Source organism: Vibrio viridaestus (assembly GCF_003856525.1).
In the GTDB taxonomy this organism is placed as follows: domain Bacteria; phylum Pseudomonadota; class Gammaproteobacteria; order Enterobacterales; family Vibrionaceae; genus Vibrio; species Vibrio viridaestus.
The window spans coordinates 57,672-115,342 of sequence record NZ_RJVQ01000009.1 but is presented as its reverse complement, the minus strand read 5'-3'; the positions used below and the strand labels follow the sequence as shown (position 1 = coordinate 115,342).

The 57,671-nt window shown below is 42.1% G+C and carries 57 protein-coding genes and 1 riboswitch (2 of these 58 cut by a window edge); of the genes, 23 read left to right on the top strand and 34 right to left on the bottom strand.

Features of this window, described 5'->3' with window-relative positions:
• The 7 genes from rhaB to EES38_RS17375 form a co-directional block, all read left to right on the top strand.
• Positions 1–977: the 3' portion of a rhamnulokinase gene (rhaB, locus tag EES38_RS17405; RefSeq protein WP_124938494.1), read on the top strand. Its footprint begins 463 nt before the window's first position; 977 of the gene's 1,440 nt are visible here — the last part of the coding sequence; its start codon lies off the left edge, out of view; its stop codon occupies positions 975–977.
• Between the two features lie 13 nt (positions 978–990).
• Positions 991–2,250 (top strand): L-rhamnose isomerase, encoded by a 1,260-nt coding sequence (locus EES38_RS17400; protein WP_124938493.1) that lies wholly within the window; start codon positions 991–993, stop codon positions 2,248–2,250.
• Positions 2,251–2,324: 74 nt separating this feature from the next.
• The gene (locus EES38_RS17395; RefSeq protein ID WP_208020476.1) at positions 2,325–3,353 is read left to right on the top strand and encodes an L-rhamnose/proton symporter RhaT; all 1,029 of its coding nucleotides are present in this window, start codon (positions 2,325–2,327) and stop codon (positions 3,351–3,353) included.
• A 10-nt stretch (positions 3,354–3,363) separates the two neighbouring features.
• A complete protein-coding gene (gene rhaM / locus EES38_RS17390; protein ID WP_124938491.1) occupies positions 3,364–3,678 on the top strand; it encodes an L-rhamnose mutarotase in 315 nt (104 codons plus the stop codon).
• Positions 3,675–4,472: a rhamnulose-1-phosphate aldolase gene (gene rhaD / locus EES38_RS17385; RefSeq protein WP_124938490.1), complete on the top strand. Its 798-nt coding sequence runs from the start codon at positions 3,675–3,677 to the stop codon at positions 4,470–4,472. The genes rhaM and rhaD overlap by 4 nt, the downstream gene beginning before the upstream one ends.
• 7 nt (positions 4,473–4,479) lie before the next feature.
• Entirely contained in the window at positions 4,480–5,622 is a 1,143-nt protein-coding gene (locus tag EES38_RS17380) for an iron-containing alcohol dehydrogenase (RefSeq protein WP_124938489.1), read from the top strand.
• Positions 5,623–5,700: 78 nt separating this feature from the next.
• Positions 5,701–6,522 carry a helix-turn-helix domain-containing protein gene (locus tag EES38_RS17375; RefSeq protein WP_124938488.1) on the top strand — a complete coding sequence of 274 codons (822 nt, stop codon included), beginning with the start codon at positions 5,701–5,703 and terminating at the stop codon, positions 6,520–6,522.
• On the opposite strand, the gene EES38_RS17370 is transcribed toward EES38_RS17375, so the two are convergent.
• Together EES38_RS17370 and EES38_RS17365 are read right to left on the bottom strand one after the other, a co-directional pair.
• The gene (locus EES38_RS17370) at positions 6,519–7,205 is read right to left on the bottom strand and encodes a DUF4336 domain-containing protein (RefSeq protein WP_124938487.1); all 687 of its coding nucleotides are present in this window, start codon (positions 7,203–7,205) and stop codon (positions 6,519–6,521) included. The two genes, EES38_RS17375 and EES38_RS17370, sit on opposite strands and share 4 nt — an antisense overlap.
• Before the next feature lie 17 nt (positions 7,206–7,222).
• Positions 7,223–7,606, bottom strand: a complete 384-nt coding sequence (locus EES38_RS17365; protein WP_124938486.1) for a VOC family protein — start codon at positions 7,604–7,606, stop codon at positions 7,223–7,225.
• 172 nt (positions 7,607–7,778) lie between these two features.
• Here EES38_RS17365 and map point away from each other — a divergent pair, with 172 nt between their 5' ends.
• Together map and EES38_RS22230 are read left to right on the top strand one after the other, a co-directional pair.
• On the top strand, positions 7,779–8,555 hold the full coding sequence (gene map / locus EES38_RS17360) for a type I methionyl aminopeptidase (RefSeq protein ID WP_124938485.1): 777 nt from the start codon (positions 7,779–7,781) through the stop codon (positions 8,553–8,555).
• Between the two features lie 130 nt (positions 8,556–8,685).
• Positions 8,686–8,847, top strand: a complete 162-nt coding sequence (locus EES38_RS22230) for a hypothetical protein (RefSeq protein WP_166434303.1) — start codon at positions 8,686–8,688, stop codon at positions 8,845–8,847.
• Between the two features lie 69 nt (positions 8,848–8,916).
• On the opposite strand, the gene EES38_RS17355 is transcribed toward EES38_RS22230, so the two are convergent.
• From EES38_RS17355 to EES38_RS17335, 5 genes are all read right to left on the bottom strand, one after another.
• Positions 8,917–9,762: a DMT family transporter gene (locus tag EES38_RS17355; RefSeq protein ID WP_208020475.1), complete on the bottom strand. Its 846-nt coding sequence runs from the start codon at positions 9,760–9,762 to the stop codon at positions 8,917–8,919.
• A 4-nt stretch (positions 9,763–9,766) separates the two neighbouring features.
• Complete coding sequence (locus tag EES38_RS17350) at positions 9,767–10,312, bottom strand: hypothetical protein (protein WP_124938484.1); 546 nt, start codon at positions 10,310–10,312, stop codon at positions 9,767–9,769.
• Positions 10,313–10,380: 68 nt separating this feature from the next.
• Positions 10,381–10,884, bottom strand: coding sequence for an Lrp/AsnC family transcriptional regulator (locus EES38_RS17345; protein ID WP_124938483.1), 504 nt, complete (start codon positions 10,882–10,884; stop codon positions 10,381–10,383).
• Between the two features lie 51 nt (positions 10,885–10,935).
• Positions 10,936–11,595 carry a hypothetical protein gene (locus EES38_RS17340; protein WP_124938482.1) on the bottom strand — a complete coding sequence of 220 codons (660 nt, stop codon included), beginning with the start codon at positions 11,593–11,595 and terminating at the stop codon, positions 10,936–10,938.
• An 87-nt stretch (positions 11,596–11,682) separates the two neighbouring features.
• Positions 11,683–12,978 carry an aspartate aminotransferase family protein gene (locus EES38_RS17335; RefSeq protein WP_124938481.1) on the bottom strand — a complete coding sequence of 432 codons (1,296 nt, stop codon included), beginning with the start codon at positions 12,976–12,978 and terminating at the stop codon, positions 11,683–11,685.
• Between the two features lie 268 nt (positions 12,979–13,246).
• On the opposite strand from EES38_RS17335, the gene EES38_RS17330 reads away from it, so the two are divergent.
• Positions 13,247–14,182, top strand: coding sequence for a 2-hydroxyacid dehydrogenase (locus tag EES38_RS17330; RefSeq protein WP_124938480.1), 936 nt, complete (start codon positions 13,247–13,249; stop codon positions 14,180–14,182).
• 143 nt (positions 14,183–14,325) lie between these two features.
• Positions 14,326–15,684, top strand: coding sequence for a DEAD/DEAH box helicase (locus tag EES38_RS17325; protein ID WP_124938479.1), 1,359 nt, complete (start codon positions 14,326–14,328; stop codon positions 15,682–15,684).
• Positions 15,685–15,736: 52 nt separating this feature from the next.
• On the opposite strand, the gene EES38_RS17320 is transcribed toward EES38_RS17325, so the two are convergent.
• The 9 genes from EES38_RS17320 to EES38_RS17285 form a co-directional block, all read right to left on the bottom strand.
• Positions 15,737–17,206, bottom strand: a complete 1,470-nt coding sequence (locus EES38_RS17320; protein WP_124938478.1) for an NAD-dependent succinate-semialdehyde dehydrogenase — start codon at positions 17,204–17,206, stop codon at positions 15,737–15,739.
• Entirely contained in the window at positions 17,199–18,374 is a 1,176-nt protein-coding gene (gene argE, locus EES38_RS17315) for an acetylornithine deacetylase (protein WP_124938477.1), read from the bottom strand. Before argE ends, EES38_RS17320 begins: the two co-directional genes overlap by 8 nt.
• 2 nt (positions 18,375–18,376) lie before the next feature.
• A complete protein-coding gene (locus EES38_RS22225; protein WP_166434302.1) occupies positions 18,377–18,550 on the bottom strand; it encodes a hypothetical protein in 174 nt (57 codons plus the stop codon).
• The gene (locus EES38_RS17310) at positions 18,547–20,451 is read right to left on the bottom strand and encodes an ABC transporter ATP-binding protein (protein ID WP_124938476.1); all 1,905 of its coding nucleotides are present in this window, start codon (positions 20,449–20,451) and stop codon (positions 18,547–18,549) included. The genes EES38_RS22225 and EES38_RS17310 overlap by 4 nt, the downstream gene beginning before the upstream one ends.
• 10 nt (positions 20,452–20,461) lie before the next feature.
• Positions 20,462–21,295, bottom strand: a complete 834-nt coding sequence (locus tag EES38_RS17305; protein ID WP_124938475.1) for an ABC transporter permease — start codon at positions 21,293–21,295, stop codon at positions 20,462–20,464.
• On the bottom strand, positions 21,292–22,251 hold the full coding sequence (locus EES38_RS17300; protein ID WP_124938474.1) for an ABC transporter permease: 960 nt from the start codon (positions 22,249–22,251) through the stop codon (positions 21,292–21,294). Before EES38_RS17300 ends, EES38_RS17305 begins: the two co-directional genes overlap by 4 nt.
• A 73-nt stretch (positions 22,252–22,324) precedes the next feature.
• Positions 22,325–23,956, bottom strand: coding sequence for an ABC transporter substrate-binding protein (locus EES38_RS17295; RefSeq protein ID WP_124938473.1), 1,632 nt, complete (start codon positions 23,954–23,956; stop codon positions 22,325–22,327).
• A 51-nt stretch (positions 23,957–24,007) separates the two neighbouring features.
• Entirely contained in the window at positions 24,008–25,282 is a 1,275-nt protein-coding gene (locus EES38_RS17290; RefSeq protein WP_124938472.1) for an NAD(P)/FAD-dependent oxidoreductase, read from the bottom strand.
• 22 nt (positions 25,283–25,304) lie between these two features.
• On the bottom strand, positions 25,305–25,979 hold the full coding sequence (locus EES38_RS17285; RefSeq protein WP_124938471.1) for a haloacid dehalogenase type II: 675 nt from the start codon (positions 25,977–25,979) through the stop codon (positions 25,305–25,307).
• Positions 25,980–26,384: 405 nt separating this feature from the next.
• On the opposite strand from EES38_RS17285, the gene EES38_RS17280 reads away from it, so the two are divergent.
• Together EES38_RS17280 and EES38_RS17275 are read left to right on the top strand one after the other, a co-directional pair.
• Entirely contained in the window at positions 26,385–27,248 is an 864-nt protein-coding gene (locus EES38_RS17280) for a GNAT family N-acetyltransferase (protein ID WP_166434301.1), read from the top strand.
• Positions 27,249–27,440: 192 nt separating this feature from the next.
• Positions 27,441–28,355, top strand: coding sequence for an EamA family transporter (locus tag EES38_RS17275; protein WP_124938469.1), 915 nt, complete (start codon positions 27,441–27,443; stop codon positions 28,353–28,355).
• Position 28,356: 1 nt separating this feature from the next.
• On the opposite strand, the gene EES38_RS17270 is transcribed toward EES38_RS17275, so the two are convergent.
• The 6 genes from EES38_RS17270 to EES38_RS17245 form a co-directional block, all read right to left on the bottom strand.
• Positions 28,357–29,760: a GGDEF domain-containing protein gene (locus EES38_RS17270; protein ID WP_124938468.1), complete on the bottom strand. Its 1,404-nt coding sequence runs from the start codon at positions 29,758–29,760 to the stop codon at positions 28,357–28,359.
• Between the two features lie 235 nt (positions 29,761–29,995).
• On the bottom strand, positions 29,996–30,766 hold the full coding sequence (locus tag EES38_RS17265) for a carbon-nitrogen hydrolase family protein (protein WP_243694223.1): 771 nt from the start codon (positions 30,764–30,766) through the stop codon (positions 29,996–29,998).
• A 55-nt stretch (positions 30,767–30,821) separates the two neighbouring features.
• Positions 30,822–31,880 carry an extracellular solute-binding protein gene (locus EES38_RS17260; RefSeq protein ID WP_124938466.1) on the bottom strand — a complete coding sequence of 353 codons (1,059 nt, stop codon included), beginning with the start codon at positions 31,878–31,880 and terminating at the stop codon, positions 30,822–30,824.
• A gap of 26 nt (positions 31,881–31,906) precedes the next feature.
• The gene (locus EES38_RS17255; protein WP_124938465.1) at positions 31,907–32,698 is read right to left on the bottom strand and encodes an ABC transporter permease; all 792 of its coding nucleotides are present in this window, start codon (positions 32,696–32,698) and stop codon (positions 31,907–31,909) included.
• Between the two features lie 12 nt (positions 32,699–32,710).
• Positions 32,711–33,610 carry an ABC transporter permease gene (locus EES38_RS17250; protein WP_124938464.1) on the bottom strand — a complete coding sequence of 300 codons (900 nt, stop codon included), beginning with the start codon at positions 33,608–33,610 and terminating at the stop codon, positions 32,711–32,713.
• 3 nt (positions 33,611–33,613) lie between these two features.
• Positions 33,614–34,714: an ABC transporter ATP-binding protein gene (locus EES38_RS17245; RefSeq protein ID WP_124938463.1), complete on the bottom strand. Its 1,101-nt coding sequence runs from the start codon at positions 34,712–34,714 to the stop codon at positions 33,614–33,616.
• A gap of 147 nt (positions 34,715–34,861) precedes the next feature.
• Here EES38_RS17245 and EES38_RS17240 point away from each other — a divergent pair, with 147 nt between their 5' ends.
• A complete protein-coding gene (locus EES38_RS17240; protein WP_124938462.1) occupies positions 34,862–35,671 on the top strand; it encodes a helix-turn-helix transcriptional regulator in 810 nt (269 codons plus the stop codon).
• Here EES38_RS17240 and EES38_RS17235 read toward each other — a convergent pair.
• The 3 genes from EES38_RS17235 to moeB all read right to left on the bottom strand — a co-directional run bounded on the left by EES38_RS17235 (position 35,668) and on the right by moeB (position 38,303).
• Positions 35,668–36,111, bottom strand: coding sequence for a GNAT family N-acetyltransferase (locus EES38_RS17235; RefSeq protein WP_124938461.1), 444 nt, complete (start codon positions 36,109–36,111; stop codon positions 35,668–35,670). The genes EES38_RS17240 and EES38_RS17235 overlap by 4 nt on opposite strands.
• Positions 36,112–36,383: 272 nt before the next feature.
• Entirely contained in the window at positions 36,384–37,358 is a 975-nt protein-coding gene (locus EES38_RS17230; protein WP_124938460.1) for a LysR substrate-binding domain-containing protein, read from the bottom strand.
• A 186-nt stretch (positions 37,359–37,544) separates the two neighbouring features.
• Positions 37,545–38,303 (bottom strand): molybdopterin-synthase adenylyltransferase MoeB, encoded by a 759-nt coding sequence (moeB, locus tag EES38_RS17225; protein WP_124938459.1) that lies wholly within the window; start codon positions 38,301–38,303, stop codon positions 37,545–37,547.
• Between the two features lie 160 nt (positions 38,304–38,463).
• Positions 38,464–38,595: riboswitch (molybdenum cofactor riboswitch) on the top strand.
• On the opposite strand from moeB, the gene moaA reads away from it, so the two are divergent.
• The 6 genes from moaA (at position 38,577) to EES38_RS17195 (ending at position 41,856) form a co-directional block, all read left to right on the top strand.
• The gene (gene moaA, locus EES38_RS17220; RefSeq protein ID WP_439333270.1) at positions 38,577–39,557 is read left to right on the top strand and encodes a GTP 3',8-cyclase MoaA; all 981 of its coding nucleotides are present in this window, start codon (positions 38,577–38,579) and stop codon (positions 39,555–39,557) included. (Overlaps the previous riboswitch by 19 nt.)
• Positions 39,558–39,560: 3 nt before the next feature.
• A complete protein-coding gene (gene mobA, locus EES38_RS17215) occupies positions 39,561–40,142 on the top strand; it encodes a molybdenum cofactor guanylyltransferase (RefSeq protein WP_124938457.1) in 582 nt (193 codons plus the stop codon).
• Complete coding sequence (moaB, locus tag EES38_RS17210) at positions 40,129–40,674, top strand: molybdenum cofactor biosynthesis protein B (RefSeq protein ID WP_124938456.1); 546 nt, start codon at positions 40,129–40,131, stop codon at positions 40,672–40,674. The genes mobA and moaB overlap by 14 nt, the downstream gene beginning before the upstream one ends.
• Before the next feature lie 3 nt (positions 40,675–40,677).
• On the top strand, positions 40,678–41,160 hold the full coding sequence (moaC, locus tag EES38_RS17205) for a cyclic pyranopterin monophosphate synthase MoaC (protein ID WP_124938455.1): 483 nt from the start codon (positions 40,678–40,680) through the stop codon (positions 41,158–41,160).
• A complete protein-coding gene (locus EES38_RS17200) occupies positions 41,157–41,408 on the top strand; it encodes a MoaD/ThiS family protein (protein ID WP_124938454.1) in 252 nt (83 codons plus the stop codon). Before moaC ends, EES38_RS17200 begins: the two co-directional genes overlap by 4 nt.
• Positions 41,401–41,856, top strand: coding sequence for a molybdenum cofactor biosynthesis protein MoaE (locus EES38_RS17195; RefSeq protein WP_439333269.1), 456 nt, complete (start codon positions 41,401–41,403; stop codon positions 41,854–41,856). Before EES38_RS17200 ends, EES38_RS17195 begins: the two co-directional genes overlap by 8 nt.
• Before the next feature lie 60 nt (positions 41,857–41,916).
• Here the strand turns inward: EES38_RS17195 and EES38_RS22640 are convergent, their stop codons facing one another.
• The 9 genes from EES38_RS22640 to cobA form a co-directional block, all read right to left on the bottom strand.
• A complete protein-coding gene (locus EES38_RS22640) occupies positions 41,917–42,042 on the bottom strand; it encodes a hypothetical protein (RefSeq protein WP_279432221.1) in 126 nt (41 codons plus the stop codon).
• 153 nt (positions 42,043–42,195) lie between these two features.
• Entirely contained in the window at positions 42,196–43,419 is a 1,224-nt protein-coding gene (gene moeA, locus EES38_RS17190; RefSeq protein WP_124938453.1) for a molybdopterin molybdotransferase MoeA, read from the bottom strand.
• 15 nt (positions 43,420–43,434) lie between these two features.
• Positions 43,435–44,079 carry a two-component system response regulator NarL gene (gene narL / locus EES38_RS17185; protein ID WP_124938452.1) on the bottom strand — a complete coding sequence of 215 codons (645 nt, stop codon included), beginning with the start codon at positions 44,077–44,079 and terminating at the stop codon, positions 43,435–43,437.
• An 80-nt stretch (positions 44,080–44,159) separates the two neighbouring features.
• Entirely contained in the window at positions 44,160–45,950 is a 1,791-nt protein-coding gene (locus EES38_RS17180; RefSeq protein ID WP_124938451.1) for a type IV pili methyl-accepting chemotaxis transducer N-terminal domain-containing protein, read from the bottom strand.
• A gap of 13 nt (positions 45,951–45,963) precedes the next feature.
• Complete coding sequence (locus EES38_RS17175) at positions 45,964–47,688, bottom strand: bifunctional protein-serine/threonine kinase/phosphatase (RefSeq protein WP_124938450.1); 1,725 nt, start codon at positions 47,686–47,688, stop codon at positions 45,964–45,966.
• Positions 47,689–47,829: 141 nt separating this feature from the next.
• Positions 47,830–49,299 carry a NarK family nitrate/nitrite MFS transporter gene (locus tag EES38_RS17170; protein ID WP_124938449.1) on the bottom strand — a complete coding sequence of 490 codons (1,470 nt, stop codon included), beginning with the start codon at positions 49,297–49,299 and terminating at the stop codon, positions 47,830–47,832.
• An 89-nt stretch (positions 49,300–49,388) separates the two neighbouring features.
• On the bottom strand, positions 49,389–49,715 hold the full coding sequence (gene nirD, locus EES38_RS17165; RefSeq protein WP_124938448.1) for a nitrite reductase small subunit NirD: 327 nt from the start codon (positions 49,713–49,715) through the stop codon (positions 49,389–49,391).
• Positions 49,716–49,741: 26 nt separating this feature from the next.
• Positions 49,742–52,282 carry a nitrite reductase large subunit NirB gene (gene nirB / locus EES38_RS17160; RefSeq protein ID WP_124938447.1) on the bottom strand — a complete coding sequence of 847 codons (2,541 nt, stop codon included), beginning with the start codon at positions 52,280–52,282 and terminating at the stop codon, positions 49,742–49,744.
• A 42-nt stretch (positions 52,283–52,324) separates the two neighbouring features.
• Entirely contained in the window at positions 52,325–53,134 is an 810-nt protein-coding gene (cobA, locus tag EES38_RS17155; protein WP_124938446.1) for a uroporphyrinogen-III C-methyltransferase, read from the bottom strand.
• A gap of 389 nt (positions 53,135–53,523) precedes the next feature.
• On the opposite strand from cobA, the gene EES38_RS17150 reads away from it, so the two are divergent.
• The 3 genes from EES38_RS17150 to EES38_RS17140 form a co-directional block, all read left to right on the top strand.
• Positions 53,524–56,001 carry a molybdopterin oxidoreductase family protein gene (locus tag EES38_RS17150; protein ID WP_124938445.1) on the top strand — a complete coding sequence of 826 codons (2,478 nt, stop codon included), beginning with the start codon at positions 53,524–53,526 and terminating at the stop codon, positions 55,999–56,001.
• Positions 56,002–56,159: 158 nt separating this feature from the next.
• On the top strand, positions 56,160–57,167 hold the full coding sequence (locus EES38_RS17145) for an ABC transporter substrate-binding protein (protein WP_124938514.1): 1,008 nt from the start codon (positions 56,160–56,162) through the stop codon (positions 57,165–57,167).
• A gap of 5 nt (positions 57,168–57,172) precedes the next feature.
• A protein-coding gene (locus EES38_RS17140) for a GGDEF domain-containing protein (protein WP_124938444.1) crosses the window boundary here: on the top strand, positions 57,173–57,671 show its start. The gene runs 785 nt beyond the window's last position; only the first 499 of its 1,284 coding nucleotides appear in the window; the start codon lies at positions 57,173–57,175; the stop codon falls past the right edge of the window.

Here is a 57,671-nt window from a genome sequence, read left to right as displayed (position 1 = left end):
TACTTTTTATTCCAGACTACCTAAATTACAAATTGTGCGGTGTTAAGCATTGCGAATATACCAATGCTTCAACCAGTCAGTTGCTGGATTGCCATGAGAAAACGTGGAACAAGCAACTTATTGATGCTTGCGGTGCGAAGCTCAATTGGTTCCTTCCACCTAAAATGCCAAACCGCATTATTGGACAATACCAGCTCGCGGATATTCAGATCCCAGTTTGCTCGGTTGCGAGCCATGATACGGCTTCTGCAGTCGCTGCGACACCTTTAACCGATGAACATACCGCCTATCTAAGTTCGGGAACATGGTCTTTAGTCGGAATTGAGAGCGAAATACCCTTTACCAATTCGTCGGCATTCGAAGCGAATTTAACCAACGAAGGCGGGGTCGACGGTCGCTATCGTGTGCTGAAGAACATCATGGGGCTCTGGCTGATTCAACGAATTAAAGCGGAGAATCTATCACTTACATTTTCGGATATTGCTCTGCTCGCAGGTCAGGCTGAGCCATTTAAATACGTTATCAATGCCAATGACGACGCCTTCCTTAATCCGGATTCTATGACACAGGCTATCAAGAACTGGTTCACGCAACGAGATCAACCTGGACCACAAACCTTAGCGGAAATCGTGCGCTGTATCTATGACAGCTTAGTGCTTGCTTATGATGACGCGTTAACACAATTGTCTTACGCCTCAGGGAGAACCATCAAACAGCTTCGCATCGTTGGCGGCGGTACTCAAGACCAATTCCTGAATCAGCTTTGTGCGGATGTATGCGGGATAGAAGTAGCGACAGAGCCGACTGAAGCATCCGTGTTGGGTAACGTAATCAACCAATTTATTGCGTTGGACATGGTCTCCTGTCTTGAAGAAGGTCGGCAGATTATACATGCCTCATCGCAGGTTAAATTTTATTCACCACGTGAAATCGTGGATCTCGACAACATTAAATCCCAATACCAATTAATTAAGTGAATAGGGTGGAACAATGAAAGATACACAAATCCAATCAGCATATGACTATGCCAAAGAAGTGTTTAGTGCGTATGGTGTCGATACTGATGATGTGTTGCAACAACTCGATCAAACGCCAATTTCGATGCACTGTTGGCAGGGCGATGATGTGAAGGGCTTTGAGTCACCAGATATCGCTTTGAGCGGTGGTATTCAGGCAACAGGTAACTATCCTGGTGCTGCAACGACACCCGCAGAGCTACGCGCTGACCTTGAAAAAGCCTTTTCTCTGATTCCAGGGAAAAAACGCCTCAATCTACACGCTATCTACCTCGACAGTGAGGAGAAAGTCGAGCGTGACCAAATTACACCAGAGCATTTTACCAGCTGGGTTGAGTGGGCGAAAAAACATAACTTAGGGTTAGATTTCAACCCTACGCTGTTCTCCCATCCTCTGGCAGATGATGGTTTTACACTGTCACATCCGAAAGAAGAAGTACGTCAATTCTGGATTGACCATGTTAAAGCTTCACGAAAAATCTCTGAATATTTTGGTCGTGAGTTAGGTACACCTTCCACAATGAATATCTGGATTCCTGACGGCATGAAGGATCAACCGATTGATCGTCTGGCACCACGACAAAGATTGATTGACGCGTTAGATGTGGCACTTACCGAAAAGATTGATGAGCGTTATCACCGTGATGCTGTGGAGTGCAAACTCTTCGGTATCGGCGCAGAAGCATACACAGTCGGAAGCAATGAGTTTTATCTGGCGTATGCCTCAACACGTAACACAGCACTTTGCTTGGATGCAGGGCACTTCCATCCAACTGAAGTCATCAGCGATAAGATTTCAGCGGTATCACTCTATGTGAAGAATCTGTTGCTACATGTTACGCGCCCAGTCCGTTGGGACTCGGATCACGTTGTAGCTTTTGATGATGAGACTCAAGCGATCATGCGCGAAATCGTCCGTAATGATCTGACCGAACGTGTCTCCATCGGTTTGGACTTCTTCGACGCGTCAATCAACCGTATCGCAGCATGGGTAGTTGGAACAAGAAACGCACAGAAGGCGCTATTAAAAGCACTTCTGGAACCCACTGAGACTTTACGTAAAGCCGAACAAGACTTTGATTACTCTACACGTCTTGGTTTAACCGAAGAAATGCACTCACTGCCTTGGCCCGCTGTTTGGGATTACTACTGCATGAAACAAGGTGTACCAGTGGGTTTTGACTGGATGAATCAAGTGAAAGACTACGAAGCAACCGTGTTGGCGACACGCTAAGCACAGCTAGCCCTTTTCGATTAGAGAGGGGCGTACTTCTTCGACCCTACATAAAAAATATAAGGAAAATCATTATGTCTGTAGTAGCTGGTATTGGTTGGCACCTGGTAGGTGCAGCATCCGCAGCCGCCTTTTACGCTCCATACAAAAAGGTTCAGGGCTGGTCATGGGAGTTAATGTGGTCAATCGGTGGTTTATTTTCATGGGTACTCATGCCATGGATTGTTACGTCTATGCTGGTACCCAATTTGGCTGAATTTTACGCCGATATTCCCTTATCAACGTTCGCCATGCTGATGTTCTGTGGCGCGCTTTGGGGGATAGGTAACATCACTTACGGTCTGACAATGCGTTATCTTGGTCTTTCCATGGGTATTGGTATTGCGATCGGCTTAAACCTGGCGGTAGGGACACTATTGCCACCCATTATCAAGGGTAAATTTGGCGAATTAATGAGCTCAAACGGTAGCACATTAACAATGCTGGGTATTGCCGTTGCTTTGGTTGGTATTGCAATCGTCACTTTTGCTGGGAATGCCAAAGAAAAAGCAATGGGGCAGAAAGCGGAGGAATTTAACTTACGCAAAGGCGTTACGCTTGCCATCATATGTGGGATTTTCTCGGCAGGATTCGCGTTTGGCTTAGACGCTGCTGGTCCGATTAGGGCACAGTCTGAAGCTCTGGGAATTAACTATCTATACGTCGCTATGCCTGCTTATGGTTTCATCATGGGGGGCGGTGCGATCGTTAATTTCGGCTTCTGTATTTTTAACATCGTCACTAAGAAAGAAATCTCAATTAGACATGATATCTCAATCGGTAAAAGCCTTCTTATCAGAAACCTTCTGTTCAGCGCGATGGGCGGAATTATGTGGTATCTGCAATTCTTCTTCTATGGTTGGGGTGAAGCCTCTGTTCCTGAAAATCTCGGCTATATCAACTGGATGTTGCATATGTCTGGTTACGTTCTGTTTGGCGGTGTGATTGGCTTAGTCATGGCAGAGTGGAAAGGCGTTGGTACTCGTCCGGTAAGAATCCTCATTTTAGGTCTGTTGGTCATCACTGCTGCCGCCAATATCGTAGGTATGGGTATGGCGGTCTAAGGAGAAAAATATGATTAGAAAAGCATTTCTGATGTTTGTAAACCCAGATTGTCACGTTGAGTACAAGAAGCGCCACGACGATCTTTGGCAGGCAATGTCAGAGCTGCTTTCTTCACATGGAGTGTCGAATTACTCCATCCATTTGTTTGCTGAACAGAATATGTTGTTTGGCTACGCCGAAGTGGAAAGTGAAGAAAAATGGGCAGCAATTGCGGATACAGAAATATGTAAAGAGTGGTGGGCTTATATGAAGGATGTAATGCCATCTAATGCTGATAACTCACCCGTATCAAGAGATTTAACCGAGGTATTTTATTTAAAATGATTACATTAAACGATGCAGTAAAACTTGAGATCGAGAAAGTTCGTGAAGTATCCCAATACCTTTGGCAAAGAGAATGGGCAGAGCGAAACGGCGGTAATATTTCGGTCGATCTGACGGATATAATCGGTGATGTTACCGTGACAAGTGAAGAGCGTCCTTTACCTTTAGCCATGCCAGCAAGTTGCGCAGGGCGTATTTATTTTGTGAAAGGTACTGGGCAGCGTATTCGCGAATTACGTGAACCTGGATATGCAGGATGCATTCTCAAAATAAACCCAAGAGCCGATGGTTTCTTTATTCTCTGGGGCGGGAGTGCGGCCGATAATTTTGCACCGACTTCTGAATTTATTAGCCATATAAAAATTCTTGAAGCAAAGCGTGCTCAAGGTTCATCGGATAAGTCGGTTGTACACACTCATCCGCTAGAGTTAATCGCACTCTCTCATCACCCAGATATCTCGAAAAGTAGTGAGTTGTTTACTCATACTTGCTGGAAGATGCTACCAGAAGTCCGCGCATTTGTACCCAAAGGGGTAGGTATGATTCCTTATTGCTTACCTTCCTCCGAAGAGTTGGCAGACAGAACAACTGCATCTTTGTTGACCCACGATGTCGCGATTTGGGAAAAGCATGGTGCAACGGCGTCAGGTAACGATGTTTTGGTCGCATTTGACTATATCGATGTTGCTAATAAAGGTGCCAAACTCTATCTGAAGTGTTTATCTGCGGGTTTCGATCCCGAGGGCGTTACCGAAGAAAATATGGCGATATTAAAACGAGAATTCAATTTGTGAGGCAAACATGTCTGTTTTCAAACTAGCATTTCCAAGAATTAACTTAGCAGGTGTAGGGGCGATAGAAGCCCTTATCGAACGGATTTTTGATCAACATGGAGAGCAACCAGGTCTGCTCATTTGCGATCCTGCAATGGTTCAATTTGGCTTTGCGGACAAATTAACGAGCAGTGCTTTAAATCTGTGCGTATTCAATGAAGTTAAACCTAACCCGGATACTAATACTGTCAATCGTGCGTTTGATCAGTTCAGTAGTGCGGGCGCAAAGTATGTTATTGGTTTCGGTGGGGGTAGTTCGATTGATACGGCGAAAGCGATTCGTATCTTATCAGCAAATAGTGGACCGATTGCTAACTTTAATGGAGTCGAAAAAGTGAAGCAGATTGGCGTACCGCTGTATGCGATTAATACGACAGCGGGTACCGCAGCAGAAGTCACCAGCAACGCGGTCATTACGGATACAAAAACTCATGTGAAGCATGTGATTATATCCGATAAGATTATTCCAGATGTTTCAGTCAACGATCCCAGTGTTATGCTCGGTATTCCACAGGGTGTTACTGCAGCAACCGGGATTGATGCGCTGACACATGCGGTTGAGTCTTATGTGTCAGTTGGTGCACATACGCTCACTGATTACATTTCACTTGAGTCCATACGCCTTATCGCTGATAACTTACCCAAAGCTGTTGATAATGGTAAAGATATCGAGGCACGAGAAATGATGGCTTTCGGTCAGTTTGTCGCTGGGCTATCGTTTAATAGTGCGGGGCTTGGAATGGTTCATGCGATGGCTCACCCTGGTGGGGCACAGAAAGATCTCCCACATGGTGTATGTAACGCAATATTGTTGCCGATTGTCAGTGAATTTAACCGCGCCTCACGCGTTGGTAAGTTTGCCAAAGTGGCTGCCGCAATGGGTGTAGATACATCGAGCATGAACGATGAAGAAGCGAGTTTTGCTGCAATTGAGGCTCTAAAAGCTTTGAACACGCGCGTTGGCATACCTGCGGGTTTTGGTGAACTCGGTATCACAGAGGCAGATATGATGCTTTGGGTCGATGATGCGCTAGCTGACCCTTGTGCAGGTGGCAATCCAGTGCCAATGACCCGTGACCAGGTTATCAGTTTATACAAAAAAGCTTTATAGAAAATCAAAGCTGAGAGCTTGCTCTCGGCTTGTTTTTTTCAGGGCTCTAAAGTATTTCAGGTTATCGGTAACTTGATTATGAATATGCTATTTCTCAAATCTGAAGAATACGTCGGCTATAAAAACAGCGTCAATATTTTACGTAGGGAACCTCAAGCGGATTACCCTGAGCATCGTCATGATTTTAGTGAACTGATCTTAGTTAGTTCAGGTATTGGCAACCATACGGTGAATGATGATTTTTCTGTAATGTTGCCTAACACTATCGCTTGTGTAAGTGAACGTGATTATCACCAGTTTTCGGATAGTCAGGATTTGATTTTGTTGAATGTTGCATACAACAAAGATTTTCTTTCAGTAAGCCGTAGTTCTGCGGATGTCATAAAAAAACTCGAAAACGATCAAAACCATTTTATGATTCTTGAAGACGACTTCAAACCACTCAATAACATCGCTCTACGGATAAAAGAAGAAAATGAACGGCAAGATGTGCATGCCTCGATTATGGCATCGATTCTGTTTGAACAACTGTTACTTTCAATCGACAGGCTGAGTGTGGGATCGTTCGATCAATCACCTTTAATGAAATCCGTTGTTTATCTGTGCAATAATTATTTCGAACAGGATCTCTCAGTTAATCATATTTGCGATATGTTTAAAGTCACGCCAAAAGCATTAAGTAGTAAGCTTGTTCAGTTGACTGGACTTTCAACCAACCGCTTTATCAATCATCTCAGAGTACACCGGGCAATGGCCATGTTAAAAAATGGAAAATCGATAACCGATGTTGCATTCCGGGTGGGGTACAACGACAGTAATTATTTTAGTACCAAATTTAAGGCCGTAGCAGGATGTTCGCCTAGGGAATATCTTGGTAAGAACAAAATCTTAAGTAACTAATTCGCCCAAGCGAACGAGCGATGCAAAAATGGCAAAGCATCTTGAGTAATAATCTCACCATGAGCCATGACGATTGTTTTTGGATTCCAGCTTGAAATACGCTTTATGTGTCGTCGAACCTGATCTTTATTCCGACAAAATGTGAGGCGCCAATCCAAAGGGGTTTTGCCGTGAGGCGTAAGGATACCGGCCATTTTAGCCAACGGTCTTTTAAGAATGGGAATGTTCTTGGGTGAAAAATTCTCTATTAAGTCCGTCACAATGAGCGTTCTGCTCTCAGCGTAGAAAAATACGGCTTCTTCCATTACTTTCGAACCTGTGAAAAGTAAAAATTCAATATCAGTAGTCCAAAATGCGGAGAAGTCAGTAGTTAAAGTATGCTGAAAATGGATATCGGGTCGCTTTTGAATAACGCCTTTCGTACCAAATAGTAACGCTTGTGGATAGTCTGACAGCCAATCGTTAAGGAACAGATGATGCAATGCGTTAGGGGCGACCAGATATTTTACACTACCTAACTGTTCTATCTGGTATTGTATTTCACTAGTTAAGCGAATAGGGCTATGGACCCAAAGCGATTGATCGCTTAACCGAATTACCGTCATTCTGGTCGTGTAAGGTAAACCCATAAATCTTACGGGTTCACCTTCAAAAAGCCAGATATTGTCGTCTAAACAATACACTTGTGATAGTCCGAGCGTTAAAGACCGCAGCCATTGCCGTGTGGCGAGCGACGTTCTGACCAAACAGCAAACTCGTTGCCACTCGGTTCGGTAAAGTGAAAACGCACACCGCCGGGAAATTCAAAAATCTGTTTTACAATGGTACCGCCATGCACCAACACTTTTTTTAGCGTGCAGTCGATGTCTTCACTATAAAAAACCAGTAAGGCTGAACCTTTTTCAGTGTTACAGGTTAAGTCTGAACGATAAAAGCCGCCGTCTAATCCTTGCTTGGTAAAACAGGTATAGTCCTCGCCGTAATCGACAAACTTCCAATCAAAGACGGCGGTAAAAAAAGCCTTTGTCGCCATAAGGTCACTCGAAGGGAGTTCAACATAGTTGAGTTTTTCGTGTTCGTTCATTACTACTTCCTACGTTTTAACAAACCAGTAAAAGTATTTAAAACTTAATTGAGATTAACAAGCTCAATGCGAAAAAACCGTGAGATTTCATCAGAATATTGCAAATTAGCAGCTATGCTTATGATAACGATTCAGATTTCCACCATTCTATACGGTAGAACAGGAGTGATTGATGAGCCGATCTATCTCGATTAAGTCGTCACATGAAATTGAATTAATGCGTGCTTCGGGTCGTCTACTGGCAAAGGTGTTTCAAATGTTGGATCAATTTATTGCCCCAGGCCGTTCGACTCTTGAAATCAACAATATAGCTCATGAATTTATTGTGCATGAACTCCACGCTTACCCTGCGACTAAAGGCTTTCATGGCTTTCCTTTCTCGCTAAATACCTCAGTCAATGACGTTGTCTGTCATGGTATCCCCAGTAAACATGTAAAGCTGTCAGCAACGGATATTATTAATGTCGATATCACTTTGGAACATAACGGTTATATGGCTGATTCCAGTAAGACCTATGTCATGCCGAATGCAAGTCAGCAGGCGCGAGACTTGGTTAATACTGCTTATCAGGCAATGTGGCGTGGTATCGAGCAAGTCAAGCCGGGAAACCATATTGGCGATATTGGCAACGCGATTCAGAGTTTTGCGGAATCTCATAGTTTAACTGTTGTTCGTGATTATGTCGGTCATGGGATTGGCAGAGAGATGCACGAAGAGCCGCCTGTATTTCACGTGGGAATAGCTGGGACAGGAATCCAGCTCACTGAGGGGATGGTGATTACGATCGAACCAATGTTGAATTTGGGCACTGCTAAGACTAAACGTTTGAGCGACGGTTGGACGGTTGTTACGGATGATGGAAGCTTATCGGCGCAGTTTGAACACACAGTGTTAGTTACCCGTGGAGGATATGAAGTACTGACGATTCGTGATGAAGAACAATCTTAGATGTTGTTTAATTACATCAAATTCCACTGGATTTAAATAAATTCATTATTCCAGATCAATTTTGTTGAAATTTTACGCGCATAGGATAATAATTGTGATGTAGGTCACGAACATCCTTAAGGAGGATAAGATGAATACAGCAACATTGACTCGTTTCGCTTCACGTACTCGTAAAACAGAAGCAACTTCACTTAACGCAAAAAGCATTGCTCATGATCTTTGGTTCGTTGTTAAAGCAACTGCCGTAGTATCAGCTATCGTTATGTGGCAGGCTTCTTCGTTTATTAATTAATAAGTCGTCAAGTGTACCACGCGGCCAGACAACATCCTCGTTGCTGGCTGTGGTTAAATTTCCAAGTCATTAACTCAATTTTTTCTTTTCTAAAGCAACCAGCATTAGTCCCCCCAAAATTAACAGCGTCGATATAATGAATCGAGTGGTTAATACTTCATTCGCGAACATAATGCCACCAAGGGCTGCAAAGACGGGCACTAGCAATTGAATCACGGCTGCCTGAGTTGAGTTTAAGCCTCGTAATGCGATGTACCAAACGGTATAACCGCCAGCAGACGCGATGCTGCCAGAAAGGGTAGCGAGTATCATACCTTCAACGGTTATGTCCGTTTGCATAAATGTGGCGGCGAAGGCAATGACGACGAACGGTAATGTTCGGAGAAAATTATAAGTCGTATCGTGTAGGGGATGCCGAGAGTGTTTTCCTAATAGCGTATAGAATCCCCAAGCAACCCCAGCTATTGTCATTAAGAGAAAGCCGCTCGCTGAAGGAGAGGATATATCCGGTAAGACAAGGAAAACAAATCCGCCGAATGCAACGATAACGCCGCACCATTCAAGTATGCTCAGTCTTGTCCCCTTCAGGTAGGAAAAGATAAGCATAGTCAGCTGTACTGAGGCGAATAAGATAAGTGCACCCGTTCCAGTGCTCAACGAGTTATAGGCATAGGAAAATGTGATAGCGTAAAGAAAAAGCATTCCGCCAGCGCGCCAACTACCCCGAGAGTGTTCGTTTGTTACTGATCTTCTGATGGATACGATGAGCATTAGTACTATTGCACCGGAGACGAGTCTTATCGTGGTAAAGTTCAAGGCGTCAATTGCTCCGTTTTGTAATGCAAGGCGACACAATACGGAGTTGGCTGCGAAGGTTATCAGTGTGATGATGGTTGTTATTACGGTAACGAACATGGTTTCACTCAGAGCCAAAAGATTTTATTTTATTTTTTACGTCATCAATGCTCGGTATAGTCATACCGCAAACTTCGTTTTCATGCTCGATTTCGTTTTCTTCACCAAACAGCGTCAACAACTGGTTGGTATCTTTAATGGTTTGGCATCCGTCGTATATATCCGACGCGGTAACCGATAGAATCACGCCAATCCCAATATAGGGAATCGATTCACCGATAATGGAGGACATATTCACCCCGACAGTTTTAACAACCCGACGAGAGATACGTTTTGATATGGTTTTCGCCTGCGCAAATTTGGCTTTACGCACCCGTCTTTCTTCAACTAATAACTTGTTTTGGCGTGATAACGCAGTGCGCTCTGAGCGTAAATTTTTTACTTGTGTGCTTTTACTTTTTGTAAGCAGAGAAGGCGGGGTGATGTGCGAGGCCATATCAAATAGAAAGTCGTAGAATTTGGCGTTCACAATAGTTGCGATATTGAGAATGAGTAGAACGAGCGAAATGAGTAGCCACAAAGATTTGCGTAAACGTCTAAAAATAGCCATGACACCTCCAATATCATAATCACACTGTTATGACGTTGACGACGAGGTGTGTCAAGTTAAGACTTGATTTACATCGCGCTGGTTTGGTGATCAAGAAGACGCTGCAGAGGCATATCGTCCTTAATGACAGGCGACTTGATGACGATATAGCTAAAGTATTTCGATATGCCGATGTCACTGTCGACAAGTCGCTCGATGACTTCCTGATAATGGGCAATATTGCGAGTGACAAACCGCACTAAATAGTCATAACCGCCACTGATCAGATGGCACTCCATTACCTCATCAATATTCTTCATCGACTTTTCAAATTTGATGAAGTCTTCTCGCTTATGACCGTTAATATAAACTTCCGTATAGACGGTTACAAACTCCGTGATTTTAGACAGATTGAGAAATGCTTTGTAGTTTTGAATGTATCCACAGCGTTCTAGTCTTTTAACCCGTTGTAAGCAAGGGCTTGCAGATAGACCAACAGCATCAGCCAGTTTCACGTTGGTCATTCGTCCATTTTTTTGCAGTTGAGTCAATATATTAATATCGATGCGGTCAAGCCTCATATCTGAATCCATATAATTATCCTTAATATTATGAGTTGTGGACGATGCAAGACTAAAGCATATTTAATGCCATGAACTCCTCAGGGCAGTCTGATGCTCTAACACGAACTTGGCTAATGATTCACGGTTAGCGTTTTCTGGTAAAAATACAGCACTTCTATGAATGACTCGTGTGTTAGGAAATTGAGTTAATTCAGCAAGGTGAGGATTGGTTAATAACAGTGTGGTATGTGTATTTAATCCGAGTGATCTGATTGTATTACTCAAATCAGAATCAAAATGTTCTCGGATAATGAGTTCGTGTTCTGTAATCGCTAGGCTCTTGATTATTTGAGGGATATCTTCTGGTTCACGATCACAACGAATGAGTACTCGATAGAACTTCTTAAGATAGTGTAAGGCTCCGTAAGCATCCTCATACATCGGCCATTGATTGACTGCACGACCAAATTGAAAGGTGTGTTTCCAGTTGGATGTCGCTTTGAGTTCATTCATTAAGGTCTGAAAACTAAAACAATGAGTAACACAGAAGCCATTTTCGTAAATCGAATCTGATAAATTATAATAGTGTTTCAAGTACTGATGAATGACTGATTCCTGATACGGTATATCCTGCGGTAGATTCTTTTGTAATTCATAAATTTTATTCAATATACCTTGGTAGTGATTAACAAGAATACCGTCACAATCGATGATTAATGTGTCAAAGGTAGTTATATCCATAGAAGAATCCTTTCTTTTTTGTGCACTAAAACATTCAAAATGCACCATTATAGACATTGGTGATTGGAGCCTATAATGGTGTAAGCACTATCCAAGAACGATTTTACAAGCATCTCGTAACATAGTCAGAGCTTCACTTAAGATGGATTCTGACGTATTTAATGGTGGCAGAAAACGGATAACGTTGCGCTGTGTACCGCATTTGATTACGAGTAATCCCTGGCGACGGCATTCATCAATTAAGTCTTGAACGAGTGCCGCATTTTCCTGAGCGGTATCACTGTCGGAAACAATTTCAATTGCAAGCATAAAGCCCAGTCCACGGACGTCTGCGATTTTGCTGAATTGATGTTTTAATGCGAGTAGGCCTTCTTCGAAGAAATGACCTCGCTGACGTGCAAGTGCCAACAATGAGTCATCTTTGGTATAAAGATCGATGACGGCAGATGCTGCTGCACAGGCGATAGCATTACCCCCATACGTGCCACCAAGGCCTCCTGGCTTCGGACCATCCATAATGTCCGCCTTGCCAACAACAGCTGAAAGTGGGAATCCGCCAGCAAGACTCTTAGCTGTAGTGACGAGGTCAGGTTTAATTCCCGCATGTTCGTAGCCAAACATTTTTCCTGTACGGCCAAAACCAGCCTGAATTTCATCGCAAATCAGAACAATGCCATATTGTTCCGTTAATTCACGTAATTGTTGTAAAAACGAAGCTGGAGCCGCAAGAAATCCACCGTCTCCTTGTACCGACTCAACGATGATCGCAGCAACTCTATCTGGAGTGACGACTGAAGTGAAAATATCGTCTATAGACGTTAGTGCATCCTCGACACTGATGCCTCGGAATTCATTTGGGTAAGTTGCATGGTATATTTCTCCAGCCATAGGACCAAAATTTTGCTTATAAGGCTCGCTCATACCCGTTAAGGTACTTCCAAGCAATGTCCTTCCATGAAAGCCACCTTTGAATGAAATGACGGCGGGACGATTAGTATAGCCGCGCGCGATTTTGACGGCATTTTCAACCGCTTCAGCTCCTGAGGAGAGTAGGACCGTTTTGAAGTGATCGCCTTGACCCACTAATTGATTGAGCTTTTTAGCGACATCGAGATACGGTTCATAGACCGTAACCTGAGCACAGGCGTGTGATACTTTAGTCAACTGCGTCGTGACCGCGTCAACGACAGCAGGATGATTATGACCAATGTTGAGAACACCGATACCGCCAACAAAATCAAGAAAACGATTACCGTCCAGATCCCACAACTCAGCACCCTGTGCTCTATCTAACGTGACAGGATGGGCATTAACCAGACCTCTGGGTACATGTTGCTGTTTCGCTTCGAGTAAAGCCTGAGTTTGAGAGTTATCTGTGTTCATAATGGTTACCTTTCCATAGTAATAAAAATTCCTATTGAAAAAACTACCATTTTTAGTCAGTGTAGGACGCTTAATTTACCTGTTATATGTTCATAATCCGCTGTTTTATTAGCTGCAAACAGCAGGTTTTATCGTAAAAGCAGAGTCTGCTTTTTCACTTGCATATGGTTCACTTTTCTACCGATTGACACCTCTTATACAACGCAGATTATGCGGCTGTTTCTACATAATGGAGTGAGTCTTAAACCAAACAAGGAAAGGAAGTTTCATGAGTAATACGTTAAATGTCTTGTACTATTCTGAGGAAAAACGTGGACGCCATTGGCAAAAGGGAATCGAACAAGATCACCCTAATATCCTATTCAACGTTTGGCCCGAAGAGACAGATTTAAATGCAATAGACGTGTTGGTTGTGTGGAAAATTCCACAAGGTTTACTTGAACAGCTTCCTAATCTGAAGGCTATATTTACGGTGTCTGCAGGAATCGATCAGATTGATTTCTCACTTATTCCTTCACATATTGACGTTGTTCGTATGATTGATGACGATTTATCCAATCAATTAGCAGAATATGCAGTGATGTCGACATTAATGCTATACCGACAGCTTCCATACTTTCAGCAATGTCAGCAAGACAAACAGTGGTCTCCCCGTTACGTTAAAACGGCAAATAAAATGAATGTTGGTATCATGGGATTGGGGCAACAAGGTTGCAAAATTATTGAAAGACTCAAGCCATTTAATTTTTCACTGAGTGGTTGGTCTCGCTCGTTGCGTTCAATCGACGGTGTTGAATGCTTCGGTGAACAAGATCTTTTCGCGTTCCTTGAGCCGCTGGATATTATTATTTGCGTGCTACCCTTAACGGATAAAACGCGTCACATTTTTAATTCAGACTTGTTTAGTAAAATGAAAACAGGTGCTGCAATTATCAATATTGGGCGAGGAGAACATGTAAATGAGGTTGAACTGCTAAATGCTCTGGATGCAGGAATCCTCTCTAATGCCATTTTAGATGTGACCAATGAAGAGCCACTCGATGAACAGAGCGCATTGTGGCATCATCCCAGTGTTCTTATTACACCGCATATTGCTGGTGTGACACGCTCCCAATCAGGTTACGAAACCTTTTTAAAAAGCTTACTCGAATGGCAAAAAGGGGATAAACCTGCGGGATTGGTTTCGCGCGAGCAGGGATATTGAGTCTATTAGTGCCCTCAATTGGTATTAATTCTCTGTCGACCGCAATTAATGGTTGCGGCTAGAGAGTAAAGGCCGCAGAATGGCGCACTTTTCACTTCCTATAAGAAGTGAATTCTTTTTACTAGAACAATCGAGAACAAAATATGGGTTTTACCTCACTGGGACTTTCCGCGCCAATTCTAAAAGCAATTCAAGAAAAGGGCTATGACACGCCCTCACCAATTCAAGAGCAGGCAATCCCTTCCGTTATTGAAGGTCATGATGTTATGGCTGCGGCGCAGACTGGTACAGGTAAAACGGCAGGATTTACGCTTCCGATTTTAGAACGGCTATCAAACGGTCCGAAAGTGCGAGGAAACCAGGTTAGGGCACTTGTCCTAACGCCAACTCGCGAACTGGCAGCGCAAATTCAAGAAAATGTTGTGACCTATAGTCGTCATCTACCGTTGACCAGCGCAGTTGTATTTGGTGGCGTGAAGATCAATCCACAAATGTTGCGTTTACGTAAAGGCGCGGATATTTTGGTGGCGACACCAGGACGTTTACTCGACTTATATCAACAAAATGCGGTCAAGTTTGATCAACTTGAAGTGTTTGTACTGGATGAAGCTGATCGTATGCTTGATATGGGCTTTATTCGTGATATTCGTAAGATTCTTGAATTATTACCTAAGAAGCGCCAGAACCTACTATTCTCGGCAACGTTTTCTGCTGAAATTCGTCAACTCGCTAAGACATTAGTGAATAACCCAGTTGAGATCTCGGTCAGCCCAGCAAACTCGACTGCACGAACGGTTGAGCAGTCAATTTATCCTGCGGATGTGAAAAAGAAAGCACCAATGCTGGTTAAGCTTATCAATGACGGTAATTGGCAACAGGTATTGGTATTTACAAAAACTAAGCACGGAGCCAATCGACTTGCAACATTTTTGAATGATTCAAAAATTTCTGCTGCTGCCATCCACGGCAATAAGAGTCAGGGAGCACGCACACGAGCGCTAGCTGATTTTAAATCCGGAGAGATCCGTGTTCTAGTCGCGACAGATATCGCAGCTCGTGGTATTGATATTCCGCAACTTCCTCAGGTTGTCAATTTTGAATTACCTAAAGTCGCTGAAGATTATGTCCATCGTATTGGCCGTACCGGTAGAGCAGGTGAGGTAGGTAAAGCATTTTCTCTGGTTTCTGCCATTGAAGCGCCAGAACTCTTTGCGATTGAACGTTTAACTCAAACCTTATTGCCGCGTATTGAATTAGACGGTTTTAAACCAGGTAACCCGTTACCTGAGTCTAAATTGGATACCCGAGCAATGAAGCCGAAAAAACCGAAAAAGCCAAAGAAAACGCAAGTGTCATCAGCACCATCGGTAAGTAAAACAAAAGCTAAAAAACCATCGGGTAAACCGGCTTCTAGTGCTAACAGTGCGTCTAAACCTACGCAAAAAAAACGTCGAAACTTTGGTCTCTCGAAACCAAAAACGAATGCGGCGAAAGCAAACTAGCTGTCCATTTAAAAAGGGAACCGAGGGTTCCCTTTTTCTATTTAGATCGAACTTAAAATCCGCCCATATGCCAGGATTTCACTTCTAGGTATTCTTCAATACCGAGATTAGAGCCTTCGCGACCCAGTCCCGACAGTTTTATTCCACCAAATGGCGCGGAGTCCATTGAAATAACGCCTGAGTTTAATCCGACCATTCCGAACTCAAGTGCTTCACCGACATGCCATGCACGCTGTAAGTTTTGTGTGTAATAGTAAGCACCTAGCCCGTAAGGTGTACTATTCGCGATGGCTATCGCTTCTTCGTCAGTTTCAAAGCGGAATAGTGGAGCGAGGGGGCCAAACGTTTCCTCCTGTGCGACCACCATATCTGTCGTTACGTTTGTCATAATAGTTGGTTTTACAAATTGCGTGGCGGTATCGGGTACTTCTCCATACGCAATTTCTGCTCCCTTACTGGTCGCATCTTCGATGTGACGTTTTACCTTTTCAACTGCCGCAGTATTGATTAATGGACCGATAGTGACGCCATCTTCCAGACCATCACCAATTTTTAGTTTATCGACGGCAGCCATGAGAGCCTGAGTAAATTCGTCATAGATAGAATTATGCACAAGAACTCGGTTCGCACAGACGCAAGTCTGACCCGCATTGCGGAATTTACTGGCCATTAGCCCTTCGACAGCTTGAGGAATATCAGCATCCCCAAAAACGATAAAGGGTGCGTTTCCCCCAAGTTCAAGACTGAGTCTCTTAATTGTTGGTGCACTTTGTGCCATTAATAAACTGCCAACGCGGGTTGAGCCGGTAAACGTAATTTTTCGTACGGTAGGGCTTGCCGTTAGTTGTTCACCAACAGTAGCGGCATCGCCCGTCACGACATTGAAGATACCGGCAGGGATACCCGCCTTTTCGGCTAAAACAGCTAGAGCAAGCGCTGAGAGTGGGGTGAGATCCGCTGGCTTAACGATTATTGGGCATCCTGCCGCAATTGCAGGTGCACATTTACGTGTGATCATTGCAGCCGGAAAGTTCCAAGGAGTAATTGCCGCACAGACACCTATAGGTTGTTTAATGGTCATCATTCGTCTATCTGACGAAGGATTCTGGTGCGTTTCGCCGTGTACTCTGCGGGCTTCTTCAGCAAACCATTTGATAAAGCTAGCAGCATAGGCGACTTCACCTTTGGCTTCGGCTAGAGGTTTACCTTGCTCTAACGTCATGATCAAACCGAGATCATTCTGATTATCCATCATAAGGTGATACCAAGTCATCAACATCGCTGCGCGATCTGCAGCTGTGGTCTTTTTCCAACTGCGCCACGCATTGTCAGCCATTTCTATACAAGAAAGGATTTGTTCACCTGAAAGGTCAGGAACTGATGCGATGACTTGTTGATTCGACGGGTTGATAACATCAATCGTCTTCTTATTGTCAGATTCGACCCAAGAGCCATTGATATAAGCTCGGTCAGTCAGTAAAACTGGATTCGATAACTGCTCGCGGATAGTTGGATTAATCATGTTCACTCCGTTGATAACACGTTTCATAAATAAATTGAGAGAGTAATTCGTCACATTGATCTAACTGTTGTAGAGAGACGAATTCATCAGGTTTATGTGCTTGGTCGATTGAACCGGGACCACAAACAACCACTGGGGCCGAGAGATACTCGGAGAAGAGACCTCCTTCCGTCCCAAAGGCCACTTTGATTTGTTTTGTCTCGGGACTGGATAGCGAGTAAAGCTGCTTTACTGCGGGAGTATTTTTATCGGTATTTAATCCGGGGTAATCGGTTAAACACTCGAAATGGATGGCCGCTTTTGAGTCACTACGTTCAATTTTTATCGAGTCGATTAGAGCTTTAGCCTGATGGACAATCGTCTCGATTTCGTTCGCAATATTATCTTGCGCTAAATGCCGTATCTCGAATTCAAACGTACACTCTCCCGGCACAATATTGAGAGCGCGACCACCGTTAATCGTGCCGATATGGACCGTTGAATACGGAATGTTGTATTCCTCATCGTGAGCACCACTCTCGATAAGTTTGCTCTGTAATTGTCTTAGTGAGCTAATCACGTCACAAGCGAGATAAATCGCATTGGTATGCAGTGGTGCCTGTGAAGAGTGGCCTTCATCACCACAGCAATGAGTACGATAGGCCGTTTTACCTTTGTGCCCTGTTGCGATATTCATGCTGGTTGGTTCACCGACAATACATAGGTAAGGCTCAACGCCAATTTGCTTGAGTTGCACAAGTAGGTCGCGCACGCCTAAGCAGCCCAGCTCCTCATCGAAACTCAGCGCTAAATGTACCGGACGCGTTAAGGGTTTATCCGAAAACGCGATCATTGTGTTGATCGCAGACGCGATAAATCCTTTCATATCGCAGCTGCCTCTCCCGTATAAGAGGCCATCTTTTTCACTGGCTTTAAAAGGATCCTCTGTCCAGTTTTGACCAGCTACAGGCACGACGTCAGTGTGTCCTGATAGAACGATCCCAGGCTGAACGGTAGGACCAATCGCCGCATAAAGCGCTGCTTTGGTTTTGTGCTCGTTATACACAATATGGGTTTCTATCCCGTATTGCCCTAAAACCTTTTCGACATACTGGATCAAGTCCAGATTTGAATCCGATGACACGGTTGGGTACGAAATGAGTGTTTTAAGCCTTTCTTTGGTTTTCATAGTTATTGTAATCGTTCTAGAAGTAGTTTGAGTTCGAGGACGTATGTCTTTTCTCTGGAAATAAGCTGATAGTCTACACCTACGAATTCACAATTTGTTTTCCAATCATCGATGATTTGCCCTAATTGTTGAGCGTGTACAGGAAATGAAAATGTATCTTTCAGAACTTTATTCATGCATACCGTTCCTTAGCATCATATTCTGACAAAACATGGAGATTGTTTAAAGAGAGTGGCTTTTTATCAGTGTCTTTTCCTGTTCCTAAAGTAGGCAATGTTTTATCGTGCAAATGACATAGAATATGATTGTACTTGTTAATTGAACGGTTACTGGGTGTGACCCTGTCACAAAGGTTTGCTATGCGCTTAGGACAGCGATCAATAAACGCACACACTTCTTTATGTTTGACTGTCGTAATCTTTTCAATCGCTATTGTTGCGATGCGTGGTTCATTTATCCATTGAGTATTCATTTCAGGGATGGAATCCATAAGTAACGATGTATAAGGATGAAGAGGGCCGTCATAAAGTTCTTCTATCGGTGATGTTTGAACTTGCGAACCTTTGTACAACACGATTACATCGTCACATAGAGTACGAACACTATTCATATCATGACTAATAAAAAGATAGGAGAAACCCAATCTGTCTTTTAAATCATTGAGGAGTTTTAGGATTGCGGCACCTACAACTGTATCGAGTGCTGATGTCACCTCATCACAAATAATAATATCCGGCTCAGCAGCAAGCGCTCGTGCTAAATTGACTCGCTGTTTTTGGCCTCCAGAGAGGGCATCCGGCTTACGATCAATCACTTCTTTGGGAAGTTGGACCAAGTCAATCAATTCGGCTATCCGGTTATTTTGTTCGCTTTTGCTAAGACGAAAATAAGATTGCAGGGGCCTGCCAAGTAATTGCCTCACAGTGTGTTTGGGATTTAATGCTGTATCAGCACTTTGAAATACGAGTTGAATTTTTCGGCATTGCTCTTTTGCTCGTTGAGATAACTTTGCTGGTAGTTCATTACCTTGATATTTTATCGTCCCCAGCGCTGCTGGAAGTAGGCCGACAAGAGTTTTGGCCAATGTAGATTTACCCGAACCGGATTCCCCGATAATTCCAATAGCCTGACCTGGGTAGAGATTAAAATTGATATCGTCCAAAACTGGGTGTTCAGGCATACCATTACTGCTTTTTTTTCCATACCCAGCGACTAATTTTCTTACGCTCATTAATGGTTGAGGTTTATTTTTCGAAGTATCAACACATCTTGAAACTTCTTGAGTATCTGGCTTGAACGGCTGCGCTGCATCCATTAACTGTAAAGTATATGGATGAGAAGGAGTTGTGATAATTGTTTCTATTTTATCAGTTTCCTTTATTTCTCCTTGATTCAATACAATGACTTTATCTGCTACCTGAGAGACAACCGCGAGGTCATGAGAAACATACACGGCAGTAACGTTCCTCTCTTGCACCACTTTACGGAACACCTGTAAAACTTCTACTTGAGTTGTCACGTCTAAAGCTGTTGTTGGTTCATCAAGAATAACAACTTCCGGATCGACGATTAGGGCCATAGCAGCCATTATGCGCTGTAATTGACCTCCAGATACTTCATGAGGATATCGTTGCCCTATGTCATCAGGATTGGGTAACGCGAGTTCTTTAAATAACTGTTTGGATTTCTTTATTAATCGGGTTCTTGATTCTAACTTATGCAATAACGCAGTTTCGATAACTTGATCGATTAGCCTTTTACTGGGGTTAAATGCTGCGGCTGCACTTTGTGCGATATATGTAATTCGTTTTCCACGCCAAGCCCTTAATTGCTTTTCTGACGCATCGAGTAAGTTATCGTTACCGATCCACACTTGGCCCTGCTTGAACATACAACCAGGTTTAGTAAATCCCATTAACGATAGTGCGATGGTTGTTTTACCCGATCCAGATTCACCAATAAGAGCTAATACCTTTCCTTTTTCAAGAGTAAAACTAACATCTTTTACGATGTCTACGATTTGGTCTTCTTGAAGTGCGCTAATACCTAAATTTTTGACTTGAATAAATTCGCTCATAGCACTCTCCTTAATAACGGCTGTTACGTTGTTCTGAAATTCGATCGATAACCAAATTAACTGCGACGGTAAGAATACCGATAGTCACAGCTGGGGCGATAAGTGCCACGGCTCCTTCACTGAGTCCTCCGATATTTTCTCTTACCAAAGAACCTAAATCAGCATTTGGTGGTTGGACCCCTAACCCAAGAAAACTTAAACCACTTAGTAACAACACAATAAAAACAAAACGCAGTCCAAAGTCCGCGAGGACCGGGTTGAGAATATTAGGTAGAATTTCCCTTGTTGCTATATATAACGCGCTTTCACCGCGAATTCGTGCTACTTGTACGTATTCTAGTTCACACTGACCTATAGCTAGGCTATAGGCTATGCGAAATGCCCCCGGAGCGTAGGCAATAACAGCGGTTATTATTAGTAAGTGGACTGAGGAGCTAAAACCAGCCACGATAACCAATGCCATCATTTTACTCGGTATAGAAATTAGGGCGTCTGCAATACGTATCGTTACTTCTTCTATCCAGCGAGGTGACATTACTACGATGAGCGCGATGAATGTTCCTAATGCCGATGCTAATATTGCAGAAAATAGGGATAGCCCTACAGTGTATCGAATGGCATTTAGAATTCGACTTAAGTTGTCACGGCCTAAATAATCCGTGCCAAGAAGAAAGTCACTACTCATTGGAGCAAAGATGGTTTTACTGACGACTTCACCGACATCATGAGGTGCCAATAATGGGCCAAATAAAGCTAATGCAAAACAGAGTAAACAGACGATAATGCTTGGTTTATTCAAGACGCATCGAATTGCATCTTTTGTCCTAGACATACCCATACTCATACTTTACTCCTTAAGCGAGGATTAAAAACGATGGCGATGAGATCTGATATAAGAATCAAAACAAGATATCCCGAACAAAACAACATGGTGCATGCTTGTATTAACGCGATATCTCTATTTGTCACCGCATCGACCATTAAGCCGGCGACACCCGGAAAGTTAAAAATAGCCTCAACAATGACTACACCACCGAATAAATAGGAGAGACTTAATGCTACTGCATTGGCTATCGGTCCGACTGCGTTAGGAAGAGCGTGACGTAAACTAATTCTTAAAGTAGATAAGCCTTTTAATCGCGCCATTTCAATGTAGCTTGTACTTAGTTCATCTACCATGGCTGCACGAGTCATTCTTGCCATCTGAGCTGTAATGACAAAACATAGTGTCATCACTGGTAGAGTGTACGAGCGAAGAAAATCTAGAAGTGTTTCGCCGGCTCCTCCATATGAGATGGCTGAGAACCAGTGTAGTCGTACTGCAAAAATGAGTACTGCTATAGTTGCGACAAGAAACTCAGGTACCGCGACCAAAGCTAGCGTCACCGTGTTAAGACATTTATCGAGTTTACCATTTCGATATATAGCAGCAGTGATCCCGAGAATTAGTGCAATAGGAACAGATACAAGTGATGTGCTAGCAGCTAGCATTAAGGTATTGCTTAATCTGCCATCAAGTAGTTGACTTACGGGCATATTATTAGCAAAAGACTGCCCGAGATCCCCTGAAAGCAGGGTTAATAACCAGTGAAAATAACGTATTACTGGAGGCTGGTCTAAACCGAGTTGGGATCTTAGCGCTGCTACCTGCTCTGGCATTGCGAACTGCCCTAAAATTTGCTGTGCCGCATCACCTGGCAGAATATTGGTTATAGCAAATACCACAATTGAAACCAAAAATAGTGTCAACGAAGCACTGAGCAAGCGACGAAGTACTAAAAGTAAAATAGTGTTATTCATACACATCCTCTTTCTGAAAAAAGGCAACGGTTGAACACCGTTGCAATCCATTTATTCTTAAGATTAGGTATGGTTAGGCATCAAGCCATACTTTCTCTGCAAACATGTACCCCATAAAGCTACCCAGTGGGTTAGTACCGTATCCTTTTAAACGGGAGTCAATACCATCGATTTTGCTGATGAATATTGGAACGCCAATACCACTATTGTCATGTACTAAAGTTTGCATCTCGGCATACATTTGTGCTCGTCTGGATTCATCCGTTTCCTTTCGTGCATCAATTAGTAATTTATCGAAGGCTGTATTTTTCCAATGGGATTCATTCCATGCTGCCGAAGATAAGAAAAATTGGGAGAATATAATGTCAGCACTCGGACGAGCATTGATATTACCAAAGCTCAAAGGATGTTTTGCCCAGTGATTTGACCAATAACCATCGATTGATTTGGTTTGTACATCGAGTTTAATTCCTACTTTGGCAGCAGATTGCTGCATCAATACAGCGATATCGACCGATCCTGCTGCTGCATTTGATGCAACCAATGGGATTTTTGCATCGGCAAATCCCGCTTTTTTAATTAAGAATTTCGCTTTATCTGGGTCAAATGAGCGTTGTTTTAGATCTGAGTTATAGTATCTTGCTCCAGGCGCGATCGGTGTATCATTCCCTATAGTGGCAAAGTCTTGAAATATTGCCGATTTGATCTGCTCTCTATCCATTAGCAATTTCATACCTTCTGTAAAGTCGGCACTTTTACCTGGCATCATATCTTGGCGCACAATTAGATCGGTATAGTTACCTGAAGGTACATTTATAAACTCGTGTCCGGAACTGGATTCGATACGATCAGTCGAGCGAGGGTTTACTTCACTTATTACGTGAACTTCACCCGAAAGAAGAGCATTCACACGTGACGGTTCATCTGCGATTGCGAATAACTCAACTTGGTCAAGGTAGGGTAAACCTGGTTTCCAGTAATTTTCATTTTTTGTTACAACAGTTGTTATCCCGGGTTTAAATTCTGCAAGCTTAAATGGTCCAGTACCAATTCCCTTGTTGAAATCAGTCACGTTAGCAGGAACAATAAGCATATGTGAGATTGCTAAAATAGAAGGAAACTCCGCATTCGGGCCTTCCAGCGTAATTGTTACTTCGTATTTATTTGTGGCTTCAACTGACTTGATTTGCTTTGCAAGTCCCATCACTTTTGAGGCTGTAACTGGATCTTTGTGACGGTTTAATGAGAACACAACGTCATCGGCAGTTAATTCTTTGCCATCGTGAAATGAAATTCCCTTCTTTAACTTAACATGCCAAACAGTAGCTTGATCATTCTCGATACTTTCAGCCAGTTCTAGATGAGGAACTAACTGATCATCAAATTTTGTTAAACCGTTGTAGACCATATAATGGCGGGTATAGTCGGTTGAAAACGCACCTTTAGCCGGGTCAAGTGTATCTGCGGTAGAGATTGAGAGACTAGCAACTTTGATTTTTCCTCCTGGTTTACCTAGGTTAGATGTTGACTTTCCTTCATCTTGGGCAAACACGTTAAATGGAGAAATAGCTGTTCCTGAGGCCGCCAATACCAGCCCTGCTGCGCCTAGAGATTTCAATAAACTTCTGCGAGAGCGACCTTGTCGAGTTAAACGTTCGAAGTCGTTAATACATTCTTGACCAGTAATAATCTTTTGATCTTTCATAATATGGCATCCCTTCGATATTACGATTTGTGTGATTAGTGATTTTGCTGATTAATGTAAATAATCTTGTAATTTGTAGTACGCCCCTACCATAGGTAAAAACCATGGTTTTCCTGTATATGCTGGTATTGCATGCCAAGACTCTTGGTTCCATGGGTTGGCGTTTGTATCACCACCCACCATTAACGCAAGCTGATGTCCCATATACGTGGACATTTGTACGCCGTGTCCGCTATAGCCCATAGAATAAAACATGCCTTTGCGCTGCCCTGCTTTTGGAAGGCGATTTTGTGTCATATCGATTAGACCTCCCCAGCAATGTGTTGCTCTGACTCCTTTGAGTATTGGGAACATATCACTCATTGTCTTAATCAACATATCGCCACTTATGGCATCGGATTTAGGATCAGAGGACGCAAATCTGACACGGCCTCCAAAGAGAAGACGATTTTCGCCCATGACGCGGAAGTAGTTACCGATATTCTTGCTTGTGACATAAGAACGTTTGTTAGGCATCAAGTTGTCTATTATTTGCCGATCGATTTCTTCTGTCATTATGATAAAACTTCCAACTGGAATAATTCGGCGACGGAACCAACCGAGTGGACCATATTGACTAATACCACTGGCTATAACCACGTCCTTCGCTGTTATTTTCCCTTTGGGAGTCTCTACCGTAAATTGATTACCATTATTTTTTATACTTTGTACTGGATTGTTTTCATAAATATGAGCACCATATTTAGACGCACTATGGGCCATACCAATACCAAGTTTTCCTACATGAAGTTGAAACCCATTACGTTGTAACATTCCACCATGGAATAGGTCGGAATTAATTTCACTTTTTATGGTATTTTCATCAAAAAACGCTATGTTTTCATCTACTTCACTTTTGACTAGTTCGTACGTTTTATAGATTTTTTCGGCATGAGCAGGCTTAGAGGCTAATTTGAGCTTACCGCTTTCTCTCACTTCACATTCGATTTCCTCACTTTGTATTACTTGGCGTAAGTTATCGACAGCATTAGAGTAAGCGTTGTAATAACGTTTAGCTTTTTCCATACCGAGCGAATGGGCGAGAGTTCCAAAGTCTTGAACCACGCCAGTGCTACATTGTCCGCCATTTTGCCCTGAGGCATGCTCCATAATATTGGTTGCTTCAAATAGCGCAACAGAAGCCCCTTGCTTGGCAAGCGTCAATGCTGCTGACAGTCCTGTAAGCCCACCACCAACTATTACAACGTCGTAGTGACTTTGACCAAGTTCCCGCATTGAGGACATGAATGCGGGTTTTGTATCGATCCAGTAAGATTTGTTGATCATGATAACTCCTCGCTTAATTATGTTATTCAAGACCTAGGAAATCAGCGAGAGCATTGATATCTGTTAATTGATTGTAGGAATAACTACTATTTGCTGGCGCATCATGGCCACGTGCGATAAATGCTTTGTTTTTTATCCCCATATCATCCGCAGGGAAAAGGTCATAGCGAAAACTGGATGATACGTGAAGGATATCTTCAGGATTACATCCTAGGTTATCTAACATATACTCGAAAGCGGCGAGGCGAGGTTTATATACCTTTGCTTCCTCTGCTGTGAAAACTCGATGGAATGGTGCTCCTAGTTGCTCAACGTTTGACATTATTTGCTCATCCGCAGCATTAGAGTAAATCACAAGTGGAAACTCTTTGGCTAGTCGGGCGAGACCAGAAGTTACATCTGGATGCGGTCCCCAGGTAGGTACTGCTTCATAAAATGCTTGTCCTTCTTCTTCATGAAAGGCTAATCCCCAGCGTTTACAAGTTCTCTCTAGAGAGTTTTTCAAAACGACATCGTATGGCTGCCATGGGTTAAGTACTTCATCAAGACGGTATTTATAAAAGTCTTTTACGAATGCCTCCATTTTTTCGGAAGATATGCGGTCTTGAAACATTTTTCTTGCCATGATGGCAAATTCCATTTTGATGAGTGTACCGTAGCAGTCGAAAGTGATGTATTTGGGTTTTAATGTACTCATGAGATTCATCCTTAAACAAAAGTAACAAAATGGAAACGTATTGTTATCAATTTCCTTTCAAATTCATTACATCACAATCGAGCAGCAGATATCGTTTAATTCCTGTATTTAGAAGCAGGAATATGTTTAATTATGAGAGTGAACAGCAGCTTATTTGGCTTTGACAAATATAGGTAATGTTAGTGGTAACTTATTGATATAAGCCTAATGATTTTTAAATTACATCTAATTTTCAGTAGGTTAGTTTTTTTTGAGGTAAGCTATATTGATGGTATTAGTGACTAGAGCACAAGGATTGTTTTATCTTACAGAGCTAAGTTTGTATCGTACGCAATATTCTGCTGTTAGATGTTGTATTAGGTTTTGATATTGTTTTTGTACGTACTAAGCATGTTTGGAGTCGTCATGAAATATTCCTCCCATAACTTTAATATTCGCAATCTCCTCCCTAATGACCTGTCAGCAGCTCATGCAATGACCTTGGATCTTAAGTGGCCGCATCGTCTTGAGGATTGGCAGCAGATTGTGTCGTTAGGGCCATCCCTAGTGATGGAGGATGCAGGAAAGGTCATCGGAACCGCATGTCTTGTTCCACAGGGTAAATTTGCCTCTGTTGGATTAGTCGTCATCGCTAATGAATATCAAGGACGCGGACTTGGTCGTCGTATGATGGAAGCGGTAATGGACATTGTTACACCAGGAACAAACCTTTATTTGACCGCTACAGTGATGGGAAAACCACTTTATGAAAAGTTGGGATTCGTCGATTATCGAGTGATTGAACAGTATCAAACTACGGTCAATGTTGAACAACTTCGGTTGGTTACGGTCGATAATCTCGAATTACGCGACCTCACTACAACTGATATCTCGGTACTGAAACGACTTATGAACGTGGCAATGGATATGAATCGCGATGATATTAGTGAATTAATGGTAAAAGAATCGTCATCGATAAAAGTCCTGGAATCCGAGGGTTTGGTCAAAGGGTTTGCGTGCTATCGTCCTTTTGGAAGAGGGTTTGCGATTGGCCCTGTCGTTGCAGAAAGTGAAACGAATGCGCTAGCGCTCATTAGCGAATTGTTGCACTGTGCTGATGGACAGTTTGTTCGTCTTGATATTGATGCTTATTCCCTTGAGATCGCAAGCTATTTATCAGAGTGTGGGTTTGATAAAGTCGATACAGTGTCACAAATGGTAAAAGGGCAGTTACCAGACATTTCTTCATCCTATAGACAATATTGTTTATTTACACAGGCTATTGGATAAAGACCCAAACTTGCTCTCGACAAGCAGGAAGTACATGGAGAATATCCGGATATCCTGCTTGTTATTTTTTGTTATATCAGGCACTCTTTAGCGCTCACCTCCGTTGTGCTTTCTCCCTCATTTTGCTGATCGAACTTCATTTCTATCAGTGCCTATTTCAGAAAGCATCGTTATGATTTTAAAGGATTATTAATGACGTTTCGTGATCGCTTGCTTGCTCTTACCATTGTCATGGTTTGGGGTGTGAACTTTGTTATTATCAAAGTTGGTCTTGATGGTATGCCACCACTCTTGCTTGCTGGAATGCGCTTTGCGTTAGTAGCTGTCCCTGCGATCTTTTTTATCAAACGCCCTCATGTACCATTTAAATGGCTATTTGCTTATGGGATTACTATTAGCTTTGGTCAATTCGCATTGCTTTTCTGGGCTCTGAAAGTCGGTTTAGCTGCTGGGCTAGCATCGCTAATTTTACAGGCACAGGCGTTTATAACACTAGCTTTAGGCGCATTATTACTTAAAGAAAAAATACGCTTTCATAATGTTATCGCCGTCGCGATAGCGGCGTTTGGTATTTATCTTCTGGCGGCGGATCAGGGACAAAGTGCAGCAACCATCACTTGGTTTACTCTGGTGTTAATTATTGGAGCCGCGTCTTCATGGGCTATGGGAAATATAACCAATAAAGTGATTATGCGGGATTTTCAGGTGCCGACTATGTCATTGATCGTCTGGAGTGCTCTAATACCGACAGGTGCTTTTGCTATCGCTTCCTACGTATTTGAAGGATCGGATATCATTATTTCGTCGCTGCAAAATATCGAGTGGCATAACGTGCTGGCACTTTTGTATTTATCCATACTCGCAACGATCGTTGGCTATGGTGGATGGAGTTATCTCTTAAGTCGCTATGAGACATCGATAGTCGCACCGCTTTCGTTACTTGTGCCAGTATTTGGTTTGTTAAGTGCGATGGTTTTGCTTGGCGAACATCTGAGCCTTTACCAACTAATGGGGGTATGTATTATCGCTATAGGTCTTATCATTAACGTCTTCGGGGGCAACTGGATTAAAAATCGCGCCACCATTAAATCTGTTACGGATAAATAGTTCACTCCTTAGAGGTATTCTCGCCTTCCACTTCGATTTCGCTGACCACTCTGTTACGACCATTTCGTTTGGCTTGATATAGAGCGAGGTCAGCGTTTTTAAACACAACATCTATTGAAGCTGTGTCCTGCTTTATTGCGGCACAACCGATTGATACAGTTTGATGGTGGGGCTTACCTGTAAATACGCTCATGTCTTGCTGAGCAATCGCATTTTTTATCTTGTACGCAACTAATGTCGCCTGACTTAACGACGTTTTGGGTAAAGCAACGATGATCTCCTCACCACCATAGCGGCAGACGATATCGGTGCAGCGAACGGACGTCTTAGCGATGGTCGCAACAGTTTTAATGATCTCATCACCAACATCGTGACCGAATGTATCGTTAACACGTTTGAAGTAATCGATGTCGATCATGAGAACTGATATAACACCGCCATAACGTCGTTGCCGGCTACGTTCTTTATTAAGCTCTTCTTGAAAACCACGACGATTAAGAATGCCAGTTAATGGATCGAGACGAGCAGAATAGATCAACTCTTGCTCATACTGCTTTTTCTGACGTTCTGATTTATTAAGAATATGAGAGCTAAAAGCTGTTAGAAAAAGGACTAACCAGCAAACGACTGCAACATAGGCTGGAAAAACAGCAGAAATTGAACCTTGCTGTAATTCATGACGGCATATAAAACCCAGAATAAAACAGAATGAAACGCCGACGATAATCTGTAAGCGAGCAATTTTACCAACGATAGAATCTTTTAACCAAAGGCGGAATATCGCCTTGTTGGCAGATGATGCCATTGCCCCAACACAAAGAAGATAGCCGCCGATCATCGTACTTAACGACATCGAGCCATATAGGCTGTCGCTGTGATATACGTAGCCGGTCAGTGCGAGGGAAGGGGCAACCAGTGAAAGTAAAAGCGTTGATTGGTAGTAGTATGAATGATTCGTTTGCTGAAATATTTTGGCGACAGCGAGAAGTAAAAGCATGATTGAAGTGTTCAATCCCATTGCATTATGCTCAGCTACATGAAGTTTCGCTTCGTCAGTTAAAAGCCATTCACTTAACCAGCTATAATCTGTATGCCAAATAAGTTTAAATATAACAAGCCCAATAACTAAGTAAGGCAATAAGTGATATTTAAGTTTAGAGTTGATTTGTCTTAGTACTGAAAATAACGAAAGTAAGATTAAACACAAAGCAGTCAAAGGGTTTGTGGCTGGACCATCGTGAAACGGTCGATATAAATCAGGTATTGAGAATATATATCCAGAGACGATACAAGCCGAAAATAGTAGTGCAAGAATATTACATACACGACCAAAACCGATCGATTTGATAATCAGACTGTTTTTCTTTTCCTTTAATGGCAGGTTTTCAATAGAGCTAAATGACACCTAATTCCCTTAGATAGTAATCATCCTTGATATTATTACTATAATCGGAAAATAATTAATTGTTAATTAATAGGAATGTAATTTATCAAAAACTGTGTGCATAGCATGATTTATTGTGAATATTAAATGACATACCTCTTTTGAATTGTGTTATACGGGGATATTTTTGCTTTTATTATCAATATAAGAATCAATATAAGTATGTTGATTCAGAAAGCCATATGGCTTTCTGTTATCAGCTAAATTGTACTTGAGCTAAATCATGTGATTGGGTTGAAGTTGGGTTATGCTTATTCATAAGTAGAATCTCACTAACATCAGCAACGATGACGGCAGAACTTCTTCCCGCTCGAGCGATATCAAGGCCGTCTGGACCGATGATTGCACTTAGACCGGTGTATTTTAGGCCATCTTCAACGCCGCTGAGGTTTGCATAGACAATACAGACTCCATTTTCTAATGCTCGAGCTCTGGCTAATGTTTTTGGGACTTCATGGTAGGGTTCCATGTTTGCAGTCGGATTGAATACGATATGAGCCCCTTTGTTGGCTAGAATACGGATAGGTTCGGGAAACTCAATATCGTAACAAATGCTCATTCCGCAGCAGTATCCATTTAAATTGAATGTTGTAAAGGTATCACCAGGTGTAAACAGTGATTTCTCTTTGTCACCAAATAAAAATACCTTTCTATGGTGGCCAACCAAATCACCGTTGGAGTTGATAACTACAGCACTGTTATAAATTTTTTCATTGTCACTCTCTGGAAATCCGATCACAATAGCGATTCCGGCTCCCATAGCGATTCGCTTTATTTGAGAAATCATCGGTCCGTCGATCGTCTCAGCCAGCGCAATGACATGACGATCTATATTGTATCCAGTGATAAACAGCTCGGGAAAGACAACAACATCACAGCCGAGATGTTTAGCTCCTATTACTGTCTGTTGAATCAACGCAATATTACTTGCAACGTCACCCGAATGGGGTGTTCCTTGATAGGACATTATCTTCAATTTGATACCCTCAGTTGAGGCAATGGGGACTGCCTCAACGTTTTTATTACTTGAGTAAGTTTGTCCAAATTCGGTCGTATAAGCGAACGACGTCAGGATCACAAGGTGGAACAAATTCGGCTTTGGGCGCATCGGTCGGTGGGTTTAATTCCAAAGCATCTTTGAATTTATCGTCAAGATAAGGGCTCGTACCGTTTACGCCAGCAGTATAACCAGCAAAATTAGTCAACGCTGCGGCATTTTCTGGTTCGAGCATGAAGTTCATAAATAGTTTTGCATTTTCAATATTTTCAGCATCTTTCAATACGACGATATTGTCAGCCCAGGCTGTCATCCCTTCTTTGGGATAAGCGTATTTGAGTGACGGTTTCTCCATTCTTGCTCGCAGAGCCATACCATTCCATAACATTGATACAGATGCGTCCCCTGATACCAGCATTTCACGTGACCCGTCAGAAGTAATACTTAACCAGTTTTTACGTGCTTTGATTAGAAGATCATTCACCTGTTTTAACTCAGCTTTATTGCTGTTACATGTTTTAAATCCTTTATAGCGTAAAGCTGCGTTAATGACGTCATTAACGTCTCTGAACATGTTCACTTTGCCCTTTAGTTCGTCTGGTGTGTCGAACAAAATACCAAGTGTATTAATGTCTCCTTTATAAGCATTGGTATCGACCATGAAAGAGGTTGTTCCGTACTGATATGGAATCGAGTAATGACGGCCTTTGTCAAAGTACACATCGACGAGATCCTGTTTAATATTATGAAAGTTGCTCAATTTATCAGGCTCAACTTTGGCCAATAATCCTTCTTTTATCAATATGGCTACCATATAGTCGCCAGGTACCGCAATATCGTATCCAGTAACACCTGATTTAAGTTTTGCTAAAAGGGTTTCATTACTGTCATAAGTATCTTGAGTGACCTTGACGTCATATTGCTTGGCAAATTTATCCAGCAGTGATTGCGGCATATAATCTGACCAGTTAAAGATCTTTAGCTCTCCAGCCGCATTTGCGGTTGAAATACCGCTTAGAGTAAGAGCTACTGCAAGAGATACTGCTTTTAAGGTGTGGGCCTTTTTACTGTGAGTAAGTGTCATTTTAGAGTCCTTTCTAGTTAAGTTAATTAGGCTTGCTTAGTTGGGCGATTGACTAACCAAGATGCAGTGACGAACAGAGTTGAAACGAGTAGTAATAGGGTTGAAATAGCATTTATCTCTGGCGTAAAGCCAATCCGAACCAAACTATAAATAGCCATAGGCAGTGTCGTTGCTCCGGGACCTGCTACCATGTTAGCGACGATAAAATCATCAAGAGACACAATAAATGCCAACATAAACCCTGATAACAGACCAGGCATCGCCATTGGGAGCGTTACATATCGAAATGCTTGCCAGCGAGTTGCATAGAGGTCGAATGCGGCTTCGTCAAAACGTTTACTAATGTCTTTTAGGCGAGTCGAAATAGGTAAGTAGGCGAAGGGAATACAAAACACAATATGCGCAATTAACACAGTGTTGAGTCCCAACGTCATATTAATTGCGACGAAAAAAATTAGACTTGCAATAGCGGTAACGATTTCAGGGATAACCAAAGGTAGATTAATCACACCAACCATCAATGAAGCATGCTTAAGAGGCTTACCTTTAATCATCGCCATAGCTGCAGCGAGTGCAATGCATGTTGCGATGGTGGCCGCCGATATGGCGATGATTAACGAGTTAAATGTTGCGCTCTGAATACTTGGGTTGTGAAAGGCCTTTATATACCAGTCAAACGTAAATCCACCCCATGTGGTTATTGAGCGCAGAGAGTTGAATGAGTAGATAGAAATAACCAACAGTGGAGCATAGAGGACAAAAAGACACAGTAGGGTTATTACGCGCGCTCCTGGGTAATGCTTTACATCGATCTTCATCGTTAATTTTCCTTATCGCACGTCGGTTTGTTTTTTGCGAGAAGCAAAAAGCATTAATATTACTAGGACAAATGTCAGCAGTATCATTGATGCAGCAGCACCAAATGGCCAGTTGCGTGAGCCCTGAAATTGAAGAGCAATTAAGTTACCAATCATCAGTTGCTTTCCTCCACCTAAAATATCCGGTGCGATAAAAGCACCAATAGACGGAATAAATACCAACAGACAGCCAGAGATAATCCCGTTTTTGACATTGGGAATAAGAACGTAACGGAGTGCTTTCCACCGACTAGCATAAAGATCGTGAGCTGCAGTAAGTAACGACATATCAAATCGGGATAGTGCTGTGTAAAGTGGCAAAACCATAAAAGGCAGATACGAATAGAACAGACCGAGCGCTATAGCAAATGGTGTATAGGCTAATTTTAAAGGTTCGCTTATCCAACCAACATTAAGTAAAAATTCATTGATTGGCCCTTGGTCACGAATGATAAATAGCATTGAGACTGTGCGAATCAAGAGATTGACCCAATAAGGAATGGTTATGGCAAATAACCATAACCCCTGAGTTCTTAGTGGGCGAGTGGCAATAAAATAAGCCGTTGGAAAACCGATAAATAAACATAATATCGTTGCAGTCGTCGCTTGGCCGAAAGAGCGTATAAAAATGTCAATGTAGGCCGTGGTAAACTGTAATTCATCAGTTAGAAAATCTTCTTCGAATAGAAATTGACGATAGGAATCGGTGGAAAAATGCCAGATGACGCCGCCATAGGTTCCCGGTTGTAAGAAGGAATAAACCGCGACGATAGAAATAGGAATAATTAGAAAAATACCTATGATTGTTAGTGACGGTGTCACCAATGCAGTTCTTAAACGAAAATCTGATAGATTTTGGAGTCGCTTCAACATGGCTTAGCTCCTTAGCAAACGACAGGAATTAAGGTCAAAGTCGATGCCGACGTCATCTCCCTTCAATAGGGCTTTTGACTTGTCTGATGTGTTCTGTTGCCGAACCAACAAACTCTGGCTCTCATCTATATCCACGATGTATTGCGTGTCGGTACCCATGTAAATCGTTTGTTTTATTTTTCCTTTCAACAATGGTTTGCCACTATTAACGTCATAGTGTGAAAGGTTAATTCGCTCAGGACGAATAGAGAGTAATGCCTTGGTACCAATAAACACTTTATGGTCGTATGGTACTTGCATTTCGGTGCTTGAGGTCGAGTCTGGAAGTGAGAAATTGATCGTTGCACTTGCTGGGTGTTTTTCGAGTACAGCGACATCAATCAGATTAGTCTCACCAATAAAATCTGCGACGAACTTGTTACTTGGACGCTCATATATATCGGTAGGTGAGCCAATTTGCTGTACGTGACCTGCTGACATCACTGCAATGCGATCAGACATGGTCAATGCTTCTTCCTGATCGTGAGTAACGAATACAAATGTAATTCCGGTTTGTTCCTGTATTTTTTTGAGTTCTAAGCGCATCGATTGACGCAATTTTAGATCCAAAGCAGAAAGGGGTTCATCAAGAAGTAAAAGTTTTGGACGTGGTGCCAACGCTCTTGCTAGCGCGACACGTTGCTGTTGCCCACCTGAAAGTTGATGAGGGCGTCTTTTAGCAAATTGGGTAAGTTGAACCATCTCAAGCATTTCACTTGCTCTTGATTCTCTTTCCCTTTTCTCGATGCCAAGCATTTTGAGCCCGAATTGTACGTTCTCATGTATATCGAGGTGGGGAAAAAGAGAATAGTGTTGGAATACTGTATTGATCGGTCTTTGATTTGCTGGTTTGTGCGCGATGTTTTCTTCAAATAACTTTATCTGTCCGGATGTCGTTTCTTCAAACCCTGCTAATAGACGCAGAAGCGTTGTTTTTCCACAACCAGATGGGCCGAGTAATGTGAAGAATTCGCCTTCCTTTATATCTAAGGAGATGTCACTTAAAGCCTGAAATTGATCAAAGCTCTTAGTCACCGATTGTATTGAAATTGCAGTCCTTGTCATGATATTCCCCAATGACGTCGATAGAGTGGGCCAATTTTGTAAAAAGATAACCCACAAATCATGATTTTTAATATAGAGTATCGATTATGAGGGGTATATAACCCCAGTGGGGTATGATGAGCTAGATTGAATCGATGTGAGGTCACTTTGCAAAACGCAGTAAAGTTTACAAGTAAGTTGGATAAAGCCTTAGGTGAAACGATACGTGCTATAGGTACGCCAGATTTTACCCAGGTATTGAGTTATTTTGTTGCTCAATTGGTGGAGTTTGATAATTTAATCATCATCGTTTATCACAAAAACCACAACCCATCGGTGTTGTATCGTGAGTACAAAGATCCAACGGTATACCTTTCAATGGATTCTCACTATGTTACGGCGGCGTATTTGCTCGATCCGTTTTATCAAGCAGTAAGAAGCGGACTTCAGAGTGGCGTTCATCACATATTTGAATTAGCACCAGATCAATTTAAACAGACAAGTTATTTCAGGGAATACTATCGAGATACCACGCTAATCGATGAATTTGGTGTATTTGCCCGGTTAGGCACAGAGACGACATTGACGGCATGCTTCGGACGAGACAATACATCACGGCAAATGTTTACCAAAACTGAATTAGTCACGATAAAAAGCTATGCTTATCTACTAACGGCATTATGCGAAAAACACTGGAAAGGTTATACCCCACTAGAGGGTAAAAATATTTCGTTACCTCCAGTGACGGAGCGACTGCGCGATGCATTACGTATTAAACACGATATCGCTTTAAGTCCACGGCAAGCTGAAGTCGCACTGTATATTTTGCAGGGGCACTCGTCTCTGTCTATCGCGTTGAATCTTGATATCAGTAAAGAAACGGTGAAAGTATTTCGCAAGCAACTGTACGCTAAATGCAATATTAGTTCTCAGGCGGAGCTATTTTCACTGCTGATGCCAATATTTTCGGTACTCTAAGGTTTGACCTGTTTGTGGTATACATTAGAGGTTTTTTTGAGCTCAAATCCACTACTTTGATAAAAGCGATGGGATTCTTCACGCTGGATATCCGATAGAACGATAATGGTATCTAAGCCCAAATCTGCCGCCCATAGTTCACTTTGCTTTATGAGTTGTTGCGCGATTTTATTGCGGCGATAATTCTCATCAACGACCAACCCCATAATTTCTATGTAATCACCTGAACCGAAAAAGAATCGTTTTTCAAGAATAATCCAACCACATATCTGCTGGCTTATTGTGTCTTCGGCTACGTACATTTTATAGTTTGTGCAGCTAATGAGCTTATGCATGCGCGCTAGTGAAAGATCTTCTGAGATTGAATATCCCCATTCGTTTGATAAACGAACGATTGAATAATTGTCAGTGAGTTCTGCGCTTCTAATAAGAACTTTCATTCAGATTCCTTTGAATTAGGTATTTCGGTATTATTTACTTTAATTCTGTCTGATAGTTACTTTCTAGCAGCAATAAAAGAAAATTTCGTTAGTTCTTTGTAATCTGTAAATTATAGTTAAGAGAACGTAATTTGAGCAGCCAGTTATAAATCATTGGCAGTAGGTGATCTAGTATTTAGATAAGTAAGAATGAGTATTCCTTGTGCAGGCGGGAACAAAAAAAGATAGTGAATCACTATCTTTTAATCATTAGGTTTTTGAGAATATGGTTCTTAGTATATTGGTAGTTTGATGTCTTTAAACATCGCTTCAATTCGTCCAGAATTACTATTCATTAGGACTTCTTCCATCAGGGTTTTGGTCAAATGAGGAGAGAAGGAGCCAAGGAAATCGTACATGTAATTCTGAAGAATGACATCTTTACTGAAACAGATCCAAGCCTTACAAGGATCAAGCAGGTGATTGATGTCGATATACTTCAGGTTCATGTGCTCAATGTCTCTAGCGGCTAGAGAGGCTATAATACCAATACCAAAATCGAGTTCGACGTAGCGTTTAATTACATCTGCATCCATCGTGGTCATGAAATATTTCGGATTTAATTCTGCTTTTTCAAATGCCTCATCCACTCTTTCTCGCCCTGATGCACCCTGCTCATAAGTTAGGATAGGGTATGCTGCTATTTGCTCCAGAGTCGGCTTTTCGATCTGCGCTAATGGGTGATCTTTAGACACAACCAAACCCAAAGTCCAAAGGTAAGCTGGAAGGACGATTAAATCGGAGTCCTGACCGACATCATGGGCAACGATTGAAAAGTCAGAGTATCCACGACTAATGCCACCTTTAGCTTGTGAAGGCAGTGTAGATTGTAGGTTGAAATTAATTTTGGGGTGACGCTTGGTAAAGACCGCAACACTGGAAGGTAAAAGGTAACGAGCGATCGTATGTGTTGTGAATATATTGAAAGTACCGGTACCAGGGTCAACGTGTTCTTTCGCTAGAGCCTTAATCTTTTGCTCTAGACGCAGCATTTTTTCAACTTCTTCGAGGATTTTCTCCCCTACATCTGTAATTCTCTGTAGGTGCTTACCATGACGTTCAAATATTCTGACACCCAGTTCTTTTTCTAAAAGCAATACTTGTTTGCTGACGCCAGGCTGAGTAGTAAACAGAGCTTCAGAGGCCGCTGAAACATTTAAGTTGTTATCGCTAATTGCCTTGAGATATTTTAATTGTTGTAACTTCACGTGTTTTCCTCCACGCACACATTGTGATCATGTGTTTGTCTTATATCAAAATAGCTATTAACTAGCATTTAAGGTTATATGATATGAAAAATAACACAGTCTCCTACTTTAGGGAATGCGTATTGATCGTGAAAAAGGAATAATTTCTGGTGTAAACATAGGGATTTATCGATTAATACCCTGTGATCATTTACTGTCCATGCTACACACTGAGCAATTATCACGTTTACGGTAGCGAAATATGCGTTGTTCACCGGTTAATGCATCGATTACAAGCAAACGACCCACATAACTTTCACCAATACCTGTCAGCACTTTAACAGCTTCAAGAGCCTGAGTAGAGCCGACAATTCCTACTAAAGGAGAAACAACGCCAGATTCAATACAGCTGAGGTTTTGTTCACCGAATGAATGACTAAAGCAATGGTAGCAGGGCGTATCGTCTTGGTAATTAAAAGTGGTTACTTGTCCCTCAAACCGAATCGCAGCGCCTGAAACTAGAGGGGTTTTGTATCTAAAGCATGCAGAATTGATGGCTTGCCTTGTGGCCAGATTATCTGTACAGTCAATGACGAGATCATGTAAGGCTATCTGTTCTGCCAACGTTTCTTCATCAAGACGCGTTTCAATGCACCTGATAGAGCATTCCGTGTTTTGCTCTTTGACAAATTCCGCCGCCGCAGACACTTTAAGTTTTCCAACATCAGACTCTTTGTAGATAACCTGACGTTGAAGGTTGCTGGTTTCTATTGTGTCAAAGTCGACAAGTGTTATTTGACCAATGCCTGAAGCTGACAGGTAGGGAAGGCAAGCACTTCCCAATCCACCAAGACCGATTAGTAATACGTTACTTTCAAGCAACTTCTCTTGTCCCGAAAAATCTAACTGGGGCAGTAAAATATGGCGGCAATAGCGAATTGTCTGGTCGTCGTTCAATTCAGGCATTGGTGTTCTCTTTTATTTTTATAAACATAATTTTAACATGCTCGTTAGTGTTTATAACTTGTAATGCTGACGTTTTTTACACAAGTATATGAGTAATCTGTATTTCCCTACTTATTTTGGGGTATAGATCCAGATTTGTGACTAGAATAAAATCGTTGTAAATTTGTAACAACTCCGAAGCTTCATGACCTAAGCCCGATGGGTATGGTGATGGAGCCGTGGCAAAGCCACCGGGTTCAATGAGAAATGATTGGGCCTCCCACATTTGGAAAGGTGTTGAAAATGTTGATAGATCCGCAGGGACGTGAGTTTAGGTATTTGCGCCTATCCATCACGGATTTATGTAATTATAAGTGTAACTACTGTTTACCCGACGGGTACGATTGTAGTTCCAAACCCAATAGACTCAATTTGTCACAGATTGAGTCTATAGTATCTTCTTTTGCCAGAAATGGTATTAAAAAAGTCAGAATAACAGGGGGAGAGCCGACTCTTCATCGTGAGTTAACTGACATTATTCGTCTTTTAAAATCGATTCCGGGTATCGAAAAAGTCGCTCTTACAACAAACGGCCATCGTATGTCAGCGCAACTCCAGTCATGGAAAAATGCAGGCTTAGATGCCATCAATTTAAGCTGTGATAGTCTCGATCCAAGAATGTTCGCAGCAATTGTTGGCCGTGATGCTTTAGCTGATTTACTGCAGGGTCTGGACAAAGCGATAGAGCTTGGCTTTCACGATATCAAGGTCAATACGATTCTGCTCAAGCAATTCAATGCTTCGCAAATTAATGATCTGATCGCTTGGGCGAGTAACAAGCCAATCACATTGCGCTTTATCGAATTAATGCAAACGCTAGACAACAAAGAGTACTTTGCTGCCAATCATTTTAGTTCAGATAATGTTGTGCAAAGACTCCTCAATTCTGGCTGGTCTGAACGAATAAGAAGTTTGACTGCAGGTCCTGCTCGAGAATTCACGCATCCTCAATATATTGGCTCTGTAGGTGTTATCGCGCCATACAGCAAAGATTTCTGCCAGTCATGTAACAGACTCCGAGTCTCTTCTCAGGGCAAGTTACATCTGTGTTTGTTCGGTGAAGAAGGTTATGATCTTCGTCCTTATATAAGCAACGACGATCCTTCTCTTTTGGATAACGCGATCGCAGAGTTTCTTGGTTACAAAAAAGACAGTCATTTCCTTCACAGCGGAAATTCGGGTCACACTTCTCATCTAGCTATGATAGGGGGCTAATATATGGATCAGCACTCGGGTGTTGTGCTCGCTGGTGGATTATCGTCACGTATGGGACGAGACAAAAGCCAATTGGAATGGAACGGCGAATCTCTATTACAACATAGCTACAAAGTATTGGCAGCATCCTATTGTCACTATATTTACGTCAGTAATAACCGGGGTGAGGGAATACAAGATCGGTATCTAGAGTGTGGTCCGTTGGGAGGAATTGATGCAACTCTGTCCCAAATGAGTAATCAAGGATGGCTTACCGTATTGCCGGTTGATATGCCTCTAATCGATACGTACCAACTGAAGCAACTGCAAACCTTTGCTAGTGAGACGGGGAAAGCCTGTTACTTTAAAAATCACTTTCTCCCTTGTGTTTTGCCAGTTAATGAAACAGTTAAAGATTATTTAAAACAGCAGCTTGAAAATCAAGGAGACTTCAGAGTAAAAGGTCTTCTAAGCTTTGTTCACGCTGTTGAAATTGAGCCGGTAGAAACAATAAGTTTAATGAATACAAATACACCTGAAGAGTGGGAGAGCGCCATTCAGGTGAGGCAAGAATATAAAAAGGAAAACCAATATGTCAGATCATAGCGCTAAAGAATTTCAGCCTTTAAATATAGCTGTTCTTACCGTATCCGATACACGAGAGGAAAGTACAGATACCTCTGGGCAGGCATTAATTACGGGCCTAACTGAAGCGGGCCATGTGCTTAATGAACGTCGAATTGTCAAAGACGACATCTACCAGATTCGAGCTATTGTATCCACGTGGATTGCGAGTGAAGATGTCCAAGCAATTTTGATCACAGGCGGTACAGGGTTCACATCACGCGACACCACTCCCGAAGCAGTATCGCCGTTGTTTGATACGTCTATTCCTGGTTTTGGTGAAGTGTTTAGAGCCATTTCTCTCCAACAAATTGGTACATCTACAATTCAATCTCGTGCGATTGCAGGCTTGGCGAATGGCGTTGTTATTTTCGCTATGCCAGGTTCGACCAACGCTTGCAAAACGGCTTGGTATGACGTTATTCAGGAGCAACTTGATTCGACACATCGACCATGCAATTTTGTTCCACACTTGAAGAAAAGTACGACTGAACTGTGTGCCACTAGAGGGTAATTTATGCTAACTCATATCGATAAAAACGGTAATGCCAATATGGTTGATGTGAGCGATAAGCAAGAAACGGTAAGAGTAGCCGTCGCTCAGGGTCGTATCACGATGAGTGAAGAAGCATTTCGTTTAGTGGTCGAGAATGGACACAAAAAGGGAGATGTACTGCAAGTTGCTCGCATTGCAGGGATTCAAGGAACAAAGCGTTGTTCAGATTTAATCCCTCTGTGTCATCCATTGGCGCTATCTAAAGTATCTATAGACTTTGAACTTGAACCTGAGCGCAATTCGATTGTAGTTTTGTCTACAGCAAAAGTCACTGGTAAGACGGGTGTCGAAATGGAAGCTTTAACAGGGGCTTCTGTCGCTACATTAACGATTTACGATATGTGTAAAGCGGTAGATCATGAAATGATAATTTCAGATCTCAAAGTATTAGAGAAATCTGGTGGTAAGCGGGGTCACTACGTTAGGTTGGAGGATGATAAATGATTCGAGTACTGTTTTTCGGAAGATTACGAGAGTTATTGAAATGTGGCGTTCTCGAATTGACGGCAATTCAGGAGCCTATTTCTTTAGCGAAACTGCGTGTCGAATTACGCAAGAAAGGTGGTGACTGGGAAGAGTTTTTATCAACTCAGCATGCATTAGCTGCGGTTAATCAAGATATGGCGGATGAGACAGTCATCGTAAAAACAGGGGATGAAGTTGCCTTTTTCCCTCCTGTAACGGGTGGGTAGAGTGATATTTGTAGGTGAAGACGTATTTGATGCTGGTGCATTGATAGAAGACATGCGACAGAGAGATACGAGTTGTGGTGCGCTTGTTACGTTCATTGGTTCGGTACGAGATATCAATGAAGGAGAAGATGTTAGCGCTCTTACGCTCGAACATTATCCTGGCATGACAGAAAAAGTGCTGTGTGGCATAGCAGATAAGGCTCAACAACGCTTTGGAGTGAATCAGATTGATATCTACCATCGGGTTGGGACGCTTGGGCTAAATGAACAGATTGTATTTGTCGGCGTTGCAGCAAAACACAGGGAAAGTGCCTTTCTTGCCTGCGAGTTTGTGATGGATTTTCTTAAGACAGAAGCGCCGTTTTGGAAAAAAGAGCATCGAAAAAGCGAAACAGTTTGGTTAGATCAAGCGAAAAAAGAAGCCTTAGCTCGAAAACGTTGGGAATGATCTGGAGGGTAAACGTTTTTTGACTCGCGTTACCCGAATAATCATTCCTAATCCGAAAGCTTACTTACGAATCAAAGTGTTCATACGTTCTTCAAGTTGACGTCGTTTAGCCTTCGCTTTTGTTGTGTATGATATTAATGCTGTTGCCGTTACTGCAAATAAGCAGATAGTCAAAAATACGAACATATTAGTTATCCAAGTCAAATTGAGTATTAAAACGTATCTATGCATACGTCCTGTAAATATTATTGGATTATGCATAGATCTTTTTTAACTAAAAGCAACTTATATTCTTATCAATAGTGGTGTCTCAAATATGAGATAGGTGGTAAGTGTAAGTTATTGATAGTGGACTATCGTGACAATGTCACCTTTATTTGCGCCTTCACTCTCAGCTGAAAGCAAAACATGACAATTTGCAGCACTGAATGCGGATAAGATGGCCGAACCTTGTTTTCCGGCTGAACCGACTTGCCATTCACCATTCTCATTTTGCGTGGCGATACCGCGTTGAAAATCCATTCTCCCGGGACGCTTTTTAAAATCATTAATCGCTAGCGCTTTCATTCGTTTGGGTAATGGAGAGGGATGATGCTGCATCGTTTTTATAAATGGAGTAGCAAGCTGATCGAATGTCACTGCAGAAGAGACTGGATTGCCAGGAAGACCAATAAAAGCGCATTGACCTAGATAACCAAACGCTACCGGTTTGCCGGGTTTCATGGCCACTTTCCAGAAGTTAATTTCACCTAATTCATCGAGTATCTGTTTGATGTAATCAGCATCACCCACTGAGACTCCACCCGATGTAATAATAATATCTGATGTCTCTGATGCATCGTTTAATGCCGCTCTAATTGCATCGGGATTGTCTTCAAGTATTCCAAAATCAATCACATCAACGCCGAGTTTATTCAACATACTAAAGAGCATTGGACGGTTAGAATCGTACAATTGTCCAGATGCCAAAACTGAACCAGGCTCGACTAATTCGTCTCCAGTAGAGAATAGTCCGATTCGCACTTTTTTATAGACTGAGACTTCGCTAACCCCACAAGCGCTAAGCAGTGCGACGTCTCGGAAGGTCAACAAATGTCCCTCACTAAAAAGCTCACTACCAATCTGAATATCTTCGCCAGTGAAACGAATATTATCGTGTTCTTTTGGTAGCTTATTGAGTTCTATTGTATCACCTGTACGCGTTACATTTTCCTGCATAATGACTGCTGTCGTACCCTCAGGAATTTTAGCGCCCGTCATGATACGTATAGCTTCACCAGCAGAGAGAGACTTCTGCGCAGGATGGCCTGCTAGAGACGTATCGATAACGGGAAGAGAATGAGTTTGTTGGTCGAAACCAAGATTTACAGCATATCCGTCCATAGCTGAGTTATCGTACGGAGGAAGATTGACTGAAGATTTTATCCCTTCAGCTAACACTCTGCCGTCAATGTCGAATACCGATACCTTTTCTGTATCCAGAACAGGGGAAGCTTGAGCGACTATGTTTGCCAATGCTTCATCAAATGATAATAATTTTGCTGCGTTAAAATCGCAATCCATTGAATACCTCAGTCATTATTGCTTATCTATCATCCAGACCGCAGCCTCAAGTCGAGAGCGAACATTGAGTTTCTTTAATAAATGCTTAACGTGAACTTTCACTGTTGAGTCTGTAATTCTAAGTTCGCGCGCGATAAGTTTGTTGCTCATTCCTTTGGAAATAAGGGACAAAATTTCAAGCTCGCGGCTGGTGAGATTTTTGAGTGGATCTTCTTGGGGTTCTTTTTTCGGTTTGCTCCACGACTGAGCCAAAACTTTCGTCAGTCGGTCAGACAGTGCTAATTTACCCAAAACTGCTTGTTTAATATTTTCTACGATGTCTTCTGGTTCCATATCTTTAAGAAGATATCCGTCAGCGCCGTTTTCCATTGCAGTTAGTACGTCTTCTTCGCTATCGGAAACGGTAAGCATCACTACTCGAGCGGTGACGCCTTTTTCTCTCATTAGTCGAACAGTTTCAAGGCCATCCATGCCTTGCATATTAAGATCTAGAATAATGAGGTCTGGGTCGTGCTCTACAGCACCATTGACCGCATCTGCTCCGTTGTTGTATTCACAGATGACTTGAAGATCATCTTCCAGAGCAATCAGTTGTTGTAATCCTTTGCGAAATAAAGGGTGATCGTCGACTAACATTATCGTTGCAGCGTCTGTGCTCACATTTCACTCCTTTTACTCTTCCGTGTAAAGCGCGGAGTCCGCGCATCTTTTATTATAGTGCGACCTCTATCTTACTCATCTTAAACTGATTTGTTGAGATAATTCGGCATAAAGCTCAGATTTACTTCGGTACCACCATCTTCTGGCGTTATTATTTTCAAATCCCCGTTCAGTGAGCGGCACCGTTCCTGCATAATTTCAGTGCCGTAATGATTCAATTGCTGTTCTTTATGTTTTATGCCAATTCCATTGTCTTTTACTCTGAGATGAATTGATTTATTTTCAGCTTCTGTGAGAGTGATGACCACGAGATTACCCTTAGAATGATTGAGGGCATTCTGCAGTGCTTCTTTCGTGATCTGTAAAAGGTGTATTTCTTCATTTGGCTCAAAAGGAATATGATTGCAGTCATACTGCAGTTTTATTTCTATTTGACTTCTCTCTGTCAGTGTCTGAATCGTATTCGTCAATGCGTCTTGTAAACCACCGTTGCCGATTTGAAGACGAAACGTAGTGAGAAGTTCGCGTAGTTGTCGATAAGCTGAAATCAATCCTTCTTTTAATTCCGAAACGGGTTTGGTTATTTTATCTGAGACGATTTCGTCTTTCATTCCACGTTCTATGCGCGTGACTTGTATTTTCAAATAGGAAAGTGACTGTGCTAAGGAGTCATGAAGTTCTCTGGCAATAATTGAACGCTCGTCTAACAAAGCGATTCGGCGCTGCTGATCATGGTAATGACTAAGACTTAATGCCATTGCTATTTGATCAACAAATGACTGAACAAGATCTGTTTGCCAACGATCTATTGGTTTAGCTGTTGGGTGGAAAACTGTAACTGAACCGTAAGCCAGTTCTGCTTTACCAATGGTAAAAACAAGGCTGGAAGAATTATCGCTGTGAGGTATTTGATTCGTCGCCAATACCTGTTGGTAGGGGACGGAGTTTGTGTCTGAAAAGAGTTTAAGTTCTATTCTTTCTATATCACTTACGAGTACTAATTCATTCAGGATTTGTTGGTAGTTTAACCTTCCACTGTGCGATTCATTGACTTGTTGAGCGACGTTATACAAAAAGGTAAGAATCTCATTGTTCTTTCTCAGTTCATGCGTTTTCGCCTGGATTTGTTTTTCCTGATCATTGTGAATTGTCTGAATACTCTCATTTGCTTTGTTTAGAGTTCGGGAGAGTAAACCTAGCTCATCTTCACGTTTGACGCTGCAACGTTGGCTCCAGTCCCCGTTAGAGGACGCTTCAGCAACAACAGTGAGTTCTCTTAGCGGTCTGGCAATGTGTCGATGGATTGTATAAATCGACACAAGTACCAAAAATAGCGTAATCGCGAGTGTCACTGTCTGTATCATTCTCAGTTGAGAAAGTTTGTCTTCCAGAACATTCTGGTAACTAAATACAAGAGTGTCGATTGAATCGACAAAGGCTTCCAAGTGTGGGAGAAACTCTTCTAAATCAAAATCAGTGTCAGCATGAGCCAGTTTGGGCTTAATAACGTTCTCCCACTCGGTATTTACATTCGAGTATTCGCGCTGGAGCTGAATCTCACTAAAGCGAAAAAAATCTCGCTTTAAAACGGGATCGCGAAATAGGGTTTCGAATCGTTTAATGAGTGTGGCTACTTTTTCCGAATTTTCTTTTGTTGGAGACTGCTGTAATGCAGCCACTTGAGTTGTAATTCGGTAACTCATCATCCGCAGGGAGCCGGATAAGTTGATCGTTTTTCCATCGAATTCGCTTATCTGGGACATGTAGATAGACGAAAAAATACTGATAAAAGCCATGAGTATTACGCTGATCATTAATGACGTGATACGCAGTACAACAGAATGGCTTAATTTTTTTATAATCAATGGCATAGTCAGTCCAAATCTAAATCAGCATGAATCCTTCGATAATGGCAACAGCAATGGCAATTAAAGCGATTGATTTCCAGAATAAAACGGGATTGCGCCTTATCAAAGGCTTATTATCAACACCGTTAAGCAACGTTGCGTTTGGGGTGAAAAAGTCAGTTATAAAATCGCCAAGCGCTTGGTAACGATGGTTTGGTGATTCAGCTGTGGCTTTTTTAATCGCAAGGTCCATCCATAGAGGAACGTCAGAGCGATATTCCTGAATGGTATGGTATTGCCATTTAACATGTCTGGCTTGTTGAAGAGTCTGCTGGGAATGTTCGTTATAAGGCAGTTGTCCACACAGCATTTCATACGTAATGATGCCGATTGAGAATAAATCTGAAAGGGTGGTCGCTTTACCTGTGTTTATGTATTCAGGAGCGGTGTAATTAACGGAGCCTAATGGGAAAGTATCTGATTGCTCTGATAGCATTTCACTGAGACCTTTTACTTCTACAGCCCCAAAGTCGATAATTTTTACCTGATTGTTGCGGGTAATCATTATGTTTTCTGGTTTTAGATCTCGATGAACCATGTCTGCCCGTTGAAATACTCGAACGGCCTTAACGATTTCTACCATAATTTCTCTAACATCGCTTATCGAAGGGCGAGGGTTATCATGCATCCATTGTCTCAGCGTAATTCCTTCAATATATTCACAAACTTGGTAGAGAAAACGCGAATCGTCTTTACATGGGTACATCTTTAAGACGCGTTTGCTTTCGAGTTGCGATGCAATCCAGTATTCATTAGCAAATAATTTGAGAGTCTCTGGTTCATCAAGATAATTTTGCGATGGGACTTTAATCACAACATTTCGCTTATTCTCAGTATCAAAGGCAAGGTAGACATGGCTTCTAGAGCCATCATACAAGGTCTTTAATATTTCAAAATGATCAAGATGCTGTCCCTGAGACAGAGCTGGTGGAATTGCTTTCGTTAGAAGATTCGTCTGATGTTCCGTCAAATTAAATTCGGGCAGACTATTAACCTTTAGAGCGACACAGCTTGTATTGTCGTTACTTCCTTTACGTAGTGCTGAATGGCAAAGTGATTGAGACAACTTTTCGACTGAATCCGATTTTAATACTAGCTGTTTGATTTCATCGTGCGTGAGTGTTTCGTGCACGCCATCGGTGGTGAGGAGCAGAAGATCATCCTGTTGCAATTGCAGTGTTTGATAATCAATTTCGATTTTTTCATCCATACCTAAAGCACGAGTGAGGTAGTGCTGCTGGCCGAAGTTGACTCTTTGATGGTCTCTAGTCAGAAGGGTTAGCAGGTTATCGCGAAATAGGTAGATTCGGCTGTCACCGACATGAAAGATATTACAGGTGTTGGATTTTATAATCAGCGCACTGAATGTGGTCACCATCCCGTTATGATAGAGGTGATCCTTACCCTGACTGTATAACCAACTATTTAGGCTTTTTAGTAGCTCACTGGATGAGCGTTCAATTCCCCAACTCGCCGGTGTTGAATAATAGTCTGTTACGAACTGTGTTGTCGCAGTATGACTGGCTTGCTGAGCTTGCGTGCTGCAACTCACACCATCTGCAATACACGCAACGATGCCTTTATGCGTTAATTCATCATTCTGAGTGGGATATTTTACAATAAAAGCGTCCTGATTCTCTTCCCTGGAACCCGTTAACGAACATCCCGAAAATTCGACTCGTCTATTCTCATCCTTTGACATTCATGTTTCCTTACGCAATGCCAGTCTGTATTTTTCTAAGAACAAAAGCCCAATCTAAACAAGATTGAGCTTCTGAACGATATTGAACTTCTACCATATAGTTGATTTTAAATTAGTAAAGAACAATATCTCCCGACAGCCTTAATTTGATACATCAATTAGCGTTACGCTACCGTCGTCGTTAACCTCAGCAATTTTACCCGATGGCTCTTCCATAAACATGAGAGCTACGAAGCCAACAATTGCTGTTGCTGCGATAACAAAAAAGAATGTTTGATAAGAAACGAATGACAAGATAGTTAGGTAGGTTACCGCACCTACGTTACCATAAGCACCTGTCATACCGGCAATTTGGCCAGTCATGCGACGTTTGATAAGAGGTACTGTTGCGAATACCGCACCTTCACCGGCTTGTACGAAGAATGAACATGCCATAGCTGCCGCAACCGCTACCCATACAGGCCAACTTCCATTAACCTGACCCATTAGGAAGTAACCAACCGCAAGACCCGCAGTTAGAATTAACAGTGTTAACTTACGACCAAACTTATCTGAGATTAGACCGCCACCAGGACGAGACATCAGGTTCATAAAAGCATAAGCAGAGGCAACCATACCTGCAACAACAGGTGTTAGCTCGAATGTTTCTGAGAAAAACAGAGGTAGCATTGATACCACAGCAAGCTCAGACCCAAATGTTGCAAAATAAAGGACATTCAGTACTGCAACTTGTTTAAATTTATACTGGTGAATTGGCTCAACTGGTTTTGTAAAAATGGATTTGTTCACTTTCCATACTTGATTAGCATCTAATAGGTAAAGAGCAGCCAAACCCACGTAGATAGCGTTTACCACACCTTCAGATAACATGTTGATGTTAGTTGGTGAGAGTTTCCAAGCCAGCAATGCTAGCACCGCGTACATAGGGACTTTCATCGCAAGAAGGAAGAAAAAGTCACCTTTTGATGTTACTTCCATAGCAGAAAGGTGCTTAGGTCTGAAGTATGTTGCGCCCTTCGGTGTGTCTGTCACTGTTTTATAGAACACGACTGAAAAGAGTAGGCTCATCAAACCTGTTATTGCAACAGCATAGCGCCATCCATCTTCGCCACCAAACATTAGCGCCAGCGTAGGAAGAGTGAATGCAGCAGCAGCAGACCCGAAGTTACCCCAGCCACCGTAAATACCTTCCGCTGTACCGAGCTGATTGTGTGGAAACCACTCGGAAACCAAACGGATACCGATCACGAACCCTGCACCTATGAAACCCAGTAGGAAACGAGCGATAGCAGCATGTATGAAGGAGTCAGCAAAAGCAAACATGAAGCAGGGAATAGAACATATCGCCAGTAGCGCAGAATAGACTATTCGTGGACCAAAACGGTCAGTAAACATACCAATCAGTACACGAGCTGGAATCGTTAAGGCAACGTTTAAAATTAGTAGTGTTTTGATCTCCTGAGTCGACAGACCCAGAGACTCTTTTACCATTTGGAGTAATGGAGCAAAGTTAAACCAAACAACAAAGGTGATAAAAAAGGCAATCCAGCTTAAGTGGAGTATCTTCATTTTTCCTGTGAAGGAAAAGAGTGAAAATTTTGAGCTTTCCATGTTCGTTTATCCTTACGTAAGCATATTTATCTTCATAGGGACACCAAGTTTTTTGATGTCCCAGATTCGTATTAGAGTGATATTTCTCGTTATTGCTTTATTTCAATCATGCCGTTGTTATTTCTGACTTCATAAACGGGCACGCTATATTCAGGGCTTTCAACGCATTCGCCAGTTTCCAAGCTAAAGTGCTGTTTGTAGAGAGGCGATGCGACACAAATTTTTTCATCGATAGAACCAACGATACCGCGCGAAAGAATATTCGCTTTCCCAATAGGATCGTAATTACCAACCGCGTGCAATGAATTGGTTCTTGTGCTAAAAAATACCGCTACTTGTTTGTCGCCCACTTTGGCACACACGCCTGTGTTAGGAGCGATAGCTGTTGATTCGCAGATTGTTATCCAGTTACTCATATTATTTCTCCTTCAATTATCGCGATTTAGTTAACTTCAACGATTTCAATCGCAAGTTCATCTGCTTTGTTTTTAGGAAACTTTTGTTCTCTAACAGTCACGAAATCAAGAGCATCATCACGATCACTACTGTTGATGAAATGACTGAAGCGGCGCAGTTTTTCAGGCGATTCAAGTGTGGTTTTCCACTCACACTGATATTTGCCAAGATTGTCTTTCATCGCAGATTCCAGTTCATTGGCTAGACCAAGTTTGTCGGCAATGACCACCTCTTTGAGATATTCGATACCCCCCTCAAGGTTTTCTAACCAGACAGAAGTGCGTTGTAGTTTGTCTGCCGTACGGATATAGAACATTAGGACGCGGTCAACGTATTTGATCAGTGTTTCGTCATCAAGATCAGTTGCCAAAAGGTCGGCATGCCTTGGACGCATACCGCCGTTACCGCAAACGTATAAGTTCCAGCCTTTGTCTGTTGCAATTACACCGATATCTTTTGACTGTGCTTCTGCGCATTCTCGAGTACATCCAGATACAGCGAATTTCAATTTATGAGGAGAGCGAAGCCCTTTATAACGATTCTCCAGATCGATAGCGAAACCGACGCTGTTGCCAACACCATAGCGACACCAAGTACTTCCTACACAGGATTTGACTGTACGTACGGATTTACCATAGGCATGACCAGTTTCAAAACCGGCGTCAACAAGGCGAGTCCAAATAGCGGGTAAGTCGTTAAGTTGAGCCCCAAAAAGGTCGATGCGTTGACCGCCGGTTACTTTGGTGTATAAGCCGAAATCGCGAGCAACTTTACCAATAACGATCAATTTTTCGGGTGTGATTTCACCGCCTGCGATACGAGGAACGACAGAGTAAGTTCCATCTTTTTGCATATTACCGAGGTAAACGTCATTAGTATCTTGTAGCTCAATGAGATCATCCTGCAAAATGTAATCATTCCAGAATGAAGCCAGAATTGATCCTACGGTCGGCTTACATACATCACAGCCTAATCCATGACCATATTGAGCTAACAGTTCGTCAAACGTTTTGATTTTATGGACGCGAACAATATCGCTTAGCTCCTGGCGAGAGTAGGCAAAGTGTTGACAAATATCGTTATTAACCTCGACACCCAATTTTTCAAGTTCATTATCGAGTACTTGCTTAGCCAAAGCACTGCAACCACCACAGCCTGTCGATGCGTTAGTCGTTTCTTTCAAGGCTGCCATTGTGGTACAGCCCGCAGCAACAGCTTCTTTAATTTTCCCTTTGGTTACGTCAAAGCATGAACAGATGACTGCACTGTCAGGCAAAGCATCGATACCTAAGCCTGCAGAATCATCTTCTGCTACATTAGGCAGAATCAGTACAGACGGATTTTCTGGAAGCGGCAGATCATTCTGACGGATTTGCAGTAAATTACCGTAAGCGGTAGCATCACCGACGAGCACAGCGCCAACGATTTTCTTTTTATCCTCAGAGATAATTAGACGTTTGTAGACTTGCTCAATGTCGTCCTTATACGTATAGGACAAAGCACCTGGTGTTTGGCCATGTACATCGCCAATACTCGCAACGTCGACACCCATCAATTTCAGTTTGGTGCTCATGTCTGCACCGGTAAACTCGGCACCATTTTCGTTGGCAAGAATATGGTTTGCCGCGACTTTAGCCATTTGATAGCCGGGTGCTACGAGACCGAAAATACGATTTTCCCAAAGAGCGCATTCACCGATAGCATAGATGTCATCGTAATTGGTTTGGCAGTTATTATTAATCACGATACCGCCTCGTTCACCGATAGCAATATCACTATTGCGCGCTAGTTCATCTTGTGGACGGATGCCTGCAGAGAAAACGATCATATCGGTTTCGACGAATGACCCATCAGCAAAGTTCATGCGATAACGACACTCAGCGCCGTCAACGATGTCAGTCGTGGCCTTTTGCGTGTGAACAGTGACGCCTAGGTCTTCAATTTTTCTGCGAAGCAAATCGCCACCATCTTGATCAAGCTGTACAGCCATGAGACGCGGAGCGAATTCTACAACATGTGTTTCGAGTCCTAGGTTTTTAATCGCGTTTGCTGCTTCTAAACCAAGTAGTCCGCCACCAATAACGACTCCAACTTTACTGTCTTTACTTGAATGTTCGATTGCGTCCAAGTCTTCAATTGTTCTGTATACGTGACAGAACGGTTTATCATTCCCTGGGATTGGTGGGACAAACGGAAATGAGCCAGTCGCTAATACCAACTTGTCGTAGGTTTCTGATCGTCCAGATGACGTAATGAGTGACTTAGATTTTGGATCAATGCTTGTTACTTTCTCATTGAGAAGATAATTTACGCCGTTCTCTTGGTAATAGCCTTCGCTTGTTAGTGAAAGATCGTCGACCGTTTTACCAGTGAAGTATGATGTTAACTGTACACGATCGTACGCGAGTCTCGGTTCTTCTGAAAACGTAATGATTTGTGTCTCGTCACTGTTTGACTGAATTAGGGTGTCAATAAACTTATGGCCAACCATACCGTTACCGACCACAATGATTTTTTGCTTGCTCATAAATTCGCTTCCTTACTTTATTCTGATTTCATGGCCGTGTAGTTAGGCACTGATACGTAAAGTTTCAGCAGAGAAACTGTCCACGTTTTTATTATTAAGCTGTTGCAACCAGTCCATCTGACTGGATACTGTGACAACGTCACCAATAATGATTAGCGCTGGCGATTTTATTGCGTTGCTCTGCGCTAAGTCGCTTAATTCACATAGCTTGCCTATAACAGTACGTTGTTGTGGGGTACATCCGTTTTCAATAATGGCAACTGGTTTATCTGCAGTCATACCAGCGTTTATCAGTTGAGTTTGTATTTCCTCAGATTTGGTTAGTCCCATATAAATCACTAATGTTTGATCTAGTTGAGCTAGCGCTTGCCAGTTAATGCCTAATTTTTTATCTGCATGGGCTGTGATAAAAGTACACCCCTGTGCCAACCCTCTGTGTGTGAGGGGGATATTTGAATAGGTAGAACATCCTGAGGCTGCTGTAATACCTGGAACCACGTCAACTTTGACTCCTTGTTTGGCAAGAAACAGCATTTCCTCGCCACCACGACCAAATACAAACGAATCACCACCTTTAACTCGGCAAACGTTCATTCCATTTAGAGCGTAATTAGCAATAAGTTGGTTGATTTCGTCTTGCTTATAACTGTGGCAACCTTTCGCTTTTCCTACGTAGACTAATTTGCAACGCAATGGAAATAGCTCTCTGATAGCATCACTGACTAAGTTGTCGTATACGATAACGTCTGCTCGTTCCATCGACTTAATCGCTTTCATTGTTAGAAGATCGGGATCGCCAGGTCCAGCTCCAACAAGTGTTACGCTACCAATAAAAGAATTTTCTCTATTCATTGTCGTTGCCCTTAGTGAAATTTTGCTAGTTGTAGTCCTAAAAGCAACTTAGATGCCAAAAGTAAAGTTACGCAAAAAATATTAATTTATTATAATTAAAACAGTAGTTTATGTTTCATCAATTCAGAGGTTACCTCTTAGGTGGTAGAGAGGTTGCGATTACTAAAGGTGGTATAAATTGGTCACTTCTGGGTTTTTTTGCATCGATATGGGTAAATATACATAAAAGGTGGTAGTTAGTGTGGGTAATTTAAACTACCACTTAAGTGGTAGTTATTTAATTAAGTGATTGAAATGGAACATTAAAATTATAATTTAAACTATAAATCTGTGTTTGGAATGGTTTTTGCTAATTAGACTTTAATTATCTTTATTTAAGGTGAGAGACTATGACTGAAGGTTGGATAAAGTCGACATGTGCGTATTGTGGTGTCGGTTGCGGTATTGAAGCTAGACCATTGGCGAATGGATTACTAGAAGTTCGTGGTGATAAAGAACATCCATCAAACTACGGTAAACTTTGTACTAAAGGTATTGCTCTCGGTGATACTGTTATTCATGACGGCAGGCTTATTACTCCTAAGATAAAGAATCAGAAAGGAGAGCGAGAAATCTGTCATTGGGAATCGGCACTCGACCATGTTGCTCAAGGTTTTAAAAACACGATAGAAAAGTTTGGCCCGGACTCTGTCGCATTCTATGTATCCGGGCAGCTATTAACCGAAGATTATTATGTTGCCAACAAGCTGATTAAGGGCTTTATGGGAACTGCAAATATCGATAGTAACTCGCGCTTATGTATGGCCTCGTCAGTTGTTGGGCATAAAAGAGCATTCGGCATGGACTCTGTTCCTGTCTGTTACGAAGATATGGAGAAATCAGACCTTGTTATTCTTGTTGGGTCTAATTTAGCGTGGTGTCATCCAGTATTATTTCAACGATTAAGGGCCGCAAAGCAAAGTAATCCAGCACTCGAAGTCATCGTTATCGACCCTCGTCGCAATGAGTCATGTGAAATCGCTGATCTTCATCTTGCTATAAACCCAGGTTCTGATGTCGCATTATTTAATGGCTTATTAACGTATTTAGGCGAATTTGGATACTTAGATAATGATTTTATATCAGATGCAACAATAAGCTTTAACGAAGCATATCAGGCCGCGTTACAAGAATCGGATATTGAAGATAAAACCGGACTCACTCATGAACAAGTAACGGCACTTTATTCCAAGTTTGCTCAAACTAAAAAAGTCGTGACCATATACTCTCAGGGTGTAAACCAATCGACACAGGGTTCTGATAAGGTTAACAGTATCATTAACTGTCATTTGGCAACTGGTAAAATCGGCAGAGAGGGGGCGGGACCGTTTTCTGTTACTGGTCAGCCAAATGCAATGGGTGGGAGAGAGGTTGGTGCACTTGCAAACACGCTGGCTGCGCATATGGAATTTGGTAATATTAAAGATATCGAAGCGATCCAAACCTTTTGGAACACAGATAATTTAGCGCAAGGCGCTGGCCTAAAAGCTATCGATATGTTTGATGCGATCCATTCAGGAAAAATTAAAGCAGTCTGGATTATGGCGACTAATCCGGTCGTTAGCTTACCTAATAGCGATAAAATTAGAGAGGCTCTCGAGCGCTGTCCTTTAGTTGTTGTTTCCGACTGTATAGAGAACACTGCAACCACTCAATATGCCGATGTCTTGTTACCAGCTCAGGGATGGAGCGAAAAATCAGGAACAGTAACGAACTCGGAAAGGCGAATTTCTCGCCAAAGGCGCCTTTTAGCCAGTCCTGGACTTGCACGTCCAGATTGGTGGATTATCTCTCAAGTTGCCCAAAAAATGGGCTACCAAGAGCAATTTAGTTATCGTCATGAAGGTGATGTATTTAAAGAGTATGCAAAACTGACTACGTTGAATAATGAATCTCATCAACGCGATTTAAACCTCGCTGGTTTGGTAAATCTAACTGATATGGAATATCACCAGCTGAAACCTCAGCAGTGGCCAGTGTTGCAAAAGCAAAATGGAATTATCAATCAAAGATTATTTTGTGATCAGAAATTTTTTACGCAAAGTAGAAAGGCCAATTTTGTTGCTGTTACACATAGACCTCCTCAAGCATCAACGTCGAAACGTTATCCTTTAGTCTTGAATAGCGGAAGGATACGCGATCATTGGCATACCATGACTAGAACGGGTCTTTCGGCGCGCTTGGCAGAGCATAATCCAGAGCCGACAGTGACGATAAATGCCAAAACGGCGACGAATTATGAGCTTGTTGATGGGAAGCTTGCCACTATCTATAACCAGCTAGGAGAGTGTGTCGTACGAGTGAAGGTCGAGGATTCCGTTAGAGATGATGAGTTATTTGTACCGATACATTGGAATGAGCTGACCGCACCTCTTAGCAAGCCTTGTCAGTTAATCGATGCGCGAGAAGATAGTCTTTCTGGTCAGCCCGAGTTTAAATACACCCCTGTGAGTATAAAGCCTTTAAACTATCAAACCACTGCAACATTACTATGTAAGACGACGATCAAGTTGCCATCTATCGGCTATTGGGTACGCCAAAAGACGCAAAAGGGCTATAGATACAGTATTCACAGTGAAAAAGAGGTAAGCCAGTTAAAAGAGGATGTAATTGCTTGTCTTGACGTTAATCGAAGTGACGGCAAGATATTTAATCAGGGGGGAGATCATGTATTTGCCTCTGCCAAAATGAGCGACTCGAAACTGGAATATATTTTTGTTATTGAAACGGGTACAGTTCACAATCGTTATTCTATTTCTGAGCTGACAGACTTATTTGATAAAAGCTCACTTGAAGAGTGTGATTGGAGTGAGATAGTTAAAATTTAGTTTGGATCCGTATCACAAATAAATAAAGAGATTACGCTGACAAAAGGAATACTCTACTGCTATATTTAAATAGTCAATTGGTTGACCATTATAATAGTTCAAATAATAAACAACAAAAAATTCGGTTTAAATGTTAGCTAGGTGGAATATAGTACGTGATGCGATCCTTAGATTTACTAAAGATCGCCGTGCCTGTGGTGGCTGTCGTAGGTGTGGTGAGTTTATACATAAATGTATTTGGGCAAAAGCCCATTATTGAAACGACGACACCGCTCTCTTCATTCCGAATTGCCGTGTCTCAAACTCCGCTATCTGCTCCCATTTTAATTGCCCAATACTTAAACCTATTTAAAGAAAATAACCTAAACGTTAAGTTGGTCCCGTGCTTCGGTGGTGTTGATTGTGCTGAAAGGATGTTTGATGCCCAAGCTGACTTCGCTACATCGTCCGAATCCGTGGTGATGTTCGACAGTTTCAAACGGAACAATTTTTCTATTCTAACGACATTCGTTAATTCAGATAACGATTTGAAGTTGTTATCTATATCGAATATAGGTGTCAATTCTGTCCAAGATTTAATTGGTAAACGGGTGGGCGTCGTAAAAGCCAGTTCGAGTGAGTTCTATTTATATTCACTTCTTTTAGTGAATGGCATTGATCCTAAACAAGTCAATAAAGTATATCTTAAGCCTGAAGACCTAGCGCCAGAGCTATACTCCTACGGTGTGGATGCTATCTCCGTTTGGGAACCCTATGGATACCAAACTGAGCTAAAGGCTTCGGCGCCAATCGTTAATATTGGAACGCAAGGCATTTATCATCTAACTTTTAATCTCATTTCTATGAATGAATATATTCATGCTAATGAGAGTAGCGTTCGTACCCTTATTAGGACACTCGATCAGGCGGTTAATTGGATTAACAATAATCCTGTTAAAGCAAAAAATATTATTGCGGAAATGTTGCAGCTAAATTATGCGCAGCTTAGTTGGTCATGGGACGACTATGTATTCAGGCTTTCTTTAAGTAACTCACTATTATCAAACTTGCAGTTGCAAGCTCGGTGGGCGAAAGAAAGTGGATTGGTTAATGGTGAAATCCCAGATTATCGGCAGTTTCTTGCAACGGATATCAATCTTGAGCCTGATGGCCTGGTAGTAGAGTAGCCGCTATGTTTAACTCGTTATCAAAAAAACTTATAGGATTAATCACAGCGACCAGTCTATTGCTGGTGTTAGTTGTGAGCTCTTCGCTTAACCTTGTTAATGAACAGGCAAGGACAAAGAATGAAGTAAATTACCTGCTTAAAGTTCAGGAGTCGGTTGATCAACTCCGGGGCCAGCTTTGGATTTTTCTACAGTATTCTGATAACAAGAGTCTTATACAAGTTCAAAAGGCACAAACAAACCTAGATAAACTCTTAGCTGATGCTGATTATAAGTACCTACCTTTAGAAAATTTATCGCGGATTAACCGCAGTTTGCGTTCTCTCGTTAAACAAGAGCAACTTTATTGGAGTAAAAATACTCAAGTCGCTGCCAAAGAAGGTTTGGAAATACTTCACTCCCGCTACAATATGATCATACAAAATATGTCGGAGGAAGTGTTGTTCTTAGTTCGTCAGAAGGTGGTTGAAAACACAGCGGAGCAGGCAAAAGTCGTATGGCTTA

What these genes read in the sequence shown, in the direction of transcription:
- EES38_RS17340 (WP_124938482.1), bottom strand. Translation starts at nt 11,595, where the DNA reads ATGGATATAACTACCTTTGACACATTAATCATCGATTGTGACGGTATT.
- nirB (WP_124938447.1), bottom strand. Translation starts at nt 52,282, where the DNA reads ATGAGCAAGCAAAAAATCATTGTGGTCGGTAACGGTATGGTTGGCCAT.
- EES38_RS17295 (WP_124938473.1), bottom strand. Translation starts at nt 23,956, where the DNA reads ATGAAAGATCAAAAGATTATTACTGGTCAAGAATGTATTAACGACTTC.
- nirD (WP_124938448.1), bottom strand. Translation starts at nt 49,715, where the DNA reads ATGAGTAACTGGATAACAATCTGCGAATCAACAGCTATCGCTCCTAAC.
- EES38_RS17310 (WP_124938476.1), bottom strand. Translation starts at nt 20,451, where the DNA reads ATGAGCGAATTTATTCAAGTCAAAAATTTAGGTATTAGCGCACTTCAA.
- moaB (WP_124938456.1), top strand. Translation starts at nt 40,129, where the DNA reads ATGTCAGATCATAGCGCTAAAGAATTTCAGCCTTTAAATATAGCTGTT.
- moaC (WP_124938455.1), top strand. Translation starts at nt 40,678, where the DNA reads ATGCTAACTCATATCGATAAAAACGGTAATGCCAATATGGTTGATGTG.
- EES38_RS17355 (WP_208020475.1), bottom strand. Translation starts at nt 9,762, where the DNA reads ATGTTCGTTACCGTAATAACAACCATCATCACACTGATAACCTTCGCA.
- EES38_RS17170 (WP_124938449.1), bottom strand. Translation starts at nt 49,299, where the DNA reads ATGGAAAGCTCAAAATTTTCACTCTTTTCCTTCACAGGAAAAATGAAG.
- rhaM (WP_124938491.1), top strand. Translation starts at nt 3,364, where the DNA reads ATGATTAGAAAAGCATTTCTGATGTTTGTAAACCCAGATTGTCACGTT.
- EES38_RS22230 (WP_166434303.1), top strand. Translation starts at nt 8,686, where the DNA reads ATGAATACAGCAACATTGACTCGTTTCGCTTCACGTACTCGTAAAACA.
- EES38_RS17250 (WP_124938464.1), bottom strand. Translation starts at nt 33,610, where the DNA reads ATGTTGAAGCGACTCCAAAATCTATCAGATTTTCGTTTAAGAACTGCA.
- moeB (WP_124938459.1), bottom strand. Translation starts at nt 38,303, where the DNA reads ATGCCTGAATTGAACGACGACCAGACAATTCGCTATTGCCGCCATATT.
- rhaD (WP_124938490.1), top strand. Translation starts at nt 3,675, where the DNA reads ATGATTACATTAAACGATGCAGTAAAACTTGAGATCGAGAAAGTTCGT.
- EES38_RS17180 (WP_124938451.1), bottom strand. Translation starts at nt 45,950, where the DNA reads ATGCCATTGATTATAAAAAAATTAAGCCATTCTGTTGTACTGCGTATC.
- EES38_RS22225 (WP_166434302.1), bottom strand. Translation starts at nt 18,550, where the DNA reads ATGAATAAAGTTCTGAAAGATACATTTTCATTTCCTGTACACGCTCAA.
- EES38_RS17265 (WP_243694223.1), bottom strand. Translation starts at nt 30,766, where the DNA reads ATGTCCTATCAAGGAACACCCCATTCGGGTGACGTTGCAAGTAATATT.
- EES38_RS17235 (WP_124938461.1), bottom strand. Translation starts at nt 36,111, where the DNA reads ATGAAAGTTCTTATTAGAAGCGCAGAACTCACTGACAATTATTCAATC.
- EES38_RS17320 (WP_124938478.1), bottom strand. Translation starts at nt 17,206, where the DNA reads ATGATTAATCCAACTATCCGCGAGCAGTTATCGAATCCAGTTTTACTG.
- EES38_RS17285 (WP_124938471.1), bottom strand. Translation starts at nt 25,979, where the DNA reads ATGAGTACATTAAAACCCAAATACATCACTTTCGACTGCTACGGTACA.
- EES38_RS17305 (WP_124938475.1), bottom strand. Translation starts at nt 21,295, where the DNA reads ATGAGTATGGGTATGTCTAGGACAAAAGATGCAATTCGATGCGTCTTG.
- EES38_RS17290 (WP_124938472.1), bottom strand. Translation starts at nt 25,282, where the DNA reads ATGATCAACAAATCTTACTGGATCGATACAAAACCCGCATTCATGTCC.
- EES38_RS22640 (WP_279432221.1), bottom strand. Translation starts at nt 42,042, where the DNA reads ATGTTCGTATTTTTGACTATCTGCTTATTTGCAGTAACGGCAACAGCA.
- EES38_RS17345 (WP_124938483.1), bottom strand. Translation starts at nt 10,884, where the DNA reads ATGGATTCAGATATGAGGCTTGACCGCATCGATATTAATATATTGACT.
- EES38_RS17245 (WP_124938463.1), bottom strand. Translation starts at nt 34,714, where the DNA reads ATGACAAGGACTGCAATTTCAATACAATCGGTGACTAAGAGCTTTGAT.
- EES38_RS17200 (WP_124938454.1), top strand. Translation starts at nt 41,157, where the DNA reads ATGATTCGAGTACTGTTTTTCGGAAGATTACGAGAGTTATTGAAATGT.
- EES38_RS17325 (WP_124938479.1), top strand. Translation starts at nt 14,326, where the DNA reads ATGGGTTTTACCTCACTGGGACTTTCCGCGCCAATTCTAAAAGCAATT.
- EES38_RS17350 (WP_124938484.1), bottom strand. Translation starts at nt 10,312, where the DNA reads ATGGCTATTTTTAGACGTTTACGCAAATCTTTGTGGCTACTCATTTCG.
- EES38_RS17150 (WP_124938445.1), top strand. Translation starts at nt 53,524, where the DNA reads ATGACTGAAGGTTGGATAAAGTCGACATGTGCGTATTGTGGTGTCGGT.
- cobA (WP_124938446.1), bottom strand. Translation starts at nt 53,134, where the DNA reads ATGAATAGAGAAAATTCTTTTATTGGTAGCGTAACACTTGTTGGAGCT.
- EES38_RS17255 (WP_124938465.1), bottom strand. Translation starts at nt 32,698, where the DNA reads ATGAAGATCGATGTAAAGCATTACCCAGGAGCGCGCGTAATAACCCTA.
- EES38_RS17365 (WP_124938486.1), bottom strand. Translation starts at nt 7,606, where the DNA reads ATGAACGAACACGAAAAACTCAACTATGTTGAACTCCCTTCGAGTGAC.
- EES38_RS17395 (WP_208020476.1), top strand. Translation starts at nt 2,325, where the DNA reads ATGTCTGTAGTAGCTGGTATTGGTTGGCACCTGGTAGGTGCAGCATCC.
- EES38_RS17330 (WP_124938480.1), top strand. Translation starts at nt 13,247, where the DNA reads ATGAGTAATACGTTAAATGTCTTGTACTATTCTGAGGAAAAACGTGGA.
- EES38_RS17175 (WP_124938450.1), bottom strand. Translation starts at nt 47,688, where the DNA reads ATGTCAAAGGATGAGAATAGACGAGTCGAATTTTCGGGATGTTCGTTA.
- EES38_RS17145 (WP_124938514.1), top strand. Translation starts at nt 56,160, where the DNA reads ATGCGATCCTTAGATTTACTAAAGATCGCCGTGCCTGTGGTGGCTGTC.
- EES38_RS17375 (WP_124938488.1), top strand. Translation starts at nt 5,701, where the DNA reads ATGAATATGCTATTTCTCAAATCTGAAGAATACGTCGGCTATAAAAAC.
- EES38_RS17300 (WP_124938474.1), bottom strand. Translation starts at nt 22,251, where the DNA reads ATGAATAACACTATTTTACTTTTAGTACTTCGTCGCTTGCTCAGTGCT.
- EES38_RS17260 (WP_124938466.1), bottom strand. Translation starts at nt 31,880, where the DNA reads ATGACACTTACTCACAGTAAAAAGGCCCACACCTTAAAAGCAGTATCT.
- map (WP_124938485.1), top strand. Translation starts at nt 7,779, where the DNA reads ATGAGCCGATCTATCTCGATTAAGTCGTCACATGAAATTGAATTAATG.
- argE (WP_124938477.1), bottom strand. Translation starts at nt 18,374, where the DNA reads ATGAAAACCAAAGAAAGGCTTAAAACACTCATTTCGTACCCAACCGTG.
- EES38_RS17280 (WP_166434301.1), top strand. Translation starts at nt 26,385, where the DNA reads ATGAAATATTCCTCCCATAACTTTAATATTCGCAATCTCCTCCCTAAT.
- EES38_RS17335 (WP_124938481.1), bottom strand. Translation starts at nt 12,978, where the DNA reads ATGAACACAGATAACTCTCAAACTCAGGCTTTACTCGAAGCGAAACAG.
- EES38_RS17275 (WP_124938469.1), top strand. Translation starts at nt 27,441, where the DNA reads ATGACGTTTCGTGATCGCTTGCTTGCTCTTACCATTGTCATGGTTTGG.
- moeA (WP_124938453.1), bottom strand. Translation starts at nt 43,419, where the DNA reads ATGGATTGCGATTTTAACGCAGCAAAATTATTATCATTTGATGAAGCA.
- mobA (WP_124938457.1), top strand. Translation starts at nt 39,561, where the DNA reads ATGGATCAGCACTCGGGTGTTGTGCTCGCTGGTGGATTATCGTCACGT.
- EES38_RS17400 (WP_124938493.1), top strand. Translation starts at nt 991, where the DNA reads ATGAAAGATACACAAATCCAATCAGCATATGACTATGCCAAAGAAGTG.
- EES38_RS17380 (WP_124938489.1), top strand. Translation starts at nt 4,480, where the DNA reads ATGTCTGTTTTCAAACTAGCATTTCCAAGAATTAACTTAGCAGGTGTA.